This window comes from Streptosporangium sp. NPDC087985, from assembly GCF_044741965.1.
Classification (GTDB): domain Bacteria; phylum Actinomycetota; class Actinomycetes; order Streptosporangiales; family Streptosporangiaceae; genus Streptosporangium.
In genome coordinates, this window is sequence record NZ_JBIUTQ010000013.1 from 57,672 (window position 1) to 115,342 (window position 57,671).

The following is a 57,671-nucleotide window of genomic DNA, read 5'->3' on the forward strand; positions in this document are numbered from 1 at the left end:
ACGACGACACGGCCGCGGAGGTGGCCCGCGGGATCGACGAGGCCGAGCAGCGCATCCGCGCCGCCGTCCCGGCGGCCCGCGTCATCTACCTTGAACCCGACATCGACAGATCCAAGATCAATCGCTCCGTCTGACTGTCATCGGGCGGCGGGACGGCTCAGGCGCGTGGGACGACGAGGCCCGACTCGTAGGCGTGGACGACGGCCTGGGTGCGGTCGCGCATGCCGACCAGGCCGTGGCCGTTGGAGGTGTCCCCGGACGGGCCGGGGCCGTCGTCGACGATGCGCAGCACCAGCAGGTCCGGGCGGTAGGTGAGCTCGATCGAGACGCGGGCGCCCGGCGCGTGGATGCGGGCGTTGGTCAGCGCCTCCTGGACGATCCGGTAGGCCGAGACGTCCACGGCCTGCGGCACTGGCACCGCCTCGCCGACCACGTCCAGGTCGGTCACGCCCTCGTGCCGCTCGACCAACTCGGGGAGCCGCGCCAGCCCCGGTTGCGGCGCGGTCTCCGGGGCGGTGGTGACATCGGCGCGGAGCACACCGAGCAGGTGGCGCATCTCGGTGAGCGTGGTGCGCGCGCCAGCTGCGATCTCGGCGAACTCCTGCTTGGTCCGGTCGTCGAGCCCGTCGAGCGTGTAGGGCGCCGTCTCGGCCTGAACGGCGATCTTCGACACGGAGTGGGCCACGATGTCGTGCATCTCGCGGGCGATCCTGGCCCGCTCGGCCATGGCGGCCTGCTCCCTGAGTGTTCCCAAGCCGTCCGCGCGCATCTCCTCGATCTCCGCATGGCTCAGGTGCAGGTTGGCGAGGAGGGTCAGGACGCAGACCAGGGCCGTCCCCAGGAGGACGAAGGGGTTCACGATGCCGACGCCGGTGAACCAGCCGGCCACCAGGAGCAGGATGACGGCCGATCCGCCTGCGGCCCACGCCGCGCCGCGGTTCAACTGCCTGACAATCGTGTAGAAGGACAGCAGGCCGGACGCGGCTAACACGACACCAGGCGTGATCCCGTCGGCGAGCAGGCCGGCGGCACCGACCAGTGTGAGCACGATCACGGACTTCGGGGCGATCCGGCGAGCCATGTGAGGCACCGTCGCCAGGATGCCCATGACGACCTCGATTGCTGAGCTCCCCTCGAAGAGGAGCTCGATGAACAGGGCGAGACAGAGAACACCACCCGCCACTATGTCCAGAAGCAGGAACGAGGTGGGAACGGGGGGTTTCAGATCCTGTATGAAGGATTCCTCGATGAAGGGTTCCTTGAGAGACAGCGGGGTGGTCGGGTCCATGCGGTGAATTGTCGTGATCCGTGGGTCCGGTGTCGTCACTCCTGGGAGCGATCTCACGGGCGGCTCCGCGGGTCGTCTTGGACGCCCCGCGGGGCGCCCCCCTGGAGCAGGCGCAGTGCCTTCTCCTTCTCGAAGTCCAGGGCGCGGCGCGGGGCCTGGAGGCGGCCGATCCGCAGCCCGAGATCCCGTACGGCCTGCGCGACGGTGGGCTCGCTCATCACCCGCAGCGCGAAGGCCAGCTCGGCGGGGGAGATGTCGAACCGCTTCTCCAGCTCGACGCCCTGGGCCACGGCCGACAGCTCCTCGGGGCCGAAACGCCGGTGCGACCCCTGCTCCCGGACCGGCGGGAGCAGGCCGAGCGCCTCGCGATAACGGAGCATGCGAGGCGATATGCCCAGCCGCCTGGCGGCCTCGGTGATCCGCATTCTCCAGCCTCCCCGCAGTTTCTTACATTTTTATGTCAGATTAGCTGCTCCGGAGATGCGCGGAGCCGTATCGCCGCCTAAGCTCACACCGTCGACTTTTCCGGTGGAGCGACGGACCGGGCCCGACGGTGAAGCCGGACCGCGAGGCCAGCGAGGGCATGAGTCGAGCGCGATCATCAATCAGAGGGGTAACACATGGACTTCAAGGTCGCCGACCTTTCCCTTGCGGCCTTCGGGCGCAAGGAGATCCAGCTCGCCGAGCACGAGATGCCGGGCCTGATGGCCATCCGCAAGGAGTATGCCGAGGCCCAGCCTCTGGCCGGTGCGAAGATCATGGGCTCGCTGCACATGACCATCCAGACCGCCGTGCTCATCGAGACGCTGGTCGCGCTCGGTGCCGAGGTCCGCTGGGTGAGCTGCAACATCTTCTCCACCCAGGACCACGCGGCCGCGGCCGTCGTCGTCGGTCCGGACGGCACCGCCGAGGCCCCCCAGGGTGTCCCGGTCTTCGCCTGGAAGGGCGAGACCCTGGAGGAGTACTGGTGGTGCACCGAGCAGGCGCTGGTGTGGCCCGGCGGCGACGGCCCCAACATGATCCTCGACGACGGCGGCGACGCCACCCTGCTCGTCCACAAGGGCGCCGAGTACGAGAAGGCGGGCGCCGTTCCCAGCGCCGGCGAGGACGACGCGGAGGAGTGGAAGATCATCCTTGATCTGCTCCGCCGTACGGTCACCCCCGAGAAGAAGTGGACCGAGATCGCCTCGCGCATCAAGGGCGTCACCGAGGAGACCACCACCGGTGTCCACCGCCTCTACGAGATGTTCAAGGCCGGCTCGCTGCTCTTCCCGGCGATCAACGTCAACGACTCGGTGACCAAGTCGAAGTTCGACAACAAGTACGGCTGCCGCCACTCGGTCATCGACGGCCTCAACCGCGCCACGGACGTGCTGATCGGCGGCAAGGTCGCGGTCGTCGCCGGTTACGGTGACGTCGGCAAGGGCTGTGCCGACGCGCTGCGGGGTCAGGGCGCCCGCGTCATCGTCACCGAGATCGACCCGATCTGCGCGCTCCAGGCCGCCATGGACGGCTTCCAGGTCACCACGCTGGACGAGGTCGTCGGCATCACCGACATCTTCGTCACCACGACCGGCAACTTCAACATCATCACCGCCGACCACATGGCGAAGATGAAGCACAACGCCATCGTGTCCAACATCGGTCACTTCGACAACGAGATCGACATGGCCGGCCTGGCGAAGATCCCGGGCATCGTCAAGACCGAGATCAAGCCGCAGGTCCACACCTGGACCTTCCCCGACGGCCACCAGATCCTGGTGCTCGCCGAGGGCCGCCTGATGAACCTGGGCTGCGCCACCGGTCACCCCTCGTTCGTCATGTCCAACTCCTTCACCAACCAGGTGATCGCCCAGATCGAGCTGTTCACCAAGACCGAGCAGTACCCGATCGGCGTCTACGTGCTGCCCAAGCACCTGGACGAGAAGGTCGCCCGTCTCCACCTCGACGCCCTCGGCGTGAAGCTCACCGCGCTCACCAAGGCTCAGGCGGAGTACATCGGCGTGAACATCGAAGGCCCCTACAAGGCGGACCACTACCGCTACTGACCGACCGTTCCACCGGGCCCCCGCAGGTCTGCGGGGGCCCTTCGGGCAATCTGGGGAGAGACGTGGACAGCGCACTGGTGGCCGCGGGTGAGCGGCGGATCGGGTGGGCGGCGCGGTCGATGCCGGTGCTCACCGCACTCGGGGAGCGGTTCGCGGCCGAGCGGCCGTTCGACGGGCTGCGGATCGCCGCGTGCCTGCACGTGACCGCCGAGACAGCGGTGCTGATGGGCGCGCTGAGGGCGGGCGGGGCGGAGATCACGCTGGCCGCGTCGAACCCGCTGTCCACGCAGGACGACGTCGCCGCCGCGCTGGGCGACTACGGCATCGGTGTGCACGCGCGGGCCGGGGTGGACAGGGAGACCTACTACCGGCACATCCACCGGGCGCTCGACATCTCCCCGGACATCGTCCTCGACGACGGCTGCGACCTGGTCAACATCCTGCACACCGAGCGGACCGAGCTGCTGGAGACGGTCTCCGGCGGGTGCGAGGAGACCACGACCGGCATCATCCGGCTCCGGCAGATGGCGGCCGAGCAGGCGTTGCGGTTCCCGGTCGTGGCAGTCAACGACACCCGGACCAAGCGGATGTTCGACAACCGGTACGGCACCGGCCAGTCCACCCTCGACGGCATCATGCGCGCCACCAACACCCTGCTGGCAGGCAAGATCGTGGTGGTCGCCGGGTTCGGCTACTGCGGCCGGGGCGTCGCCGAGCGGGCCAGGGGCCTGGGCGCCCGGGTGGTGGTCACCGAGATCGACCCGGTCAAGGCCCTGGACGCCACGCTGCAGGGATACGACGTGCAGACGATGGTCGGCGCCGCCCGGATCGGAGACGTGTTCGTCACGGTCACCGGCAACCGCGACGTGATCAGGGGCGAGCACCTGGCGGTGATGAAGGACGGCGCCATCCTGGCCAACGCCGGCCACTTCGACGTCGAGATCGACGTCCGGGCCCTGGACGAGCTGGCGCAGGCGGTGCATCCCGGCGTCCGCCCCAACACCGACGAGTACGTCCTCGCCGACGGCCGCAGGCTCCTGCTGATCGCCGAGGGTCGCCTGGTGAACCTGACGGCCGCGGAAGGGCACCCGGCCGCCGTCATGGACATGTCCTTCTCCGCGCAGGCGCTCGCGGTCGCATGGCTGGCCCGTGAGCGGGCGGGGCTGGCGCCCGGCGTCTACGACGTGCCGCAGGAGGTCGACGTGGAGGTGGCCCGGCTCAAGCTGGCCGCCGCCGGGATCGAGGTGGACGCCCTCACCCCCGAGCAGGAGAGGTATCTCCACTCCTGGCGGCTCGGCTCGTAGTCCTTCCGCGGGCCCGGCTCACAGCTCCGCCAGCATCTCCTGCATCCTGCGGATCTCGGCGCTCTGGGTGGCGGTGACGTCGTTGGCCAGCTCCTCGACCTTGATGTGCGAGCCGCCGATCAGGACCTCTTCGGACATGGTCAGCGCGCCCTGGTGGTGGGCGCTCATCAGGGTGAGGAAGAGCTGGTCGAACTCCTTGCCGGAGGCGGCCCTGAGGGCCTCCATCTGCGCGGGGGTGGCCATGCCCGGCATGCCCGCGTGGTCGGCGTGGTGGCCCGGCGCCTTCTGGCCCTGCTGCTGCAGCCAGGTCGTCATGTACTGGATCTCCGGCCCCTGGGCGTCCTTGATGCGCGAGGCCAGGCTCTTGAGCGTGTCGGAGCCGGCCCGTGTCGGAGCCAGGACCGCCATGTCGATCGCCTGCCGGTGATGGGAGATCATGTCTCGCATGTACTTCACGTCCACCGCGTTGGCGGTGGGCGCGGGCACGGCCGTCGCGGCCTCGCTCGGGCTGATCGTCCTGGCGGGCTCGCCCGGCCTGCCGGGTGCCAGGATCGGCGCCGTCGACTGCGCGAGGGGCTGTGCTGGGGCGGTGCTGCACGCGCTGAGAGACAGGGCGGCGACCACAACGACGAGCGCGACGCGCACCCGACCTCCTCGAACTTCCTGAAGCTGCTTTGACCGAAAACCTTAGACTTTCCCGGGCATTGGGGTAAAGACGACAAATCGGAAAAACTTGCTGACACTGTGAAGGCTTGCCTGACTGGCCGGTCAGGATGAACGATTCAGTCATTTATGCGACCTTTATGGCGCATATGGCAAGGAGGTTCATAAGTGATCACCCCCCGTAGGAAGGGCCTGACCGGCCGGATCCTCATGGTGGCGGGAGTCGTGGCGGCGATGTCGCTGTCCATGGCGCCCGCTCAGGCCGACGGCATCCCCGCCCCCGGCGAGATCGTCATGAGCTCGAACATGACGCACGTGACGAACGTCCCGAAGCCGGCCGGGCTGACGGACATCAATAGCGACATGGCCTTCCAGGGCGACTACGCCTACGTCGGCAACTACAGCGGCTTCTCCATCTACGACATCAAGAACCCGAAGAAGACCTCGCTCGTGAGCTCGGTGGTCTGCCCGGGCGGTCAGATGGACATGGCCGTCTACGGCAACCTGCTCTTCGGCGCGGTCGACTCCTCCCGTAACGACGACTCCTGCAACAGCAAGGCGCAGAGCGCGTCGATCAAGAGCTCGTGGGAGGGCATCCGGATCTTCGACATCAGCGACAAGAAGAGCCCCAAGTACATCAAGTCGGTCGAGACCGACTGTGGCTCGCACACCCTGACTCTCGTCCCCGGCAAGGGCGAGGACAAGGGGAACATGTACGTCTACGTCTCCTCCTACAGCCCCTCGGCGAGCTTCCCCGACTGCCAGCCGCCGCACGACAAGATCTCGATCGTCAAGGTGCCGCTGGGCAACCCGACCGAGGCCGCCGTCGTCAACACCCCGGTCCTCTTCCCTGACGGGGGCCACCCGGGCAACAGCCTGCCCTACCCCTACCGCCAGTCCGCGACGACCGGCTGCCACGACATCACCGCCTACCCGGAGAGGGACATCGCGGCCGGCGCCTGCATGGGCAACGGCATCCTGATGGACATCTCCGACCCGGTGAACCCGAAGGTCACCGCGACGGCCCGTGACGACGCCAACTTCGCGTTCTGGCACTCGGCGACGTTCAACAACGACGGCACCAAGGTCATCTTCACCGACGAGCTCGGTGGCGGCAGCGCGGCCACCTGCAACGAGGCGATCGGCCCGAACCGCGGCGCCAACGCCTACTTCGACATCGTGAACGGCCAGCTCGAGTTCAGGAGCTACTTCAAGATCCCGCGCCACCAGGCCGACACCGAGAACTGCGTCGCGCACAACGGCTCGCTGATCCCGGTCAAGGGCAAGGACATCATGGTCCAGGCCTGGTACCAGGGTGGCATCTCGGTCGTGGACTTCACTGACTCCAGCAACCCGCACGAGATCGCCTTCTTCGAGCGCGGTCCCGACAACACCGCCCCCGCCCTGAGCGGTGGCTTCTGGTCCTCCTACTACTACAACGGCTACATCTACGGTAGCGACTTCAACCTGGGCCTCGACGTCGTGGAGATCAACGACCCGCGCACCAACCAGGGCAAGAGCTTCAAGTTCGACATCATGAACGCGCAGACACAGGGCGCGTACGGTCACGGCAGCAACTACGGTCAGTAGTCATCGCCTGAGAAGGGCGGCGGGGATTCCCATCCCCGCCGCCCTTTCTCACGCCTGTACGGATTTCACGCCCGTACGGAGCGGGCACCCCGGCTCAGGCGGGCGGGACGAAGCCGCCGGCGGTGGGGCCGGGAGCCGTGCCGGGAGGCGGCGGTACGGGTGGCGCGGCCAGGGGGCCCGGCGCCGGTCGGCCCTGCGGTTGGTAGGGCGCCGGCTGGACGGGCCGCTGCCGGGCACCGGCCTGGTCTGCGAGCCGTACGTGATCACGGCGGCGGCGCTCGGCCAGGACGGCGGTCAGGTAGGCGAACGGCGGCACCCCCGGCGGCGGGGGCGGGGAGACGAAGACCGCCATCTCGGTGGCGATGCGCACGCCCATCTCGTGCCGGACGGCCGGGGCCAGGTCGTGCCAGCGCGTGAGGTACTGCCTCGCGGTGGCGGCGATGTTCTCGGGCAGCCGGGACAGCTCCAGTGTCGCCGCCCACGCGGCGAGCGGCGCGGGCATCTCCAGCGGCGGGCCGTACTGTCTCGGGCCGCGCTCGGAGATCACGATGGTGCCCGCGAAGATGTCGCCGAGCCGCTTGCCCCTCTCCGAGATCAGCGAGCTGATCAGGGCGGGCGCGCCGCTGAGCAGCCAGAACTCCAGCACTCCGGCCAGCCCGCGGAACAGGGCCTGCCGGAACCGTTCCGGGCCGCCGTCGTCGCTGACCACCCGGAGCCCGAGGGCCAGCTTGCCCAGGCTGCGTCCGCGCGAGAGCGTCTCGAAGATCACCGGGTAGCCGACGAGCACGAGCACGGTGAGCACGATGTAGATCATCGTCAACAGCGCCTGGTCGGCGTCGAAGGCCAGGCCGCCGACCAGGAGGGACACGCCTGTCAGCGTCACGATCTGGACCACCACGTCGATGAGCAGCGCCGCGGCCCTGCTCGGAAGCTGGGCGACCCGGACTTCGACGACAACGGCCTCGCCGGTTACGACATCGGACACACCCAGCACCCTACCCGTGACGGGCCGGGACAGGCCGGGCCTCTCCTGTCCGGACGCCTGAGCGGCCGACGACGCACGCCGCAGGTCGCCTGATACCTGACTTGCATCCAGATAAACGACTGAATACCCTCCGTGTAATCGATTACATGGAGGGTCGATGGCGCGTATCAAAGACGTGGCCGCACATGCGGGCGTCTCCGTCGCCACGGTCTCCCGGGTCCTGAATGACAGCCCCTCGGTGACGGAGGAGACCCGGACCCGCGTCTACGGCGCGATGAGAGAGCTCCACTACGTTCCCAACGCGGTGGCACGCTCGCTGCGTACCGAGGCGACCAGGACCCTCGGGCTGATCATCGGCGACATCGTCAACCCGTTCTTCGCGGAACTCGCCGGAGCGGTTGAGGCCGCGGCGCGCGCGGCCGGTTACACGGTGATCATCGGCAACGCCGACGAGCGGGCCGAGGAACAGGACCACTACGTGCGCACCCTCCTGGAGCGGCGGGTGGACGGCCTGCTGATCTGTCCCACCGCCGAGGTCACGCCGCTGGTCGAGGAGATCGCACGCTCCGGGGAGCCACTGGTCTTCCTGGACCGCACCCTCCCCGGGGTGCACGTGCCGTCGGTCCGAGTCGACGGCACCGACGCCATCAGGGCACTGGTCGCCCATCTGCGGGAACTCGGGCACCGGCGGATCGCCTTCATTTCGGGGCCGTCCAGGCTGTCCACGGGCAGGGAGCGGACCGAGGCGTTCCTCGCGGCGATGGCCGGGCACGGCCTGGAGATCCGGCCGGAGTACATCGAGGCCGGCGACTTCCGGTCGGGCAGCGGTCGCGCGCTCACCGCCAGGTTCCTCGACCTGCCGGAGCCGCCAGAAGTGATCTTCGTGGGCGACAACCTGATGACTCTCGGCGCGCTGGACGAGATACGGGCCCGCGGCCTGCGCGTCCCTGACGATGTGGCTCTGGCGTCCTTCGACGACGTGGCGTGGTTTCCGCACGTCAGCCCTCCGGTGACCGCGATCAGCCAGCCCGCCGCCGAGCTCGGCAGACGGGGGGTGGGAGTCATTCTCGACCGCCTCGCGGGGCGGCCCGCCGAGTCGGTGATCATCCCCGCACTGCTGGTGGTCCGCCGATCATGCGGGGAAGAGGGGAGGGGCCGTGCGGCACCGGGCCGCGTTCCCTCCCCAGTGCCAGTGCCAGTGTCAGTGCCAGAGCCGGAGCCCGAGGTCTCCACGTTGGAAGGATTCAGATGACCGCATACGGCGACGGCGTCACGCCCGTCCCCTCCGAGGAAGGCCGCCGGGACGACACGGCGCAGCCGTACGAGCTGATCGTCGTAGGGTCGGTGAACGCCGACCTGGTGGTCCGCGTCGACCGGCGCCCCCTGCCCGGTGAGACGGTGATCGGTTCGGACCTGGCCACCTATCCCGGTGGAAAGGGCGCCAACCAGGCCGTCGCGGCGGCCCGGCTCGGCGCTCGCGTGGCCCTGCTCGGCAGGATCGGCTCCGACGGCAACGGCGAGTTCCTGCGTAAGGCACTGGACGGCGACGGGGTGGACCTGAGCCATCTCACCGAGACCCCGGGGTCCACCGGCATCGCCCTGATCACCGTGGGGTCGGACGGGAACAACAGCATCATCGTGTCGCCGGGGGTCAACGCACGGCTGAGCGAGAACGACATCGCCGCCGCCGCGGGCCTGCTGGCTTCGGCGCGAGTCGTCTCCCTGCAGCTGGAGAGCCCTCTCGCCACGGTTGTGGCCGCCGCCCGGACGGCGGCCCGGGTGGTCTTCAACCTGTCGCCCCCCGCGGTGGTCCCCGACGACCTGCTCGCGGTCTGCGACCCGCTCGTCGTCAACGAACACGAGGCCGCTCTCCTGCTCGGTGCGCCCGGCGTCCCCGACCGGCAGGCGAAGGCCCTGCTCGCCCTCGGTCCCCGCTCGGTGGTCCTCACACTGGGAGCCGACGGCGCGGTCGTCGCCGAGCCGGGCGGGGTCACCGCGGTGCCGAGTCCTCAGGTGGAGGCCGTCGACACCACCGGCGCCGGTGACGCGTTCACCGGAGCGCTGGCCTGGCGTCTGGCCAGGGGTGACGACCTGGTCACCGCCACCGCCTTCGCGGTCCGGGTGGGTGCCGCCTCCGTGCGCGAGCCCGGCGCGCAGAGTTCTTACCCGTATCCGGAGGATCTGGAGGGACTCTGAGCCGCACGGGAGTGCTCAACGCCGCACTGTCAGGTGCGGCCGACTCCTGATCCCTGACGGGACCGCCTGATCATTCCGGCGGAACGGGAGATGTGGATACGCTTCCCGCGTGGACATCGACGCCTTCGTCAGCGCGCACCGGCCGGTCTGGGACCGCCTGGAGGACCTCATCCGGCGCCGGAGATCGCTGGACGGCGCCGAGATCGACGAGCTCGTGGACCTCTACCAGCGGGTCGCCACCCATCTGTCCATCGTGCGGTCCGGGGCGGCCGATCCGATCCTGGTGGGCCGCCTGTCGGCACTGGTCGCCCGGGCCCGGTCGGCGGTGACCGGCGCGCACGCTCCCGCCTGGCGGGAGGCCGTCCGGTTCTTCACGGTCTCCTTCCCGGTGGTCGCCTACCGTGCCCGCTGGTGGTGGCTCGGTACGACCGCGGCATTTGTCCTGGTCTCCGTGGTCGTCGCCGTCTGGGTGGCGCGTGATCCCGCGGTCCAGGCCGCGATCGCCACGCCCGCGGAGATCACCCGGCTCGTCGACCACGACTTCGCCGACTACTACTCCGCGCATCCCGCCGCCTCGTTCGCCGGGCAGGTCTGGGTCAACAACGCCTGGGTCTCGATACAGGTCATCATGATGGCCCTCCTGCTCGGCCTGCCGATCCCCTACATCCTGTGGCAGAACGCGGCCAACGTGGCGTTCTCCGCGGGGCTGATGGCTTCGCGTGGCAAGCTGGACATCTTCTTCGGCCTGATCACCCCGCACGGCCTGCTGGAGCTGACCGCGGTGTTCCTCGCCGCGGCCGTGGGCATGCGCCTCGGCTGGACGGTCATCGCCCCCGGTCCCCGGAGACGTGGCGAGGTCCTCGCCGAGCAGGGCAGGGCCGTCATGAGCGTGGCCATCGGACTGGTCGTCGTGCTGTTGGTCTCCGGGCTGATTGAGGGGCTGGTCACCCCCTCGGGCCTGCCCACCTGGGCGCGCATCGGCATCGGAGTGATCGCCGAGGGAGCCTTCCTCGCCTACGTGATCTTCTTCGGCCGCCGCGCCCTGGCCGCCCGGGAGACCGGTGACCTGGAGCGGGCACCCGATCTTGCGCCGAGTGCCGGGTAGGGACGGGCGGCGACCGGTGCCGGGCGGATGCCGAGGGGTCGGTCAGAGGCGGCCCGCGGCCTTCAGCGCCAGGTAGGCGTCGGCCAGGGCGGGGGCGATCTGCTCCGGGGCCGCGTCCACCACCTCCACGCCCTGGTGGCGCAGCCGGGCGGTGATCCTGCGCCGGTCGGCGTTCAGGTGCTCCGCCGCCGCCGCGTTGTAGACCAGCTCGGGGGTGCCGCGCCCGGCCGCCATCGCGGCCACCTGCGGATCGGATACGGCGGCGAGAAGCACCAGGTGCCGTGCGGAGAGCCGGGGGAGCATCGGCAGTAGCCCCTCCTCCAGCGACGCCGAGTTCAGGTCGGTGAGCACGACGACCAGGCAGCGCCGCTTGGCCCGTGCCAGGACGGCCGCGACCATGCCGGCCGAGTCGGCCTCGACGAGCTCGGCCTCCAGCGGAGCCATGGTGTTGACCAGCGACGACAGCATTTCGGTACGGCCGGCACCGGACACCCAGGCACGCACCGCACGGTCGTAGGCCAGGAAGTCCACCCGGTCACCGGCACGGGTGGCCAGCGCGGCCAGCAGCAGCGCCGCGTCCATCGACCAGTCCAGCCGGGGCCAGCCCGGCACGACCGCCGCCCCGCCGTACGGGCCTCCGGTCCCGGGCATCTCACCGGCCAGCGGGATGGGGGCCGTCCCCACCCGGCCGGCCGAGGTGCGCCCGGTGTCCAGGACGATCAGGACCCTCCGGTCGCGTTCGGGACGCCAGGTGCGGACCACGACGTCGTTGCGGCGGGCGGTGGCCCGCCAGTCGATCGAACGGACGTCGTCGCCCACCACGTACTCGCGGAGCGAGTCGAACTCGGTGCCCTGCCCCCTGACCATCGACGGATGCCGGCCTTCCAGCTCCCTGAGCCGGGACAGCTTGGCGGGCAGATGCCTGCGGCTGAGGAACGGCGGCAGCACCCGCACCGACCACGGCACCCGGTGGGAGCCCTGGCGAGCCGCGATGCCCAGCGGGCCCAGCGTGCGCACCGTGACCGTGACCGCCTCGCGGTCACCCCGGCGGGTGGGGGTGAGCGTCGTGACGAGGCGGCGGCGCTCGCCGGGGGGCACGTCCAGCGGCAGGTGCCGCGGGGTGGCCCCGGCCGAGGGGGGCCAGGCGTCCCGGAGCAGGCCCCGGGCCCGGCGGGATCCGGGGTTCTCCACGATCAGCTCGACCGTGGCGGACTCGCCGAGCCGTACCAGCCGGTCGCCCGAGCGGGTGAACCGCAGCGGCCGCACGCCCGCGGCCAGCAGCAGGTCCACCGCGACCAGCGCCAGGAGCAGCAGTGCCACCCCGGCCACGGCCGGTCCCGGCCGGGGCGCGAACAGCACGACCAGCGTGCCGAGCAGGGCCAGCAGGGCGGCCCGTCCTGTCAGTGCCATCGTCTCAGCGGGGGACGGGGACGGAGGCGAGGATGGCGTCGATCAGGCCGTCGGGGGTCGCGCCCTCCAGCTCGGCCTCGGGACGGAGCTGGATCCGGTGCCGCATCGCCGGCCTGGCCAGCGCCTTGACGTCGTCCGGGGTCACGTAGGAGCGGCCGGACAGCCAGGCCCACGCCCGTGCGCCGGCCAGCAGCGCGGTGGCGCCACGCGGTGAGACGCCGAGCTGGAGCGACGGCGACTGGCGGGTGGCCCTGGCGATGTCCACGATGTAGCCGAGCACCTCGGGGCCGGCGTGCACCCGGCTGACGGCCGAGCGCCCGGCGTCCAGGTCGGCGATGGTGGCCACGGCCTTGATCTGCGACAGGTCGCGCGGGTCGAAGCCCCGCGCGTGCCGTTCCAGCACCGCGATCTCCTGGTCGCGGGGCGGCAGCGGCACGGTCAGCTTGAGCAGGAACCGGTCGAGCTGCGCCTCGGGGAGCTGGTAGGTGCCCTCGTACTCGACCGGGTTCTGGGTCGCGGCCACGATGAACGGCTCGGGCAGCTCGTGTGGCCTGCCGTCCACGCTGACCTGCCGCTCCTCCATCGCCTCCAGCAACGCGGCCTGCGTCTTGGGGGGCGTCCGGTTGATCTCGTCGGCGAGCAGCAGGTTGGTGAAGACCGGGCCCTGGCGGAACTCGAACTCCGATGTCTTCGCGTCGTAGATCAGGGAACCGGTGACGTCGCCCGGCATCAGGTCGGGGGTGAACTGCACCCGCTTGAAGTCCAGCGAGAGCGCCGCAGCCAAGGTTCTGACCAGCAGTGTCTTGGCGACGCCCGGCACGCCTTCGAGCAGCACGTGCCCCCGGCAGAGCAGCGCGATCACCAGCCCGGTGACCACGGCGTCCTGGCCGACGACGGCCTTGGCGACCTCGGCGCGCAGGTTCCCCAGCGCCTCCCTGGCGGTGTCCGCATCGGGGGCAGTCCCGGCGGCGAGGGGTGTCTCCGCCCAGTCGCCGCTGTCCGGTGGCATGGTCACGAGGACTCCTCCGCCGGCTCCGGGAGCACGGTGCCGCCGTTCCCGGCGGCCCGCTCGCTACGCTCGCTCATCACTCTCTGACCTGCCTCTCCAACATGTCCAGATATGTGGCCAGGGCTACCAGCCCTGCCTCGTCAGCCGGCGGCGGGCCGTACAGGGCGGCGGCCACGTGGAAGGCCGCCTGTCCGGTCCGTCCGGCGATCGCGTCGACCTTCGCTTCCGGACCGGCCGCCGAGGGTAGCCCGAGCCGGGGGGTGACCCGGTCGGTGAAACCCGCGCGCAGGGCGGCGGCGGCCCGGTCGCGGGCATGCCTGGCCCGGTAGAGCCTGGCCCGGCCCTCCACGGTCTCGGCGGCCCTGACCACGACGGGCAGCCGCTCCGCCACCACCGGGCCGAGCCGGCGGCCCTGCCAGAGTGCCAGCAGGAAGACCACGACGGCCAGCTGTACCACGGCCCACCTGACGCCGCCGGGAATCAGCTCGGAGAAGCTCTGCTCCCCCGGGACCGGGCCCTCGGTGGTCTCGGGGGCCGTCAGCCAGATCAGCGAGGGCTTGGCCCCGGCCAGGTTCATCGCCAGCGCGGCGTTGCCGTCCTCGGCCAGCCGCAGGTTGGTCATGAACCGGCCGTCGCCCACGACCGTGATCGTCCTGTCCCCGTCCGGGTAGCGGACCAGGGTGGGCGCGCCACCGGCGGGGTAGCAGCCGGTCGCTCCCGGAGGGGCGGTGAAGACGGCGCCGCCCATGTAGGCGCTGCCCGCCCCGGCCGCCGCTCGCAGCGCGCACCGGGGCTCGCGGGACCGTGTCCGGACCGTCTCGGCGGAGCTCACGCCCGGCGCGAGCAGTTCCTGGTACCGCTGCGCGCCGACCACGAGCCGGTCGGCGGAGAGCGCGCCGAGCCGCCGGGCCTCCGCCTCGGTGAGGAAGGAGGTGTCGCTGAGCAGCAGGGTGCTTTCCCCGGAGTCGGCGGCCTCCGCCTCGGCGACCGAGGTGACCCGCCTGACTTCCACGTCGTGGGCCCGCAGCAGCTGGGTCAGGCCCTTGCCACCGGACAGCGAGGTGTCGGCGGGGTCGAGCGGGCGGCTCTCGCCGGAGCCGCCGCCGAGCAGCACGCCGACGACGGCGCTGACGACCACGATGAGCGCGACGAGGAGGATGCCCCGGCCGCCGCGCCACAGGCTCGCGGCGGTGGGCGAGGTGGACGCCGAGCCCTTCTCCGGGGCGGTGGCGAGGTTCATGAGGAGGCCGCCTCCGTCGCGGTGCCGAGCGCCGGCCGGGCCGTGCGCAGCCGTCCGTCGAGGTCACGCAGCACTCCGTAGGCCTCGGCGGTGCCCGGCACCTCACCGTAGGTCACGTCGTCGAACACCCGCGCCGCGGCGGTCAGCTCGGCGGCGAACTCGGGCAGTGCGCGCCCGGCCTCGGCGGCGAGTTCGTCTGCGGTACGGCCGGGCATGGAGTCGACGATGGCGCGGTCCTCCAGATCTCGCGCGACGGCCCTGAGCCGCTCGCGTACGGCCTCGGCCCACCGGCCCTCTCCGGCCAGCCGTTCGGCGGCCTCGCGATGCTCGGCGGCGGTGCGGCGACGGTCTCCGAAGATCCCTTCCCGGTGCGCCGTGCCGTTCCTGGAGACCCTGCGCGCGATCATGACCACCGCGACGACGGCGGCGGCGACGATCACGGCCAGGACGGCCCACGCGGTCACGCTCCCGACGATGCCAATGCTCTGCTGGTCCAGCAGGTCGCCGAGGAACTGGTCCACGGCCCGGATGGCACGGTCGATGAGGGATTCCTTGGCGTATTCGGATCTGAGGAGTTCCTGGGCCGCCTCGCGCCGGGCTCGCCCGCGGTCGATGTCGATCGGGGATGCCAGGAGTGCCGGGTAGGTCAGGAGTGGGACCACGGGGCTCCCTGAGCGGCCTGGTCGTGCCGGGGTGGCCCGCCGGGCGTGATGGACGGGTCCCACAGGTCGTCGGCCGACGCGTGCACCCAGCCCTGCCGCTGCTGCTCGATCGCCGCGGTCTGCAGCACCAGGTCGAACGCCTCGGCGCGCATCCGCCGGTCGGCGTAGAGCAGGCCGTGGACCCCGGCCTGGAACGGATAGGTGATCATCGCGCCGACGGTGCCACCGACGGCGATCAGGAGCGCTGTGGCGATCTGCGAACCGGTGGAGCCTCTGCCGAAGAGGCCGACGAAGGTTCCCGCGAGGGTGAAGGGGACGGAGATCACCGCGCTGATCACGCCCGCGATGAGCTGGGTCAGCAGCAGGATGCCGAGCGTCCGCCAGAAGCCGCCGCTCACCAGGGTCCAGGACCTGCGCAGAGAGGCGAGGACACCGCGCCGTTCCAGCACCGCCACGGACGCCGCGAGCGCCAGGCGGGTGGTGATGAAGAGCGTGTAGGCGAGGAAACCCAGTGCCGCCACCACGCCCAGCAGGAAAAACGGCCCGGAGTCGGCGCCCGCCGACATCAGGGCCCAGAGGAGCGCGACGATCAGCGCCAGCGGCAGCAGCAGGATCAGCATGCTGACGATCACCAGCCCGAACAGGGTGGGCACCCGGCCCCGGGTCAGCCGCCAGGCCTCGCCCACCGTCGTCCTGCCGCCGAAGACCGCTCTGCCCAGGATCCGGGTCAGCACACCGGTGAGAAGGGTGACCGCGACGAACTGCACCGCGATGGAGATCAGCGATCCGGCGTACTGGCTGAGGAAACCCACGTCCGGGGAGTTCCCCAGGGTATCGGGGTGTGCCAGTGCGGTGCCCAACCTGCCGAGCAGGACCGCCTGGCCGACTGCCACCGGGATCGCCCCGACCGCGGCGACGATCGTCGACAGGCCCAGGACGGCCTTGGGGTTGGAGCGGATCAGCTTGATCGCGCCGTCGAGGATGTCGCCGAGGCCGAGCGGGCGTAGCGGGATGATCCCCGGCCGCAGTGCGGGAGGCGGCATGCGGTAGCCGTACGGCTGCTGGCCGTACTGGCCGGGCTGGTACGGGGGAGCCTGCCCGCCGTAGGGCTGCTGCGGAGGCGGTGGTGGTGGTGCCCCGGGAGCGGAGCCGGGCGCGGTCCACGGCGATCCCGGGACGTTGCCGTAGGGCGGAGGTTGGTTGGACGCCCAGCCGGGTGGCGTGTCGGGAGTGGAGCCGTGGCCGTCTGACATATCCCAATCCTGACATGTGGACACACCGATTGTGGTGATGGGGCGATCACGTCGAGGTTTCACCCCGCAAGGGATCGCCGGAGATGCCGGAGGGATGGCCGAGACACCGTTGTTTACTCCAGACTGGGGATGTGGCCACCTCCGCTTGGCGTTCGCAGTCGTCAGGGCCGGGGGCCGGCCATGCCGGGGGACTGCTGTGCGCTTTACGTTGCGTGTGCCTAAAATTCGGTATTTGGACGGTTGGTCGTCGACCGGTGTCGTCCAGTAGCCGGACAAGGGTAATCTTCGACCACCGTGCCGTTTATCCCAAAGACTCCCAAACTGCGTAAAACGAATGAGGGGCCATGAAAGGACGCGTGCTGGTCGTCGACGACGACGCCGCTCTCGCCGAGATGCTCGGCATCGTGCTGCGCGGGGAGGGTTTCGAACCTTCCTTCGTCTCCGACGGGGACAAGGCACTCGACGCGTTCCGCGACACCCGGCCCGATCTGGTCCTGCTCGACCTGATGCTGCCCGGTGCCGACGGCATCGACGTTTGCCGCCGTATCCGTGCCGAGTCGGGGGTGCCGATCGTCATGTTGACGGCCAAGAGCGACACCATCGACGTCGTCCTCGGCCTGGAGTCCGGAGCCGACGACTACATCGTCAAGCCGTTCAAGCCCAAGGAACTGGTGGCGCGGGTGCGGGCGCGGCTGCGCCGCACCGACGAGCCGACACCGGAGATCCTGCAGATCGGCGACATCACCATCGACGTCGCCGGGCACTCGGTCAAGCGTGACGAGGAGACCATCAATCTCACTCCGCTGGAGTTCGACCTGCTGGTCGCGCTGGCCCGCAAGCCACGTCAGGTCTTCACCCGCGAGGTCCTGCTGGAGCAGGTCTGGGGATACCGGCACGCGGCCGACACCCGCCTGGTCAACGTGCACGTCCAGCGGCTCCGCGCCAAGATCGAAAAGGACCCCGAGCACCCCGAGATCGTGGTGACGGTCCGCGGGGTCGGCTACAAGGCCGGCCCGGCTTAGCCTGCGCGGATCCCTCGGGACCGGGACATGTCTTCTCCGCGGAAGAAGCGCCGCCGGACCCCGCGCCAGGTGGCGCGGGGTATCCGCCGGTGGGCCCGCCGCGCCGCGGGAGGTGTGCGCCGGGTCTGGCGGCGCTCCCTGCAGCTCCGCGTGGTCACCAGCACGATGGTCATCTCCATCGCGGTGGTCGCCGTACTCGGCCTCTTCCTCATGCAGCAGATCATCTCGACCACGCTGGAGGCCCGGGAACGCGCGGCGAAGAGCGAGGCTCAGGCCGACAGGAACGCGGTGCTCGGTTACCTGAACCAGCCGCCCGGCGACGTCTCCAAGCCGTCCGTCTACTCGGGCGACGGGCTCCAGCGGGGCGGGGACAGCCCGCTCAGCCAGGCGATCTACGCCCTCGCCGGACGCGCCGGCTCCGCTCCCCGCTACTCGGTGCTCGCCCGCAACGACAACCAGCCGGGGGAGTTCTACGGCACCACGAACATCGATCCGAGGAGCATTCCGCCCGGGCTGCGCGAAGAGGTGTTCAAAAAGGAGGCCGGCGAGGACAGCACCCACTACGGGGACCTGTACTACGAGGGCAGGCGTGAGCCGGTGCGGGGCATGGTCATCGGCACCCGCCTCGACACCTCCGGGACCATACTGGACAGCGGATACGAGATCTATCACCTGATCCCGCTGGACAAGGAGGAGGAGACCCTCAACTCGGTCCTGCGGATGCTCGTCGTCGTCGGGGTCGCCCTGGTGCTGCTGCTGGCGGCCATCGCCTCGCTGGTCACCCGCCAGGTGGTCACGCCGGTACGGCTGACGCGGCAGGCCGCCGAGCGGCTGGCCGCCGGCCGCCTGGACGAGCGGTTGAAGGTCCGGGGCGAGGACGACCTGGCCCGCCTGGCCGCCTCTTTCAACGAGATGGCCGCCAATCTGACGTTGAAGATCCACCAGCTGGAGGAGCTCTCCCACGTTCAGCGGCAGTTCGTCTCCGACGTCTCGCACGAGCTGCGCACCCCGCTGACCACCGTCCGGATGGCCGCCGACCTCCTCTACGACGCCCGCGAGGACTTCGACCCGATGGCCGCCCGCTCGGCCGAGCTGATGCAGAACCAGCTCAACAGGTTCGAGTCGATGCTCGCCGACCTGCTGGAGATCAGCCGTTACGACGCGGGCGCGGCCGAGCTGGACGTCGACCCGGTGGACGTCAGGGACGTGGTGCTGCGCGCGGTCGCCGACTCCGAGGCGCTGGCCGAACGTCACTCCACCCGGTTCGACCTGCGCCTGCCGAGCGAGCCCTGCATGGCCGAGATGGACAGCCGCCGGGTCGAGCGCATCCTGCGCAACCTGCTGTTCAACGCGATCGAGCACGGAGAGGGCCGGGACATCGTCGTCTCGGTCGGCGCGGACCGGGACGCGGTGGCGGTGGCCGTACGGGATCACGGGGTGGGGCTCAAACCGGGCGAGGAGAACATGGTCTTCGACCGGTTCTGGCGTGCCGACCCGTCGCGGGCCCGGACCATCGGCGGCACCGGCCTGGGCCTGGCGATCTCCCGCGAGGACGCGATGCTGCACGGAGGCTGGCTCCAGGCGTGGGGGGCGCCGGGAGAGGGGTCGCAGTTCCGGCTCTCCCTGCCGCGGGTGGCCGGGGCGCCACTGCGCGGTTCGCCGCTGTCGCTGGTCCCGCCGGAGGTGGAGATGCGGCGGACGTGGCGGGGGCACATGACCCCGGTGCTGTCGCCGGCGATCGCCGACGGGGGGAACGATGCGGTCTAAGACAGGAAGGCGGGTGGGCGCGGTCGGCCTGGCCGCTCTGCTGACCTGGGGTGGGGCGGCGTGCTCCGTCATCCCCACCGGGGGCAAGGCGATCGCGGTGGACAACGAGCGCAAGGGCAATCCGCTGGGTGACCCGTACGCACGGGTGATCGCCATGCCGCCGAGGGCGGACTGGTCGGCCGAGGAGGTCGTCACCGGGTTCAGGGCCGCGATGGCGAGCGTCGACGACCTCCGGCGTGAGGTCGCGCGCAAGTACCTCACCGACGACTTCGCCCAGAAGTGGAACCCGCGGAGCGGGGTGACGGTCTACAAGCAGGAGGAATACGTACCCGCGGACGAGGGGGAGGAGAAGACCCGGGTCACGCTCAAGGGCACCGTGACGGCGATGATCGACCAGGACGGCCGTTACTGGCCGAAGAACACCACCCTGAACGAGCCCTTCACCCTCGTGAAGGGAGCGGACGGGTGGCGGATCAGCTCGGCCCCCGACGGGCTGATGCTGTCGGAGGCCGACGTCGACCGCGCCTACCTCAAGGTGGATCTCTACTTCCTGGACTCGGCGTGGAAGGGCCTGGTGGTCGAGCAGGTCCGGGTGCCGATCGACCCCTCCTCGAACTTCGCCAAGACGACGGTCGAGCGGCTGCTCAAGGGGCCGACCAGCCTGCTCAGGAAGGCGGTGAACTCCGCCTTCCGGCCGGGCACCGAGCTCATCGACGTCACCACCGAGAACAACCGTGTCGTCGTCGACCTGACCAAGCCGGTCGACTCCGACCGGATCGCCCCGATGTCGGCGCAGCTCGCCGCGACACTCTCCAACCTCACCAACGGTGGCTGGGGCTTCGAGGTCAAGGTGAAGGGCGAGCCGTACTACTCCGACACCCCGATGCAGATCGACGCCCAGGAGCAGTCGGACTTCGACCCCTGGATGACTCCCAGCGAGGTCCATCCCTACTACCTGGCCGGCGGCGCGCTGTGGCTGCTGGGCAAGGAGAACGTCGGCCATCGGGTGCAGGGCAGTGCGGGCGAGATGGACGGCACGCGCACCCGGCCGGCGATCAGCTACCAGGGACAGGTGGCCGCCCTGTCGAAGGACGGAAAGAAGATCTCGGTCGCACCGCTCACCGCGGACGGCGAGTGGCAGGACTGGGTCATCGGCGACTCCCTCACCCCGCCCTCATGGGACCGCTACGACACGCTGTGGACGGTCAACCGGCTCGACGACCACACCTCGCAGGTGCTCCGGATCGAGCGTGACCGTAAGCCGTACCCGGTCGCGGCGCCCGGCCTGGACACGGCCTACGTCAAGGCGCTCAAGGTCGCGCGGGACGGGGTGCACGTCGCGGTGGTGGTAAAGGACGACCTGGAGGAACAGGTCAAGATCGGCACGATCGTCGGCTGGGAGGGCGACACCAGGATCACCGATCTGCAGTCCGTGGTGTCCGGTGACAGCGGCCAGACGATCAAGGACATCGCGTGGAAGGACGGCAAGTCCCTCTACGTGCTCACCGGCAAGTCCGAGCTCCTGGAGGCCTCGGTCACCGACGAGCCCAAGTCGCTGGCCTCCAACTCCCGGATCGAGACCATCACCGCCCTGGACGGCTCCCTGCTGGCCGGGGCGAAGGACGACAACGGCAACCGTCAGGTCCTTTCCTGGAACCGCAACTCCGCCAAGTGGGAACCCCTGGTCAAGGACGAGAGCGGATCCACGACCTTCACCGAGAAGGACGGGCCCTCCTCCCCGGTCTACCCCCTGGGATAAGCCGTCTGTCGGTGGCGTCTGGCACCGTGGGCCCGTGCCGACAGCCCTGCTCGACCTGATCCTGCCGCCCCGCTGCGCCGGATGCGACGCGCCCGGCGCCCTCGTCTGTCCTCGCTGTACGGCGGAGCTGCACGGGGAGCCGGCGTGCCGGATGCCCACCCCGTCCCCGCCCGGTCTGCCCGAATGCTGGTCGGCGACCGGTTACGCGGGGGCCGCACGGCGGACGATCATCGCCTACAAGGAGCGCGGCCGCACCGCCCTGGCCCGTCCCCTCGCCGGAGCTCTGGCTCTGACGGCCGCCGCCGCGGCCGGTGGCCGCCCGGTCACCCTCGTCCCGGTGCCGAGCGCCCGCTCGGCCGTCCGGCGGCGCGGACACGACCCGGTGACCCGGCTGACGGAGCTGGCAGCCGGCTGCCTCCGCGCGGCCGGGTGGCCGGCGACCGTGGCGAGGGTTCTTGCCCAGCGCCGCGGGGTCGCCGACCAGGCGGGCCTGAATTCGCTCCAGCGGGCCGCGAACCTGGCCCTGGCATTCGAGGTTGCGGCCGGCCGCAAAGGCCCCGCGGTGAGCTCTTGGGGCGGCGCGGGACCGGTTGTGCTGGTGGACGACATCATCACCACCGGCTCGACACTCGCCGAGGCGGCCAGAGCGCTGCGTGAGGCCGGGGTGACGGTTCCGCTCGCCGTCACGCTCGCCGCGACACGCCGGAAGGGGGAAAGTTCCTCCCCGTGACGGAAGGTGCGGGGCGGGTGGGCGACCGGTCTCACCGCGGGGCCATACCTCCCTGTCCCGGCCGCGGGATCGCTGCTGCTCAGCGCGTGTGGAAAACATCTGCGCGGAGCCGGATCGTACGGCCGGACAGGCCTTTTCCGCGTCCGGGGACCGGCGGGTGATCACGCAAAGTGATCCGTCGGCCGGTGTCCAGGCTGACATTCGGCCAGGATGCGGATAGCGTCTGACCCATGGCACCCGCTCGGGTCCGTGGTTGCGCCGGACCGACTCCCGTAAGAGAGCCGGCCCGGTTAGCCGATGCCAGCCGCAGGCCAAACGGTCCACGTAAGACGACTTCTCGTCGGTCGATCACGGTGCGGCTTAGAGGTAAGTCCTGCCTTCCCGGGGAGCCAGATGTTCCTCGCCCGAAGAGAAGGGCATGTAGTGGCAAAGAGCTGCGAAACCCTCAGCAGGCGGATGTGGGGACGAAGACCAGGTCGGCCGAGCGGGTGCCGCAGCACTACCGTCGCCGAGGTTCGAAGGGGGTCCATGCATGGACATCATCGTCAAGGGTCGGCACACCGGAGTGAGTGACCGATTCCGCGACCATGTGAATGCCAAGCTGGCCAGAATCGAGCGTTTGGACCAGAAGCTCATCAGCGTCGACGTGGAGGTGACCAAGGAGAGTAATCCGCGAATCACCGGGCAGCGCGAACGGGTCGAGCTCACCATCCACTCGCGGGGTCCCGCCATCCGGGCCGAGGCCACGGCCGACGACCGCTTCGCCGCCCTCGACATCGCCCTCGGAAAACTTGAGGGAAGGCTCCGGCGCCTCGCTGACCGGCGCAAAGTCCACCACGGCAACCACTGCCCCCCGTCGGTCGCCGAGCTGACCGCCGCCGCCACCGCCCTCGCCGAGTCCCTGGAGGCCGCGTCCGCCCAGCCGCTCGAGGGTCTCAGGACCGAGCCGGGCTCCCAGGAGGACCTCTCCGAGGACAGGACCATCGTCCCGATCCAGATGGACGGCGACGGGCCGCTGGTGGTCCGGGAGAAGGCGCACAAGGCCGACCCGATGACCATCGACCAGGCCCTCCTGGAGATGGAGCTGGTCGGGCACGACTTCTACCTGTTCCGCGACAAGGAGAGCGGCCAGCCGAGCGTCGTCTACCTGAGGCAGGGCTACAACTACGGCGTGCTCCGGCTCGTCGAACCCTGATCGACGCGTTTGAAGATCCTCTCCGACCAACCCGAGGACCTGTCAACCCGTGTAATCATTGCGGTCCAACGGCGCTGGCCCCCCGAGGAGGAGGCGTGACGGAACCCGACGAGGCGACCCGCCCTGCCAGGAGCGGTGAGCCGATCCGCGTGCTGATCGTTGACGATCACGCGCTGATCCGGCGCAGCCTGGAAATGGCCCTGGCCGCGGAGACGGACATCGAGGTGGTCGGCGAGGCGAGCGACGGCCAGGAGGCGGTCGAGCTCGCCGACCGCCTCACCCCCGATGTCATGCTCATGGACGTCCGGATGCCCCGGAGGAGCGGCATCGAGGCCACTCGTGAGATCAAGGCCTCGGTGCCGAGCACGCGGATCATCATGCTGACGGTGAGCGACGAGGAGGAGGACCTCTTCGAGGCGATCAAGGCCGGTGCCACCGGTTACCTGCTGAAGAACGTCCAGCTCGACGAGGTCCCCGAGGCCGTGCGCGGTGTTCACGAGGGGCAGTCGCTGATCAACCCGGCGATGGCGGCCAAGCTCATCAGCGAGTTCGCGAACATGAGCCGGAAAGAGGCCGAGCGGCCTCCCCAGCTCCCCGTCCCCCGTCTGACCGACCGGGAGATGGAGGTGCTCCGCCTGGTCGCCAGAGGGATGAACAACCGCGAGATCGCCAAGCAGCTGTTCATCTCGGAGAACACCGTGAAGAACCACGTCCGCAACATCCTGGACAAGCTGCAGCTTCACTCCCGGATGGAGGCGGTGGTCTACGCGGTCCGCGAGCGGATGCTCGAGATCACCTGACGCGCCGGGTGCGGTGGACCGGTCAGGGACACCGCACCCGCGAGTCGGGGATCAACGGACCAGGGCGTCCCGGAGGGGTGCCGACAGGTATGGGTCCACGCGGTCGACGCGGACGTCGTCGCAGCCCACCCAGCCCGCGGCCTCCCACAGGGCGTCGGCCAGCGACTCGGCCCCCCTGCGCCGGTTGACGCCGGGTTCGAGGCTGACCTGGCGGCCGACCAGGGTGGAGCCCTCACGCGCCGGGTCGATCCGGCCTATCAGCCGGCCTCCGGCGAGGACGGGCATCGTGAAGTAGCCGTGGACGCGCTTCTCCCTGGGGACGTAGGCCTCAAGGCGGTGGTTGAAGCCGAACACGCGGGCGGTCCGGGCACGGTCCCAGACGAGGGAGTCGAACGGGGAGAGCGGGGTCGTGCGGTGGCGGCCTCTGGGTTCGGTCTCCAGGGCGACGGGGTCGGCCCAGGCGTTCGCGGCCGGGGCCGCCCGGGAGCTCACCGCGCAGTCGGCCCGGGCGTCCGCCGTACGGCCCGTCCGGACGCCCGCCGTACGGCTGGCGCGGGCGCTCGCAGGCCGGTCGGGCCAGCCGGAGACGTGGACCGGGGTGAGACCGGTGCCGCCGTCGAGCAGGGCCGCGTCCAGGAGGGCGGCCGCGGGCGCCTTGAGGCGGAGGAAGTCGACCAGGTCGGCGCGTGTCGCGACGCCGAGAGCGCGGCCGGCGATCCCGGCGAGGCGGATGACGCACTCGGCGTCGGAGAGGTCTTCGGCCAGAAGACGCGCAGGGACCGCGCGTTCGGCCAGGTCGTAGACGCGGCGCCAGCCGACGCGGCGGGTGCAGACGACCTCGCCGGTGTCCAGCAGCCACTCGATGGCGATCTTCGAGTCGGACCAGTCCCACCAGGGGCCGCCCTTCTTGGCGCCCCCGATGTCGGCGGTGGTGACGGGGCCGCCCTCGCGGACCTGTTCCAGCACCTTGTCCACGCTGTCGGGAACCTCGTGCCAGCGGTACTTCCTGGCGCGGAAGGATCTGCGCCGGAACGCGTACAGGGGCCAGTCGTCGATCGGCAGGACGCACGCGGCGTGGCACCAGTATTCGAAGGCGCGGGCCGGGTCGTCCCAGTAGGCGCGCTCGACCTCCTGCCTGCCGACGGCGCCGAGACGGGCGTAGGCGACGAGCTCGTGGGAGCGGGCCAGGACGGAGATCGTGTCGAGCTGGACGGCGCCCAGGCGGCGTAGGGTCGCGGGGGCGCCCCCGCGACGGGCGTCGGCGCCCAGGAAGCCCTGGGCGCGGAGGATGATCCGGCGTGCCTCGTCGGCGGAGAGCGTGACCGTCATGATCGGCCCGCGGGGGAACCGGGGAGGGAGCCGGGCGGGTGGCGGAACGTCAGCATGACGCAGAGGGTAGCGTGCCACACCGACAAAATAGCTATACTGGTGTTGGCTGGGGCGGGTCCCGTGAAACGGCCGGTCAGGACGGTGCGCTGTCCGCGCGGGTCGCCCGAGATGTGTCGTCCGCCGTCGTGCCGTCTCCCCCGGGGGGCGCGACGCGCCGTATGCTCAGCCTCTTCGCGATACGCGTTTGTAAACTGACATACCCTTTAGGGTGGTCACTACTCCCTATAAAAGGGACGTGAGGAACTCCGCGGGCGCCCAGTGCGTCTTTCAGGGTGGCTGTGCCTGGTGGCGGAACCGCCTACGATGGCAGCGGAGAACCGTGTCTCGTCCTCATCCGGGCCGGTCCGGCCACGGAAGACCTGCGAGGAGCTTTACCTAAAGTGCCAGCCTTTCTCGATAAGATTCTTCGCGCAGGCGAAGGCAAGCTTCTGCGTAAGCTCAAGCGCATTGCCGACCAGGTCAACTCCGTTGAGGACGACTTCAAGAGCCTGACCGACGCCGAGCTCCGCGCGCTGACCGCCGACTACAAGCAGCGTCACGCCGACGGCGAGTCGCTCGACGACCTGCTCCCCGAAGCCTTCGCCACCGTCCGTGAGGCCTCCCGCCGCGTGCTGGGCAAGCGCCTCTTCGACGTGCAGATCATGGGCGGGGCCAACCTGCACATGGGCAACATCTCCGAGATGCGCACCGGTGAGGGCAAGACCCTCACCTGCGCGCTCCCCGCCTACCTCAACGCCATCTCCGGCAAGGGCGTCCACGTCATCACGACAAACGACTACCTGGCCAAGCGCGACTCCGAGGAGACGGGCCGTATCCACCGCTTCCTCGGCCTCGAGGTCGGTGTGATCCTGGCGAACATGCCGCCCGAGGACCGCCGCAAGCAGTACAACGCGGACATCACCTACGGCACGAACAACGAGTTCGGCTTCGACTACCTGCGTGACAACATGGCCTGGTCGCTGGAGGAGTGCGTCCAGCGCGGCCACAACTTCGGCCTCGTCGACGAGGTCGACTCGATCCTCATCGACGAGGCCCGGACGCCGCTGATCATCTCCGGCCCCGGGGAGCAGTCCGGCAAGTGGTACGCCGAGTTCGCCAAGATCGTTCCCCGGCTCCGCAGGGGCACCGAGGGCAAGGACGGCGAAGAGAACACCGGCGACTACGCCGTCGACGAGAAGAAGCGCACCGTCGGCATCTTCGAGTCCGGAGTGGAGAAGGTCGAGGACTGGCTCGGCATCGACAACCTCTACAAGCCGGAGCACACCCACCTGGTCGGCTTCCTCAACAACGCGTTGAAGGCCAAGGAGCTCTACAAGAAGGACAAGGACTACATCGTCGTCGACGGTGAGGTCCTGATCGTCGACGAGTTCACCGGTCGAGTCCTGCACGGCCGCCGTTACAACGAGGGCATGCACCAGGCCATCGAGGCGAAGGAGAGCGTGAAGATCAAGGACGAGAACCAGACTCTCGCCACGATCACGCTGCAGAACTACTTCCGCCTCTACCAGACGCTCTCCGGCATGACCGGCACCGCGGTCACCGAGGCCAACGAGTTCCACCAGACCTACAAGCTCGGCGTCGTCCCGATCCCGACGAACCGGCCGATGATCCGCAAGGACCAGGCCGACGTGGTCTACAAGACCGAGGACGCCAAGTTCCTGGCCTGCGTCGAGGACATCAAGGAGCGCTACGACAGGGGCCAGCCGGTCCTGGTCGGCACCACGAGCGTGGCCAAGTCCGAGCGCCTGGCCAAGGAGCTCAAGCGCAAGGGCATCAAGCACGAGGTCCTCAACGCCAAGAACCACGCGCGTGAGGCGGCGATCATCGCCGAGGCGGGCCGCAAGCACGCCGTCACCGTCGCCACCAACATGGCCGGTCGAGGCACCGACATCATGCTCGGCGGCAACCCCGACTTCCGCGCCGACGTGGAGCTGCGCAACCGCGGCCTGGACCCGGTCGAGACCCCCGACGAGTACGACAAGGCGTGGGGCGAGGCGCTGGAGAAGGCCAGGGAGGCCGTGAAGGCCGAGCACGACGAGGTCACCGAACTCGGCGGCCTCTACGTCCTGGGCACCGAGCGGCACGAGTCGCGACGCATCGACAACCAGCTCCGCGGCCGTTCCGGCCGTCAGGGCGACCCGGGCGAGTCGCGCTTCTACCTCTCGCTTGAGGACGACCTCATGCGCCTGTTCAACTCGGCCAGGGTCGAGATGATCATGACGCGGCTGAACATCCCGGACGACGTCCCGATCGAGTCGGGCATCGTCTCCAAGGCCATCGCCTCCGCCCAGCACCAGGTCGAGCAGCAGAACTTCGAGATCCGCAAGAACGTTCTGAAGTACGACGAGGTCATGAACCGGCAGCGCAAGGTGATCTACGCCGAGCGCCGCCGGGTGTTGGAGGGCGCCGACCTGCACGAGCAGATCCGCGGCTTCATCAACGACGTCGTCGACGAGTACATCGCCGGCGCCACCGCCGAGGGCTTCTCCGAGGAGTGGGACCTCGACAAGCTGTGGAAGGCGCTAGGCCAGCTCTACCCGCTCACCCTCACCATCGACGGTGTCATCGAGGAGGCCGGCGGGCGTGAGGAGCTCACCGCCGAGTTCCTCAACGAGAAGGTCAAGGCCGACGCGATGGCCGCCTACGACCGTCGCGAGGAGGATCTCGGCGCCGAGACCATGCGGGAGCTGGAGCGCAGGGTCATCCTGTCGGTCCTCGACCGCAAGTGGCGCGAGCACCTCTACGAGATGGACTACCTCCAGGAGGGCATCGGCCTGCGCGCCATGGCGCAGCGTGACCCTCTGATCGAATACCAGCGCGAGGGCTTCGACATGTTCTCCCAGATGCTTGAGGGCATCAAGGAGGAGTCGGTCGGTTTCCTGTTCAACCTCGAGGTCGAGGTGCAGACCAGCCCGATCGTCGAGGAGCACGACCACGACCACGACCACGCCCACGAGGACGAGGCGATCACGGAGACCCGCTCCATCATCGCCCGCGGCCTGCGTGGCCCGCAGCGCCCCTCGGAGCTGCAGTACACCGCGCCCGGCGAGAGTGGCGAGGTCGAGCACACCCGCATCAGCACCAAGGCGGAGCGCGACGCCTACGGCAACGTCGAGCGCAACGCCCCGTGCCCCTGCGGCTCGGGGAAGAAGTACAAGCGCTGCCACGGCGACCCCAAGAACGTCGAGGTCTGACCACTGCCCGAAGGGCCCGCACACTGTGCGGGCCCTTCGGCTTTCACGCGGTACGGCATGCGGTCAGGGAGTCGTCTCGAAGTCGGTGCACAGCCACTGCACGCCCATGCGCTCCAGCCGTAGCGCCAGCACGCGCGGCCGGTCGCCACAGTGCACCAGGACGCACATCTCCACGACCCCGTCCTTCGGCTGGGACACATGCGGTATGCCGACCAGCGGTGGCCGCGCACAGTTGATGATCTTTCCGCTCCTGGCCAGCTCGGCGTGGGTGCGGTCGGTCAGCAGCGAGGAGACACTCGACGGTGACCGCCTGCCGGACAGGATCTCGGCGACGGCCTGGCTGAGGGCCCGCAGCCGTCGCCCGTCGGGGATCGCGCCCGGCGGCCCCCAGATCAGCGGTTTCCGGGCCGGAGGACCGGCCGGCTCGGGCTCACAGGCGAGGGCGAGCGTCCCCTGGACGTAGGGCGGGGCGGCGGGGAGGTCCCCGGCGGGGCGTTCGTCGTCGTAGGGCGGTTCGGCGGAGGGCGACGGCGCGATCCGGGGGAGGGGGACCGGCCGTGGGGTACGGGACATGGCAACTCCGATTTTCGTTGGCTGGACTGACGCATCTAGGAGTTTCCGGTCCTCTGTCCAGATACATCGGTCACCAACTTCCTCGCGATTCCCGGCGATTCGCCCGGCTAGGCGGAGAAGATCACCCCAAGCTGGATCGGTTCCCGTCCGTAGGAGAACGGGTTCCGGAATGAGCGGTGATCCGCGGCGGGCGGCCGAAACACCGCTCAGGGGGACGAGGGGCTGCCACCTGGCCGAGAAAGACGCGGATGTGCCGAGGGGCCGTCCGGGCCGGGCGTCACCCGTTCCCGGACGGCCTTATCAGGCCGGCTCAGCCCGGCTCAGCCCGGCTCAGGCCGGATCGGAGGCCGGCGGGGCGGGGGTGGCCGCGGGGGACGCGGTGGCGGCCTCGGCGGAGTCGACGTCGGGTTCGGGCTCCCTGCCCGGGGTCATGATGTTCAGTTTCCTGATCAGGAAACTGAACAAGAAGTAGTAGATCACGGCGGAGATCAGGCCCATCACGATGAGGATCGCGATGCCCTGGGCGTTGGGGGCGGTGCCGTACAGGACGAGGTCGATCAGCCCGGAGGAGAAGCTGAAGGCGAGTTTGGCGCCGACTGCCGAGGCGATGGCCAGGGAGATGCCGGTCAGCACGATGTGCACCGCGAACAGCACGGGGGCCACGAAGATGAAGGCGAACTCGATCGGCTCGGTGATGCCGGTGAGGAAGGCGGTGAGCGCGGCGGAGATCATGATCGAGCCGACCGCCGTCCGGCGGTGTGCCGGGGCCGCCCGCCAGATGGCGATCGCGGCGGCCGGCAGGCCGAACATGAGGATCGGGTAGAAGCCGGCCTCGAAGCCGCCGTAGCCCACGGCGCCGTTGTTGAAGCAGATCAGGTCGCCGGCGAGCTGCTTGCCGTTGACCACGCAGTCCGGTACCTGCGTCCAGACCACGTTGTTGACGATGTGGTGCAGGCCCAGCGGGAGCAGCGCGCGGTTGACCATGCCGTAGATCCCGGCGCCGACCGTGCTGTTCTCGGCGAGCCAGGTGCCGAAGGCGCGGACCCAGGTGCCGAGGAGGGGCCAGATGAAGCCGAAGACCACGCCGAGGACGAGTCCCGCGAAGGCGGTGAGAATGGGCACGAGCCGGCGGCCGCTGAAGAAGGCCAGCCAGGTCGGCAGCTTGGTGCGGTAGTAGCGCTGCCACAGCAGCGCGGAGACGATGCCCATCACGATGCCGCCGAGCACCCGGGTCGGGTTCTGGGCACCGAGGTTGAGCACCACCTGCGGGACGCCCGGGTTGGCCGGGTCGAACAGCTGGTTGGAGATCGACGCCTTCAGCTTGTCGTCGAACAGATTGAAGAACATGGTCATGCTGACGGCGTGGAAGACCAGGTAGCCGACGAGCCCGGCCAGCGCGGTGGAGCCGTCGGCCTTGCGGGCGAACCCGATGGCGACGCCGATCGCGAACAGGATGGGCAGGTTGTCGAAGAGGGTGCCACCCGCGGTGGCGAGGATATGGGCGATGTCGTCGAGCAGGGGGTTGTCGGTCCGGCCCACGAGGTCGTCCTGCCCGAGCCGGAGCAGGAGTCCCGCGGCGGGGAGGACCGCGATCGGCAACATGAGGGAGCGGCCCAGACGCTGGAGCACGCTCATGACGGCGGATCCGGACGTGGACGGGGCCGGAAGGCCGGCGTCCGCGGCGGTGGTACTCATCGGACTTTCCTCCAGGGGATGGGGGGTGGGGAGGAGGTCAGGAGGTCAGGAGCGGCGCGCCGGTATCTCCAGGACCGTGCGGAGCTGGTAGCGGTCGGCGCGGTAGGTGGAGACCCCGAGTTCGGCGCAGACGTCTCCGGCGAAGGAGCGTCGCTGGAGCAGGAGAACGGCTCCGCCCCGGGGCAGTTTCAGCAGGTCGGCGTCTCCGGGATCGGCGACGCCGCCGTCGATGGTGAGCTCGCCCGCGTCAAGCACCAGGCCGTAGCGGGTTTCGAGCAGTGCGTAGAGGGAACGGCCGGTCAGGTCGTGGGTGTGGAGGTCGGGGGCGAGGGAGACGGGGATGTGGGCCCGCTCGATGCACATGGGTTCGTCGGCGGCGGTGCGCAGCCGTTCGATGAAGTGGACCTCGTCTCCGGGGCCGATGCCGAGTTCTCTGGCGAGGTGCGCGCTGGCCCTGACGACCCGGCGGTCCAGGTCACGGGAGCCGGGTTCCATGCCCCGGGCGCGCATCTCGTCGCTGAAGGAGGTCAGCCGGAGGGCCATCTCGATCTTCGGGCGGGCCACGAAGGTGCCCTTGCCCGCCACACGCTGCAGCCTGCCCTCGGAGACCAGATGGTCGACGGCCTGCCGCACCGTCATGCGGGACAGCCCGAAGCGCTGGCAGAGCTCGCGCTCGGACGGGATCGCCATGCCGATCGCCAGTTCGTTGCTCTCGATGAGATCGAGCAGGATCTCCCGGAGCTGGAAGTACTTCGGTACCGGACTGTCCGGATTGATCTGAGCCATGGGATCCTCCCCTCGATCTGGGGCATATCTATGAGTTATGGTTCGTACTGGTCTAGTCCGGACTAGACCACAGGCCGGAAAAGAGTGTCAACGTACGGACCGGCGACGGATCGATAACGGCCCGATCTCGCCGGACCGAACCGAGGGGTGAGCGCTGGATGACGACCAAGATGCGCAGCGAGATCGCTGAGCAGCCCGCTGCGTTGCGGGCCACCCTGGACGCCCTCCTCCCCAGGGTCAAGGAGGTGGAGCGGCTGGCGGGGCAGACACGTCAGCTGCTGTTCATCGCCCGTGGCACCTCTGACAACGCCGCGGTCTACGGCCGCTACCTGGCCGAAACGCACACGGGCCGGCTGTCCACGCTCGCCGCGCCCTCGATCGCCACCACCTACAGGCGCAGGCTGGACCTCGACGGCGTCCTGGCCGTCGCGATCTCCCAGTCCGGCCGGACCGAGGAGATCGTCGAGACCCTCACCTGGGCCAGGGACTGCGGCGCCAGGACCGTCGCCGTCACCAACGGTGGCGAGCAGAGCCCTCTCGCCCAGGTCGCCGACCTCGCTCTGTGCACGCTCGCGGGTGAGGAGAAGGCCGTCCCGGCCACCAAGACCTACACCACCCAGCTCGCCGCGCTGGCCGTGCTCGCTCTCGGCCTGGGCGCCGACGTCGACCCCGCCGACCTGCGGCGGGTGCCCGACGCGGTGGAGAAGCTGATCGAGGAGCCGGGCGCGGTGGAGGAGATCGTCGAGGGCCTGGCCGACAAGCCGGGCGTCGTGGTCTCCGGCCGCGGCCTGGCCTTCTCCACCGCGCTCGAACTGGCGCTCAAGCTCAAGGAGGCGTGCTACCTGCACGCCATGGGTCTGTCCTACGCCGACCTGCTGCACGGCCCGATCGCCGTGGTCGACAAGGACACCCCGGCCATCCTCGTCGCGGCCGGTGAAGGGCCGACCCTGGCCGGGACCGTGGCGCTCGCCGAGCGGGTCACCGCCGCCGGCGCCTCGGCCTTCACGGTCGGTGGCGGCACCGCGCTCTCCTCGGTCTCCACCGCCGCGCTGAACGGTCCCGACCTTCCCGAATGGGTCTCCCCGCTCGGCCTCATCGTCCCCGGCCAGCTGCTGACCGAGGCTCTCGCGCGCAGGCTGGGAATCGACCCGGACTCACCCCGGGGTCTCAACAAGGTGACCCAGACCGACTGATCGCGCGGTGTCGTCTAGCCTGTTCGCAGAACGATCACAACTGGAGGGTGACATGGCGGCCAATGCCGACGCGATAATCGCGGGACTCGGTGGTGCGGACAACATCATCGAGATCGAACCCTGCATCACCCGGCTCCGCACCGAGGTACGTGACGCCTCCAGAGTCGATCAGGTGGCTCTCAAGGCGGCAGGGGCACACGGCGTCATGGCCGCGGGCAACATCGTCCAGGTGGTCGTCGGCCCGGAGGCGGACACCATCGCCAGCGACATCGAGGACATCATCGGCTGAGAGGGCCGGGCCGTCCCCGCCCTCGTGGCGGGACCATCCGAAGGGGCGTGATGACCACAGTTCTGGCGCCGGTCACGGGGATAGCCGTGGGCCTGGGGGCCGTGCCCGATCCGGTGTTCGCGGAGGGCATGGTCGGGCCCGGAGCGGCGATCGAACCGGACAGGGCGCCCGGTGAGGCGGTCTCGCCCATCGCGGGGAAGATCGTAAAGCTGCACCCGCACGCGTTCGTGGTCGTCGGTGACGACGGCCGGGGGATCCTGGTCCATCTGGGCATCGACACCGTACAGCTCAAGGGCGCGGGCTTCGAACTGCTGGTGGCCGAGGGGGACCGGGTGAGCGCGGGGCAGCCCGTGGTGGCCTGGAATCCCCTGGAGATCGAGGCCGGCGGGCGTTCCTCCGTCTGTCCGGTCGTGGCGCTGGACGCGGCCGAGGGCTCCGTCACCGCGCTCGCCGCCGGCAGGGTCCGTGCGGGAGGTGAGCTCTTCCTGTGGGCATAGCGACACCTGTGGGCATGGCAACGGGGGCCGGACGGCCTCCGTTGACCGATCAATGAGCCGGGCGGTCCAGACCGCCCGGCCTACTTTTTCAGGAGGATCACGTGGCCGAGCGTCAAGTCACCGTCAAGGCCGAGGTAGGTCTGCACGCCCGTCCCGCGGCGACGTTCGTGCAGACCGCGGCGGCGGCATCCCTGGACGTCACCATCGCCAAGGGGGCCGGTCAGCCGGTGAACGCCAAGAGCATCCTCGCCGTCCTGGCGCTCGACGTCAGACAGGGCGACACAGTGGTGATCAAGGCTGACGGCGACGGCGCCGACGAGATCCTGGACCGGCTCGCCGTCATCGCATCGGCACCGTGACCGCGCTCACAGGGGTGGGCGTGAGCCCGGGCGTCGGCTCCGGGCCCGCTTACGTTCTTACCCGTGACATCCCGGTGCCCTCGCCCGGTGCCCGGCACGGCGGGGATGCCGAGGCCGAGCGGGCGGAGGCCACGCGGGCGCTGGAGAGGGTTGCCGCCGACCTGGAGGAACGGGGTGTCCGGGCGGGCGGCGAGGCCCGGGAGATCCTGAACGCCCAGGCGATGATGGCGCGCGACCCGGGCCTCGCCGCCGGGGTGGCCGGTCTGATCGACGCGGGCGGGAGCGCGGCCCGCGCGGTCTACGAGGAGTTCGGCCGGTACCGCGAGATGCTCGCCGGGGCGGGGGGATACCTGGGCGAGCGCGCCGCCGACCTGGACGACGTCAGGGACCGGGCCATCGCGGTGCTCGAAGGTCTGCCGATGCCCGGCCTGCCGTCCCGCGCGGAGCAGCCGTACGTCCTCATCGCCCGCGACCTGGCACCCGCCGACACGGCGTTGCTCTCCAAGGACGCGGTGGCGGCCTTCGTCACCGAGCAGGGCGGCCCGACCAGCCACACCGCGATCCTCGCCCGTGCGATGGGGGTGCCGGCGGTCGTGGCCTGTCCCGGGGTGACCTCGATCCCTCCCGGCGTGCCGGTGCTGGTGGACGGGGCCTCCGGTCTCGTACGGCCCGCACCTTCGGAGGAGGAGGTGTCCACGGCGCGGAACGCCGCCTCCGCCAGGGCCGCCGTGTTCGCGGCCGCCACCGGACCGGGGATGACCTCTGACGGGTATGCCGTGCCGCTGCTGGCCAACATCGGCGGCCCACGCGACGTGGAAGGCGCGCTGGAGTACGGTGCGGAGGGCATCGGGCTCTACCGGACCGAGTTCCTCTTCCTCGACCGGACGACGGCGCCGTCCGACGAGGAGCAGGAGGCCGCGTACCTGGAGGTGCTGAACGCCTTCCCGGGCCGCCGGGTGGTCGTGCGGATGCTCGACGCGGGGGCGGACAAGCCGCTCGCCTTCCTGCCGCCGCAGGAGGAGGAGCCCAATCCGGCGCTGGGGCAACGCGGGCTGCGGCTTCTCCGGGCGTATCCGCAGATCCTGAACGCGCAGCTCGGTGCCCTGGCCCGGGCAGCCTCCCGCTCCTCGGCCAAGCTTCAGGTGATGGCTCCGATGGTGGCCACCGCCGAGGAGGCCGCCTGGTTTGTAGCGGTCTGCACGGAAGCGGGGCTGCCGTCCGCGGGCGTGATGATCGAGATCCCCTCGGCCGCCCTGCGCGCCTCCGACCTGGCGGGCGAGGCCGATTTCTTCTCCCTGGGCACCAATGACCTGGCCCAGTACACCTTCGCCGCCGACCGTCAGGTGGGCGCGCTGACCGCGCTGCAGGACGCGTGGCAGCCGGCGCTGCTCGACCTGATCGCCCTGGCCGTGACCGGGGCCGTCGAGCGTGGCAAGTCGTGCGGGGTGTGCGGGGAGGCGGCGGGCGATCCGGTCCTCGCCTGCGTGCTGGTCGGGCTGGGCGTTACCTCACTGTCGATGGGCGCTCCCGCGCTGCCCGCCGTACGGGCCGCGCTGTCGCGCCACACCCGGGAGCAGTGCATCCTGGCAGCTCAGGCCGGACTGGCTGCCGTCACCGCGGGGGAGGCGCGCACCGCGGCCCGCTCCCACCTGCCCGGGCTGGCCGGGCTGGCACTGTGATCTGAGCGCACGGCCCGCGTACGCAAATGATCAGGACCGGTGCCTCCGGTCGTCAAGCGCGGATAGCGTGTGTCCCATGTTTCGGTTCATACGCACGACGGGATTGGCGGCGCTCGCGACTGTGGTGGCAGGGTGCGCCGGCGCGGGGGCGGGGACGGCCCCGCCGGCGAAACCCGCCGTAGGGCAGGCCGGCGGCACGGCCGCGGGCGCCACCCCTTCGGTGTCCGCGACGCCCAGGCCCTCCGGGGTGGAGGCCGTGCTCGCGCGGATGAGCGTGGAGGACAAGGTCGGGCAGCTCTTCATGCCTGTGCTGTACGGTCCGGCGGCGGACACGGTGTCGGGGGAGAACCAGGCGCGGTTCGGCGTCGGCACCCCGGCCAAGGTGGTGGCCAAATACCGGCCGGGCGGGGTGATCCTGTTCCCCTGGGCGGGCAACGTCAAGGATGTCCGGCAGCTCGTGGCGCTGACCAACGGGCTGCAGGAGGCGTCGCCGGAGATTCCGCTGCTGCTCGGCGCCGACCAGGAGAACGGCGTGGTCTCCCGGCTCGCCCCACTGGTCACCGACATCCCCGGGGCCTCGGTCATCGGCTCGACCGGCGACCCCTCGCTGGCGCGTAAGGCGGCCAAGGTCACCGGCACCGAGCTGCGCGCCCTCGGCATCAACCTCGACTTCGCCCCGGTCGCCGACGTGAACATCAACCCGCGCAACCCGGTGATCGGCCCCCGGGCCTACGGCTCGGACCCGAAGAAGACCGCGCTGATGGTCGCCGCCGCGGTCCAGGGCTTCCACGACGCGGGGATCGCCAGTACGGCCAAGCACTTCCCCGGCCACGGTGACACCAATGTGGACAGCCACTCCGGACTGCCAGTGATCCAGCACTCCCTGTCCCAGTGGAGCAGGCTGGACGCGCCCCCGTTCGCCGCGGCCATCGGCAGGAACATCGACGCGATCATGAGCGCTCACGTGGTCATGCCCAAGCTCGACCCGTCCGGAGACCCGGCCACGCTGTCCAAGCCGATCCTGACCGGGCTGCTCCGGGAGAAGCTCGGTTTCGACGGCGTCGTCTCGACCGACGCGCTGGACATGGCGGGAGTGCGTAAGAAGTACGGGGACGGGCAGGTGGCCGTGCGGGCCATCCTGGCGGGAGTGGACCTGCTGTTGATGCCGCCGGACTACCCCAAGGCATACCAGGCGGTGCTGGCCGCGGTGAAGTCCGGGAAGATCTCCGCCGAACGGCTCGACCAGTCCGTCCGGCGATTGCTGAAGCTGAAGGCCGCGCGGGGCCTGCTGGACAGGGCGCCGGTCGCCGACCCGGACAGGGCCGAGCGGGTGCTGCGCTCCGCGGAGCACCGTAAGGTCGCCCAGTTCATCACCGGCCGGGCCCGCTGACCGGGAGCCGGTCCGGTGTAACCGACCGAGAGCCGGTCCGGCGTAGCCGCTCGCGAGCCGGCTAGGCGGCCTGGAGGCTGCCGCTCCGGAGCATCGCAAGGGTGAGGGACTGGACGATGCGCATGACGAGTGCTTCAAGTAGGAGGAAAACAGCCTTGGCGAGAACCGCGGACAGGAATCCGGACATAACAACCTCACGTGCAGTAATAAGCTCTTGATGGGATATTCCACCAGAAACTTATACGAAGTAGCACGATAAGGTTACTGTTCAGTGAACGGTTGGTGACATCACGCGGGTTGACGCCTGGACCGCCATGCCAAGGACGGTGGTGGTGGCGGCACTCCCGAGGGCGATGGTCCACCCCACGGGCCCCAGAGGGCGGCAGCCGAAGAACCGGCACAGGCCCGGGATCGAGACGGTCATAGCCAGCACGGCGATGGACGCGAGCGAGGCCAGCGCGACCACGCGATCCCGGCCGCCCAGGGCCAGGGTCTGGAACAGCTGTGCCGACACCAGCGCGACCAGCCCGATGGTATTCGCCCGTATCCGTGTGCCGGTCACCCGCCCGACCGACCACGCGACGCCGGCCGCGGACGCCGTGATGACGGCACGCAGGTAGATGTCGCGGGTCAGAGAGCCCGCCAGGGAGGCCTCCGGGCCCTCGGCGAGCAGCTTCTCGGGACTGCTCGCCGCCGGGGGCCGGACGGCCACCGCCATCGCCGGCAGCATGTCGGTGAGCAGGTTGACCAGCAGAAGCTGGCGGGCGTTCAGCACGTTCTGGCCGGTGATCAGGCTGGACGCGACCGTGAAGACGATCTCCCCGACGTTGCCGCCGAGCAGGATGCTCAGGGCGTCGCGGACCGAACTCCACATGGCCCTGCCCTCGATGATCGCATCGACGATCGTCTCGATGCGGTCGTCGGTCACCACGACGTCGGCGGCAGCCCGAGCCGCCTGAGTGGCACGGGACCCAAGGGCGATTCCCACATCCGCGGCACGGATCGCGGGGGCGTCGTTGGCGCCGTCGCCGGTGACCGCCACGACCATGCCGGAGCGGCGCAGGCAGTCGACGATCCGGACCTTGTGCGCCGGAGTGGTCCGGGCGAAAACCGTCACGTCCGGCAGTGTCTTTATCAGGACGTCGTCGTCGAGGTCGTCCAGCTCCGGACCGGTCATGATCCGGCCCCCGTTCAGCACGCCCAGCTCGGCGGCGATCGCCTCGGCGGTGCTCGGGTGGTCGCCTGTGATCATGGCGATCCGGACGCCCGCCCGCGTCAGACGCCTAACGCTCTCGGCCGCTGTGGACCGGACGGGATCGGCCAGGCAGAGAAAGCCCATGAAGGTCAGTCCCTCGATGCGGGACTCGTCGAGGTCGCGGCGGTCGGAGGCGGGACGCTCGGCCACCGCGAGCACCCGGTAGCCCTGGCGGGCGAGCCTGTCGATCTCGTCCTCGAGCCGTATCCTGGCGGACTCGTCCATGGGGCTGAGCCCGTGGTCACGGAGCAGGTTCGCGCACTGGGTGAGCACGACCTCCGGGGCGCCCTTGACGCTCAGCAGCGGCCCCGAGTCGCTCATACCGAGAACAGCGTGGTATCCGCGTCCCGGCTCGAAGGGAAGCTCGTCGATCCGCTGCCAGGTTCCCGTCCCCTCGTCGGGGGTCACGTGCAGCCGGCGGGCTCCGTCCAGCACGGCCCGGTCGGTGGGATGGGCGAGGGGCCGCCCCTCTTCGTGCCGCGGGCTCGCGCGCAGTCCCGCGGCCACGATCCGCTTCAGCTCGGGCGTCAACGCCTCGACGGAACAGTCGGCGTGCCCGTCCGAAACGGACCGCAGGCCGATGTGCCCTTCGGTCAACGTCCCCGTCTTGTCGAAGCAGAGCACGTTCACCCGGCCGAGGGCCTCGATCGTGGAGGGGGTCGGCACCAGGGTGTTACGGGTCGACAGCCGCTGGGCGGCGGCGAGCTGCGCGACCGAGGCGATGAAGGGAAGTCCTTCGGGCACGGCGGCGACGGCGAGGCTCACCGCGGGCGCGAGCGCCTCCGACAGCGGCCTGCCGCGCATCAGGTCGGCGGTCAGCAGGACGAGGCCGGAACCGAGCGCGGCCGGAAGAACCCGGCGGCTCAACGACCGCAGCCGGAGCTGCACGCCGGTGGCCGGAGGCCGCTCCACGGCGAGTCTGGCGGTCTGCGAGGCCTCGGTCGCCTCGCCCGCCGCGACGACCACGGCGATTCCGTGGCCGGCCGCCACCGTCGTGCCCTGGTAGACCATCGAGCTCCGGTCAGCGATGGCGGGCGCGTTGACGGACGCCGGTGACTTGGTGACGAGCTGGGACTCCCCGGTCAGGCTGGCCTCGTCGACCTCAAGGCCCACGGCCTTGAGCACGCGGCAGTCGGCCGGTACGGCGTCGCCCGCGCGCAACTCGATGACATCGCCCGCCACGAGGTTCTCGATGGTCGTGCTCACGTTCTCGTTGGGGCGGTGGAGCCGTACCCGGACCGCGACCGCTTCGGTCAGCCGGTGCAGGGCCCGGTCGGCGGTGAATCGCTGACTCCCTCCGATGAGCGTGTTGATGACCATTACTCCGCCTATCAGCACCGAGTCGGAGACCGAGCCGACCATGGCCGACAGAGCCGCCGCCGCCGTCAGGACCGGGGTCAGCGGGTTGGCCAGCTCCTCGATGGACGTACGGAGCAGCGAATCGGGTCCCTTGGGTTTCTCCGCTCCCGACAGGGCCCTGCGCCGCAGGGCTTCGGCCTCGGTGATGCCGCTGGGCGACGAACCGAGCCGGGCGAGAACGTCCTTGGCCGACATGGCGTGCCAGGGGGTACGGTCGGCGCGGACCGGCACCATCTCGCGTCCGACGTTCCGGCCTGCCCACTCACCCGTGACGATGGAGGCCAGCGCCGTGCAGTCGCCCACAGTCTGCGCCCTTCTCACCGACCCCGCCTGTGATACGAAGGTCGTCAGCCCCGCCCCGAGCGCCGCTCCCGCGACGCTGATCCATACACACTGCTCGCTCGTCCTTCTCGCCGGGCCCAGGCAGCTCAGGAGCAGGTGGACCTCGTCGAGCTCGCTGAGCACGTCCGCGTCCCAGGGCACCGGGCCCGACCGCCTCAGCACGCCGATGCCCAGATCGGCCTGGGTCAGCGCGGCCGTGGGACGCCCCGACACCAGGGCGACCCCGTGACCGTCGGCTTGGAGCGCGCGGACCGACCGGGCCAGCCGGGAACCGCCCGGCACGGTCTCGTCGATCTCGAGCCGCCGGCCGAGCCCCGGATGGTCTCCGGCCAGCATCACGGTGCACGCGTTCTTGGCCGCGGCGACGACGGCCTCCGCCAGGGGGTCGACCTCCAGTGCCATACCGACCAGGGCGATCAGAACGCCCTGTCTCGTCACGCCGACGGGCCGGAGCCCCCGGGCTTCCCACTCCTCGGCGTCCTCCGGGGTGAGCGCGGCCAGGTCCGCCACCGGCTCGGCCACCCACGTGTCGTGTTCCCGCCGTACGGTGGGGTCGGTGAAGTCGATCAGGGTGTAGAGCCGCGCGTGCAACTCGCCGCTGTTCATGTCGTCCACCAGGGGGACGACGCGGTCGATCGTCCAGGAGCCCGTGCCGAGAAAACCCGCGTCGAGGATGACCGTGTCGATGCCGTCCATGCGGCGCAGGGCGTTGCCGTTGAGCACGATCGCGCCGCGCTTCGCCATGGCACGTCCGACCGCGCCGGAGAATGAATCGCGGCCCAGTTTCGCGGCCTTGGGCGTCGCCGTGATCAGCATCGCGAGTCCCTGCTCGCGGTTGTTGCTGAGGAGACCCGTCAGGCCGGAGGCGCCCAGCGCCAGCGGGCCCCCGATGCGCTCGAACCGTTCCACGGGACTGTGGGCCAGGGGTGCCGGGCGCGACCTCTTCGCCGTCCGGATATGGCGGTAGGCCCCTTTCCTGGAGCACAGCTCATGCTCGTGCATCTGCCAGGCCCGCTGCGCGCCGCGCGTCTCCACGTAACGGCCGGCCGCGGTGACCGACTGGATGAGCAGTGCGAACGGACGCAGCGCGAACGTGTGAGTGACGATGTTCGCCGTGGTGAACAGGACATCGGTGGTAGGGCGGCCGATACGGCGCTCCAGCTCGACCCGGACTCTCGGGGTGGAGTCGACCAGGTGGAACAGGGCGGGGACGACGGGGGAGAGCGGTGGCGCGTGCACCACGCGCCCGGCGAACGCCAGACCGGCCCCGATCAGGCTCGCACCAAGCCGGATGCCGGCACGCGTGTGATGCTCCGTCAGCCGGGATGCCGCCACCCCCTGCCCCTGACCCGCCTCGATGTCCTCCTCGCCGCCGTCGTCCTGCTCGCCTTCGCCGCCCTGCTCGCCGCCGTCGTCCTGCTCCTCGTCGAGTTCCTCGACGATCGACAGCAGTTTCTCCAGGTCGATCGAGTCGGTGTCGCCTCCGACGAAGACAGAGCCGAGGACACCGTTGACCTCCGCCCGATTGACCCCCTCCGATGCCAGCAACAGGTATTCGAGCCGGCGCGCCAGCCGTTGGGTGTCGGGGCCGCCGATCACGCGCAGGTCGATATGGAACCCGCCGGGACAGGTCCGCGTCCCGCGACGGCGCGGCAGGACGTTCCGGATCGCGTCGGGCACGACGCCCCACAGTGCCTCGGTGGAATGGGTGAGCACACGCGCCAGCAACATTCGGCTCTCCAGCAGAAAAAAACACTCAGACAGTCAGGCCGTGGCGGTACACGGCCCGACCGGCCGTATCACCGAGCGACCGCGGTTACGTGGACGTGCTCCGGTGGCTCGAGGTGGTCGTCGCCCGGGAAGTGGGGCTGGCCGGCCAGCGCTGCCCGCGGGCGCGTTGGGCGATCATCGTTCCGACCCCGATGGCAGCCGCCACCGGCCATTCGATCAGCCCCGCCACCGCCAGCGCGCCGAGCCCCCCGTAGTAGACCATGCGGTCGGCCGGAGGGAGGAACGACTTGGCGGCGTCGACGGCCTGGCCGGCCTCCTGCAGGCTGATGTGCGGCAGGTGGAGATGTGGTGGATGGAACCGCACGGACATCATCGGCAGGTCCAGCGTGAACGCAAGCCCCTCGTGCTTGTGCTCCACCTGCGCGACGGCTTTCCCCCCCGCGGTCTTGCGCTGGGTGGATGCTCGCGTGGTGGTTTTCTTCTCCGTGGTCTTGCGCTGCGCGGGTACCCGTGCGGCGGCTTTCTCCTCCACGGTCTTGCGCTGGGTGGATGCTCGCGTGGTGGTTTTCTTCTCCGCGGTCTTGCGCTGCGCGGGTTTGCGCCCGGCGGCCGTGGCGGATCCGGACGGCGTACGGGTACGCGATCCGCGAACTGTCTGGCCTACGGTCATGGCCCCCCCTCAGAAGGAGTCGAGCGATCGGTTCAAGTGGCGCCCGCGGAAGGCTGATGACACCTTTCACGTGCGATTATCTGGCTTTAGGGCCACCTTCTTAAGCCTTCCTCGAACCGCAATCCTGAAACATGATCCAGCCCTTTGAACCAGACATGGGGGCGGAAACCACCGGTCACGTGCCGGACGCGGGATCTATGGGGACCGGTCGGCCACCCCCGCTCTCCGTCTCGCTCGCCGGTTGCGTCTACCCTGGAGCCGGTTTCCGGACAGGGAGGCGGAATGTTCAAGGGCGTGCTGATCGACTGGGGCGGCGTACTCACCACGGGTCTGTCCGAGGCGATCGCCGAGTGGATCGTCGTCGACCGGATCGACGCCACCCACTACCGCGACGTGATGCGCGAGCTGATCCTGCACGCCTACGAGGGCTCTGAGACCGGTGAGAACGCGATCCACGCGCTGGAGCGGGGCGAGATCTCCGGGCTGGAGTTCGAGCGGGACCTGGCTGCCAGGCTGGTCACGACGGACGGCGTGTCACCGGTCGCCGAAGGACTCCTGTCCAGGATGTTCGCCGGTTTCCAGCGGGTCGAGCCGATGTACGACATGCTCCGCCAGGCACGGGCCGCCGGGCTGCGGACCTGCCTGCTCTCCAACTCGTGGGCCAACGAGTATCCCCGTGAGGGCTGGGACGAGTTCTTCGACGAGGTCGTCATCTCGGGGGAGATCGGCATGCGCAAGCCGGAGGTGAGGATCTTCGAGCACGCGCTCGGCAGGGTCGGCCTGACCGGGCAGGAGTGCGTGTTCGTCGACGACATCGAGGCCAACATCACGGCTGCCCGCGCGCTCGGCATCGTGGGGGTGCACCACCGGGACCCCGAGCTGACCATCGCCGAGCTGGAGAGTCTCCTCAGCGTGCCGCTCCGTTGACGGTCACGCCGCGGCCCGGAGACCCGTGCTCGGCGGGCCGCCTCCGCGGCACCCAGGACCGGCTCGCCGCTCCGCCCGGCGCACCGTACCTCGCGACCAGGTCGCCGGGGCTGGCACACTCGATGGGTGATCGGCGTCGAACGGGGTGCCGACGCCGGAGAGACAGATCGAGGCATGGATGCGCGTCTACCTGCCGTGCACGCTCCCCACGCTGACCCGTGTGGTCGCCCTGGGGGAGCTTGGCCCGGCCCCGCTGACCGGTTACGCGGTGACCCCCGCGTTGATCGAGTGGTACGTCTCGGGTGACACCGAGGAACTGGAGTACGTCGCCCTGACCGAGGCTGCCAGGGCGTCCCTGCGGATGCTGGCCGCCGACCGCGCCGATGGGACGGAGGCGGCCGCCTGCCGGGTGGTGATCGCCGCCGAGGTGCCGGACGACAGCGTGAGCGCGGGTGCCGAGCCGGAGGAGCGCGCCCGGGTGCGGCTCGCGGGGGCGGTTCCGCTGGCGAAGATCGCCGCGGTCCATGTGGACGACGTGTCCGCGACGGCGGACGTCGAGGCCGCGATCGCCGCGCTGCCGGCGGCCGACCGCGGTGACGACGACGCCCAGTTCGTCGTGGACGGCGCCGAGGCCAACGAACTCCTGTGGTATGCCACCCAGGAGATTCCCGACCTGCTCAACTGACCTCTCGCGCGGCGGCCCAGGGGCTGACGTGCGGATTACGAGCTGACCGAAAAGTTGGTTATTTCCATAATTTTTCCGATTAATTGTGGTTATGATCTTCGCTGACTCGTATCGGTGGGTTCGTATGACGAGAAGGAGCTGGTGCTAGTGAAGATTCGGGTAACCGCGACCGCGGTGGCCGCAGTCGGCTTGGCCCTGTTCGCGGCGTCGCCGGTGAACGCGCACACCTACGACCACAAGGACCCCTACAGCACGGGCTGTGGCAACACGGCCAGCGCGGTGAGGACGGCCTCGATCAACAGCCCGCTCGACGGGAAGGTCGGGACGGTCAAGCTCATGTGGTCGAGCGCCTGCCAGACCAACTGGACCGAGATCTCGACCGCCACCAGCGCGCGGGGGACGATCAACCTCTACACCGACCGTGGGTCGGACTCGTTCACCTTCAAGGAGGGCAACGGCGGCCGTCACTGGGGCAACATGATGTACGCCCCTGGTGTCTGCGCGTGGGGTTCGGTCAGCGTCCAGTGGGGTTCCGGTGGTGGTGGGCAGAACGGGAGCGGTACCACCACCAAGGCCTGCGGCTGATCGTCTCTGAAGCATGGTGAGTGCGAGCCCGCGGTCGATCGCCCTGATCGGCCGCGGGTTCCGCGTTCGGCACCCGCGGCCGCCGTACACGGCGGAGAAGTGTCACGCCGGGTGGCTACTCTTGGGTTGATATGAAAAAGCATATTATTTGGGACTGGAACGGCACGCTCTTCCACGACATCGACGCCGTGGTCGAGGCGACGAACGTTGTGTTCGAGCCCTACGGGCTTGGCTCCTACGATGTCGACGGATTCCGGGCGGTGTACACGCGCCCGATCTGGGCGGCCTATGAGCGCATGCTCGGCCGTGCGCTCCACGACGGCGAGTGGGAGAGGCTGGACCTCGGCTTCCACGAGCACTACCACCGGCTGATGCTGGAGTGCGGGCTCGCGGCGGACGCGGCCTCCACCCTTGCGAGCTGGGAGCGGGAGGGCGGCAAGCAGTCGCTGCTGTCGATGTGGGCGCACGAGCGGCTGGGGCCCAAGGTCGCCGAGTTCGGCATCGACCGGCACTTCACCCGGATCGACGGGCTGCGCAGTGCGCCCGGCGGGCACAAGGCCGACTCGATGGTGGCCCATCTCGCCGCGCTGGGCGTGGATCCCGCCGACGTGCTGGTGATCGGTGACAGTGTGGACGACGCGCACGCCGCCCAGCACGTCGGGGCGCGGGCCGTGCTCTACACCGGCGGCATGACCAGCCGGGCGGACCTGCAGGCGTTCGGCGTCCCGGTCGTGGACACCCTCGCCGACGCCATCGACTACGCCTGAATCATTCGGCCTGGATCGATTGCCCCGAAACGGATGGTTTCGGTATTGGTAGCAGCCAGGGTGCGGCAATGGCCGTACTCTGGGCATCCGCACCCATTCCGGGAGGCCCACGATTAGCCGCCTCGTTCTCTGGAACGTCGATCTCACCCTGGTCGACGTCTCCATCGTCGCCCGCGACGCGTATGCGGAGGCCTTCCAGCAGGTCACCGGCCGGCCCCTGGTCAAGCTGACCCAGCACAACGGCCGCCCGGATTCGGAGATCGTCTTCGAGATGCTCGCCCTCAACGGGATCGTCGCCGAGGACGCCCACCTCCCGAAGTTCCTGGACGCGCTGGCCGCGGCCTTCGGCGCCCGGCGTAAGCGCCTGGCCAAGGACGGCCGGATGATGCCCGGGGCGGCGGACGCGCTGAAGGCCGTGGCGAAACTCGACGGTGTGGTCCAGTCGGTGCTCACCGGCACGATCAAGAGCAACGCCGTGCACAAGCTGGCCGCCTTCGGCCTGGACAGGCACGTGGACTTCGAGGTCGGCGGTTACGGCGAGGAGGTCTACCCCAAGGCCACCCTGCTCCAGGTCGCGCAGGGCAGGGCCAGGAAGAAGTACGGCGGGACCTTCGACGGCGGCAACACCGTGATGATCGGCGACTCGGCCAGGGACGTCCAGGCCGCCAGGATCGCCGGGGCCGCGATGATCGCGGTCGCCACCGGCCGCTCCCTCCCCGCCGAACTCCACGAGGCGGGAGCGGACGTGGTCCTGCCCGACCTGTCCAACCCGTCGGAGGTCGTCGCCGCCGTGGCCGGGCTCACCTCGCCCGCCCGCAGAGCCCGCTAGACCTCCCCGGGACGCCGTACGGTCACCCCGTACGGCGGGCGGCGATCTCCTGGACGACCGAGACCAGGAGATCGATGTCGGCCTCGGTCGTGCGCCAGTTGACGATGGCCGGTCGCAGGGCGGTCATGCCCCGGTAGGTGGTGGTCCCGGCGTAGACCCGGCCGTCGGCGAGCAGTTCCTCGCCGATCCACGCGTTCAGCGCGTTCAGCTCCTCCTCCGGAACGCCCGGAGGCCGGTAGCGGAAGCAGACCACACAGAGCCGTACCGGAGCGAGCAGCTCCAGGTCGGGAGCTTCCTCGACGATCCCGCCCAGCCGCAGGGCCAGGTCGTGGTGGCGCTCGACCATCTCCCGGTGGCCCTGCCTGCCGTACGCCCGCAGGGTCGCCCAGATGGGCAGCGCCCGCGCCCGCCGGGAGGACTCCGGGCCCAGGCAGTTGTAGTTGACGTGCGGGTCGTTTTCGGCGGGAAGGTACGCCGCGCCCCATGGGCCGAAGGTCCGGCCCATGAGCTCCGGGTCGCGGACGAACGCGAATCCGCTCTCATAGGGGACGTTGAGCCACTTGTGCCCGTCCGCGGTCACCGAGTGCGCCCGCTCCACCCCCTCGACCAGGTGTGACAGCCGGGGTGAGACCGCCGCGAACAGCCCGAAGGCTCCGTCCACGTGCAGCCAGGCGCCGTGCCGTCCGGCCAGGTCGGCCAGGTCGCCGATGGGGTCGAAGTCCCCGGTGTTCACCTCGCCCGCGTTCCCGACGATCACCGCGGGGCCGTCGATCCGTCCGAGCTCCCGGTCCATGGCCTCCAGGTCGACCCGCCCGGCCCTGTCCCGGGCGAAGACCTGGACGCTGTCCCGGCCACAGCCGAGCATCAGCAGCGCCTTGCGGCTGCTCGGGTGGATGTAGCCTCCGGCCAGCACGGGCATCCGCGGCAGCCCGGCGAGCCCGTCGGCCGTCACGTCGGCGCCGTGACGCTCGCCCCACCACTGCCGCGCACACGCCAGTCCGGTGAGGTTGGCGAAGGTCGCGCTCGGGGTCAGCACGCCGCCGTAGGACTGCGGCAGCCCGAACAGGTCCTTCAGCCACCGCAGCACGACGGTCTCCGCCCGGGTGGCGAGCGGCGAGGTCAGCCAGAGGCCCGCGGCCTGGTCCAGCAGTGAGGTCACCCAGTCGCCCGCCTGGGCCGCCGGGGTCGATCCGCCGACGATGAAGTGGAAGAAACGCGGTCCCGAGGAGTGCGTCGCCGCCTCGGTGCCGACGTGCAGCAGCCGTTCGACGCTGTCGAGGGTGCCCTCGCCGTGCTCGGAGAGCGTGCCGTCGAGCAGGTCGAGCATCTCGTCGGCCGCGTGGTCGTGAACAGGACGGTCGTCAAGCGAGTCGAGGTACGGCCCGGCGGCCTTGGCCACCATGTCCAGCGCGGCAGTGGCCTCGTCGCGTTCGTTCAAAGGATCACTCATCCTTCAGCAGACCACATCGGACCGCTGATCCACCAGTACCTTTCGACGGTGCCGGGGCCGGAGTCGCCACGGCGCCGACGCGACGGTGTGCCCGCGGTGAGGGTCGCCGTGGAGTGGATACGTGGCCGATCCACACCATCCGGCCGGAGGATATGGATATCCGGGGGATGACATTCCGGTCAGCCACCGAGAGGATGGGGCCATGGTTGAGGAAGGTGCGCTGCTCTGGGAACCCACCCCGGAGGTCGTGAAGAACGCCAAGGTGTCCCGCTACATGGAGTGGCTCGGCCGCTCCGGTGACTACGGGTCCCTGTGGCAGTGGTCGGTGGACGCCCCGGCCGAGTTCTGGACGTCCTTGTGGGACTACTTCGGTGTCGTGGGAGAGCGTGGTGACGGGCCCGTCATCTCAGGAACGATGCCCGGCGCCGAATGGTTCACCGGATCGACACTGAACTACGCGGCCAACGCGCTGCGCCGGGCCGCCTCCGACCCCGACCGGCCCGCGGTGGTCTTCCGCGACGAGACGGGCGGGCGGCGGACGCTCACCCTGGGCGAGCTGGCCGAGGAGGTCGCGCGGGTCCGCACGGGCCTGGCCGGGCTGGGCGTCGGCAGGGGGGACCGGGTCGCGGCGTACGCGCCGAACGTGCCCGAAACGCTGGTCGCCTTCCTCGCCACCGCCTCCCTGGGCGCCATCTGGTCCTCCTGCTCCCCGGACTTCGGCGCACCCAGCGTGATCGACCGCTTCACCCAGATCGAGCCGAAGGTGCTCATCGCGGTGGACGGCTACGACTACAACGGCAAGCGGTTCGACCGTACCGAGGTCGTCCGGGACATCGCCGCGAAGCTGCCGACCCTCGTCGCGCAGGTGTGGATGGCCACCTCCCGGGGCACCGGTGGCGCACCCGCCGCTTCCGGCGTACCGGACGCGGGGCAGACCCCGTCCGAGAGCGGCGGCCGTACCCTGAGCTGGGCGGAGCTGCGGGACGAGACCGGGCCGCTGGCCTTCGAGCCGGTGCCCTTCGGCCACCCGCTCTGGATCGTCTACTCCTCCGGCACCACCGGGCTGCCCAAGCCGATCGTGCACGGCCACGGCGGCATAGTGCTGGAGCACCTCAAGGCGCTCTCCTTCCACCAGGACCTGGGCGAGGAGGATGTGTTCTTCTGGTACACCACGACCGGCTGGATGATGTGGAACTACCTCATCGGCGGCCTGCTGGTCGGCGCGACGGTGATCCTCTACGACGGGTCGGCCACCCATCCGGGGACCGACGTGCTGTGGCGGCTGGCGGCCGAGGAGAAGGTCACCTACTTCGGCACCGGTGCGCCGTACCTCATCGCCTCCATGAAGGCGGGCCTGCGGCCCTCCGGGCTCACGGCGCTGCGCGGCCTCGGCTCCACCGGCTCGCCGCTGCCCCCCGAGGGGTTCACCTGGGTGCACGACGCGCTGCCGGAGGTTCAGCTCGGCTCGTTCTCCGGTGGTACCGACGTCTGCACCGGCTTCGTCGGCGCGGTCCCGCTGCTCCCGGTCCGCGCGGGCGTCATCCCGTGCCGCTGCCTGGGGGCCAGGGTCGAGTCCTTCGACCCGTCGGGCACGCCGGTGGTCGGCGAGGTCGGCGAGCTGGTGCTCACCGCGCCGATGCCGTCGATGCCGGTCATGTTCTGGAACGACCCCGACGGGGCGAGATACCGGGAGAGCTACTTCGCCGACTACCCCGGCGTCTGGCGGCACGGCGACTGGATCAAGATCCTCCCTGACGGCGGCTCCGTCATCTATGGCCGCTCCGACTCCACCCTCAACCGGGGCGGAGTGCGGATGGGCACCAGCGAGTTCTACCGCGTGGTGGAGCGCTTCGACGAGATCGCCGACAGTCTGGTCATCGACACCGGCCAGCTCGGCCAGGACGGGCGCCTGCTGCTCTACGTCACCATGGCCGAGGGCGCCGTCCTGTCCGATGAGCTGATCACAGACCTGCGGCGCGCCCTCAGGGAGGGGCTGTCCCCCCGGCATGTGCCGAACGAGATCATCGAGGTCCCCGGGATCCCGCGCACCCTCAGCGGCAAGAAGCTGGAGGTCCCGATCCGTAAGATCCTCCTCGGCGTCCCCCCGGAGAAGGCCGCCAACCTCGATTCCATGGCCAACCCCGAGGTGCTGTCCCACTTCGCTCCGCTGACGGAGTGAGGTGGGGGCCCGTGTTCAGATCCCCTGGGGGAGGCGGAAGAGGCGGCCGGGGTCGTGGGCGGCCTTGACACGGGCGAGCCGGTCGGCGTTCGCGCCGTAGTAGGCCGCGCGCCAGCCGCCGAGCTCCGCGTCGATGTAGTTCACGTAGGCGTGGTCGCCGAAGTGGGGGCGCATCCGGGCGTGCGCGGCCCTGGCCCAGGCCGCCGCTCCGGCGCGGTGGGCGTAGTACTGCACGCTGTAGAGGGCGGCCCGGTGCGGGAAGGCGGTGGCGTCCGGGCTGATCCGGCCGACGGCACCGCCGAGGGCGTCCAGCAGCACGGTGTGGCTGCCCGGCCGGCTGACCTCGGCGACCAGCGCCGTGGCGCCGGCCTCCGACAGCGGCCGGTAGGCCATGTGCGACTTGGCCGTGAAGACGTCGCGCGGCAGCCTGCCGTCGCGGGTCTGGCCGGGCAGGGAACCGCCCCGGTGGCACTGGGAGACCGACAGCGTGGAGCAGCCCGCCATGATCATCATGGCCTGGCGGTAGGAGGTCTGCCGGATGGAACTGGAGGAGAGCGGGCCGATCCGGTCGGGCAGCCGGTCCAGTAACCGCTCGCAGTCCGCACTGCCCCCCAGGTAGAGGCCGACGATCTGGACGTCCATCCCGCCGTCGCGGCTCAGGTGCATCGTGGACCAGAGCTCGTCGGGGGCGGAGGGCGCCCACGCCTGCCACGCCCGGACCGCCTTGGCGGCCTTCGCCCACGGCCAGCGCAGGAAGAACACCGTGACCTCGCGGATGGGGTGGGTCCGGAAGCCGAAGGAGACCGCCACGCCGAGGTTGCCGCCGCCCCCGCCGCGCGAGGCCCAGTAGAGGTCGGAGTTGTGGTCGGCGTCGCAGGTCAGCAGCCGGCCGTCGGCCGTGACGAGCTGGACGGACTCCATCACGTCGCAGGTCAGGCCGTACTTCCTGGACACCACGCCGATCCCGCCGCCCAGCGCCAGCCCGCTCACCCCCACCGTGGGACAGCTCCCCGCAGGGATGCTGACCCCGCTCGCGCCCAGCCGGTCGTAGACGTCGACGAGCTTGGCGCCGGCCCCGACGGTCGCCCGGCCGGACGCGTGGCTGACCTTGTTCATCCGGGAGACGTCGACGACCAGGCCGGTCCCGGTGGACCATCCGGCGTAGGAGTGGCCACCCGACCGTACGGCCAGCGGCACGTTCATCCGGCGGGCGAAGCCGACGCACTCGGCCACGTCGGAGGGGTTGGCGCAGTAGGCCACGCCCGCGGGCCGTACCGTGTCGAAGGCGGGATGGAACAGGCGGCGGGCGGCGTCGTAGGTGGCGTCGCCGGGGCGGACGAGCCCGCCGTCCAGCCCTGCCGCCAGGGCGTTCCAGTCCGACCGGGAGGGGACGGCGACAGCGGGCGGTCGGGCTCCCAGGGTCAGGGCGGCCATGCCGCCGATCCGAAGGAATGTCCGCCTGTCCGGAGCGGGCCGCATGATCGTCTCCCCGAGATTTCCGTCTTCCTGCCCGTTGAGACGGCCGCGCGGCCCGTCTGGTTGGTCACATTCGCATTACTTCGCAGGGGGAGCGTGGGTGTGACGGCCCTGGTCCCACGCGGTCCGCGCCGTGGCCGGAGGGGGCGGACGTCTGCACGCCGCCGGCCGCCGGGAACGGCCCGGACGGGCCTTACCGGGTGGTGATGGAGCCGCGCAGGACACGTAAGTCTCCGGACACACCCGCCGTGGCCCCCTACGATTGGGAAGGAGGAGGGAATCCCTGTTCCCGGAGCCGGATGAGGCGTCCTGCCCCTCAGGCGTCGCCGATCGGGACCGTTCCGACGGCTCCGACGGCGAGAGAGCTGCCACGTTGACGTTTTACGTATTTTCGGGTGATATCAAGGACGGCGGCACGTTTCGGTCAACGGGGATCGATGCAGGTAGCCGCTGGAGGTGTCGTGCCACGGGCCATGCCCGGCGAGCGGAGTGACGTGAGCTGTGCGGACCGCCCGAGGGGCGCCGGTGAGACCGGAACCGTACGGCGGCGTCATCGCTCTTCCGAGCCCACCACGTGCGATGCTGATCCCACCGCCCTCTCCCGGCGAGGGTCCGCCGTCTCCGACCAGGAGACCTCCGGCTCTCCGCTGACAGGGGCCGGGCACCGCGGGTCCCACGACGATCCGTGGCGACCGGCCGGGAACCGGCTCACCCATGACGAGACAGCCGCCCCGTGGCGGACACGTCATGCGCCCGAGCCGTGGATCGGAACGGAGCCGGGTGCGTGTGGCTCGACGGGGATGCCGCGTCTCCCAGGGCGCGCGCGTCCGCATCATCCCCCCCTTCTATGGGAACTACGGACTGGGTCCTAGGTCCTTACCAACATGCAAAATCCCCTCACAAAGGAGTGAGAGCGACATGCCGCTCGACGAGGCGAAGGACGAGCTGCTCAGGAGTGCCGCCGAGATGTGCGCGCACACACCGGGCGGCGAACACCTGGGTGTTGAGGAGGCGCTCGCCTATCTCCGGCTCTACTACCGGCATGTCGCGCCAGAGGACCTGCTGCACCGCAACCCGGTCGACGTGTACGGCCCGGCCATGGCTCAGCGGCAGCTCGCGGAGAACCGTCCCCAGGGCCGCGCCCTGCTGCGGGCGTACACGCCGACTCTGGAGGAGCACGGCTGGGACCCCGGGTGCTCGGTCATCGAGGTGGTCACCGACGACATGTCCTTCCTGGTCGACTCGGTGACGATGGAGCTCGACAGGCACCAGATCGGCATCCAGCTCGTTGTCCACCCCCAGATGCGGGTGCGCAGGGACATGACCGGCAGGCTGCTCCACGGGGACCGGGATGACGTCACCGGGCAGATGCTCGAGGAGTCCTGGATGCACTTCGAGATCGACCGGCAGACCGACTCCGCCACGCTCAGGGAGCTCGAAGCCGATCTCCAACGGGTCCTGGGGGACGTGCGCTACGCCGTCGAGGACTCCGTCAAGATGCGGGCTCTCGCCCTGCGGACCGCGGAGGACGTGTCGGTCAACCCGCCGCCGCTGGACCTGGCGGGCGTCGAGGACAGCCTGGAGCTGATGCGCTGGCTGGCCGACGGGCACTTCACCTTCCTCGGCTACCGTGAGTACCGCCTGGAGGAGGGCGAGGAGGGCGCCGCGCTGCGCCCGGTGCCCGGGACCGGTCTGGGAATCCTCCGCCACGACAAGGCGGGTTCCGAGAGCTTCGCCGCGCTCTCTCCCGAGCTGCGTGCCAAGGCCCGTGAGAAGCAGCAGATGCTGATCGTCACCAAGGCCAACACCCGCGCCACCGTGTACCGCCCGACCTACCTGGACTACGTGGGCGTCAAGCTCTTCGACGCCGAGGGCGAGGTCGTCGGTGAGCGGCGTTTCCTCGGACTGTTCACCCACGTCGCCTACAGCGAGTCGATCTCCCGCATCCCGGTGCTCCGGCGCAAGCTTGACGAGGTCCTCGATCTGGCCGGGCTGCCCGCCGACAGCCATGACGGCAAGGACCTCATTGAGATACTGGAGACCTTCCCCAGGGACGAGCTCTTCCAGACCTCGGTGGAGCAGCTCCTGCCGATCGCGCTCGGCGTGCTCAGGCTCCGCGAGCGCAAGCAGGTCAAGGTCTTCCTGCGCCCGGATGATTACGGCCGCTACGTCTCGTACCTGGTCTACCTGCCGCGTGACCGTTACACCACCAAGATCCGCGTCAAGATGCAGGAGATCCTGCTCAAGGCGGTCGGCGGCACCTCCCTGGACTACAGCGCGATGATCGGAGAGTCGGTTCTCGCCCGGCTGCACGTGGTCGTGCGCGGCGAGCGGGGCAGGCCGCTGAACCCCGCCGCGGTCGACATGGAGGAGCTGGAGGGCAAGCTGGCCGACGCCACCCGGTCCTGGGACGACGACCTGGCCGCCGCCATCACCGAGCTGAGCTCCGAGGAGGAGACGCCCAGGCTCCTCCGCCGGTACGCCTCGGCGTTCCCCGAGGGCTACAAGGCCGACTTCCCGGCCCGGATGGCGGTCGCCGACCTGCGCCGCCTGGAGCTGATCGACGGCTCGCCCGACGAGATCGGGATGAACCTCTACGAGCCGTACGAGGCCGTGGAGGGCGAGCGCCGGTTCAAGCTCTACCGGATCGGTGCGCCCATCTCGCTGTCGCACGTACTGCCGCTGCTCCAGCGGATGGGTGTCGAGGTGGTCGACGAGCGGCCGTACGAGATCAACCGCGACCACGACCCGGAGATCCAGGAAGCCTGGATCTACGACTTCGGCCTGCGTTACACCCCCTCGGCGGAGGTGGACAGGGACGAGTTCAAGCGGCTGTTCCAGGACGCGTTCGGCGCGCTCTGGAGCGGCCGGGTGGAGAGCGACGGGTTCAACGGGCTCGTCCTGGCCGCCGGACTGACCTGGGAGGAGGCCGAGATCCTGCGGGCCTACGCCAAGTATCTGCGTCAGGCCGGCACCACGTTCAGCCAGGACTACATCGAGCGGGTGCTGCTCGGCAACGTACGGCTCGCGCGGCTGCTGGTGCGGCTGTTCGAGGCCAGGTTCGACCCCCGGCGCTCGGAGGAGATCCGCTCGGAGCTGCAGGAGGCGATGCGGGAGGAGATTCTCGGCGCCCTGGACGACGTGGCCTCTCTGGACGAGGACCGGATCCTGCGGGCCTACCTGGAGATGATCAACGCGACGCTGCGGACGAACTACTTCCAGACGGTGGACGGCGAGCGCAAGCCGTACATCAGCCTGAAGTTCGACTCGCCGTCGATCAGCGTGCTGCCGCTGCCCCGCCCGATGTTCGAGGTCTTCGTCTACTCGCCCCGGGCCGAGGGTGTGCACCTGCGGTACGGCAAGGTCGCGCGAGGCGGCCTGCGCTGGTCGGACCGGATGGAGGACTTCCGTACGGAGGTGCTCGGGCTGGTGAAGGCGCAGATGGTGAAGAACACCGTCATCGTCCCCACCGGTTCCAAGGGTGGCTTCGTCGTGAAAAATCCGCCGAAGTCGGGCGTGCGGGAGGACGTGCTCGCCGAGGGCGTCGCCTGCTACCGGATCTTCATCTCCGGCCTGCTGGACATCACCGACAACCTCGTCGACGGTCAGGTGGTCCCGCCCGCCGACGTGGTCAGGCATGACGAGGACGACACCTACCTGGTGGTCGCCGCCGACAAGGGCACCGCGACGTTCTCCGACATCGCCAACGACGTGGCCAGGCAGTACGGCTTCTGGCTGGGCGACGCCTTCGCCTCCGGCGGCTCGGTCGGCTACGACCACAAGGGCATGGGCATCACTGCCCGCGGCGCCTGGGAGTCGGTCAAGTACCACTTCCGCACGGTCGGCGTGGACATCCAGACCACCGACTTCACCGTGGCCGGTATCGGCGACATGTCCGGTGACGTGTTCGGCAACGGCATGCTGCTCTCCCAGCACATCCGGCTGGTCGCCGCCTTCGACCACCGGCACATCTTCATCGACCCGAACCCGGACGCCGCGCGCAGCCACACCGAGCGCGCCCGGCTGTTCGCGCTGCCCCGCAGCTCCTGGGCCGACTACGACGCCTCGCTCATCGCCCAGGGCGGCGGCGTCTGGCCGCGGACGGCCAAGTCGATCCCGGTGTCCCCACAGATGCGCACCGTGCTCGGCCTCACCGACGGGGTGACCTCGATGGCCCCCAACGACCTGATCAGCGCCATCCTGCGGGCCCCGGTCGACCTGCTGTGGAACGGCGGCATCGGCACCTACGTCAAGGCGTCGAGCGAGTCGAACGCCGACGTCGGCGACAAGGCCAACGACGGCCTGCGCGTCAACGCCGCAGATCTGCGCTGCAAGGTGATCGGCGAGGGCGGCAACCTGGGCTTCACCCAGCTCGCCCGGATCGAGTTCGCACTCAACGGCGGCCTCGTCAACACCGACTTCATCGACAACTCCGCGGGTGTGGACACCTCCGACCACGAGGTGAACATCAAGGTCCTGCTGGACCGGGCGGTCCGCGACGGCGAGCTCACCGAGAAGCAGCGTAACCAGCTCTTCCTCAACATGACCGACGAGGTCGCACAGCTCGTCCTGCGGGACAACTACGACCAGAACGTGGTGCTGACCGCCGCCCGCGCGCAGGCCCCCGAGATGCTGCACGTCCACGCGCGCCAGCTCCGCAGGCTGGAGCGGGCCGGGCTGGTCAACCGGGAGCTGGAGTTCCTGCCGTCGGACAAGGCGCTCGCCGAGCGGCGCCAGGCCGGGCTCGGGCTGACCGCGCCGGAGTTCTCGGTGCTGCTGGCCTACACCAAGCTGGTGGCGGACTCGGAGATCCTCAGCTCCGACCTGCCCGACGACCCCTACCTGGCGTCCTGGATGGTGTCCTACTTCCCGACGGCGCTGCGCGAGCGCTTCCGCGACTACATGGACGTCCACCCGCTCCGCCGGGAGATCATCACCACCGGTGTGGTGAACGACCTGGTCAACTCCAGCGGGACCACCTTCCTGTTCCGGCTCGGTGAGGAGAGCGGCGCGTCCGCCCCGGACATCGCCCGCGCCTACCTCGTCACCCGAGAGGTCTTCGACCTGCCCAGCTTCTGGCGGCAGGTCGAGGAACTGGACAACAAGGTGGACACCTCAACCCAGATCGCAATGGAGCTGGAGGCCCGCAAGCTGGCCGAGCGCGGTACCCGCTGGCTGCTCGGTAACCGCCGCGCGCCGCTGGACCTGGCCTCCACGGTGAGCCTCTTCACCAAGGGCATGAACGGGCTGCTGGTGGACATGCCCAATCTGCTGACCGGCTCCGACCTGGTGGCGTTCGAGGAACGGCGGGACGGTTTCATCGCCCGGGGCGTGCCCACCGACCTGGCCGAGCGGGTCGCCGGGATGGTCCCGGCCTACTCCACGTTCGACCTGGTGGAGGTGGCCTCCTACACCGGCAGGCCGGTGAGCGAGGTGGCCGAGGTCTACTTCGATCTGGCCGACCGGCTCCAGCTCTCCGGGCTCCGCGAGCGCGTCATCGCGCTGCCCAGGGACAACCGGTGGAACTCCATGGCCCGGGCCGCGCTCCGTGACGACCTCTACGCCGCGCACGCCACGCTCACCCGTGACGTCATGATGCACAGCACGCCGGGACTGTCGCCCGAGGAGCGCCTGGCACGCTGGGCGGAGGCCAACTCGGCGGCCAGGGCACGGGCCCGGCTGACCCTGTCGGAGATCTGGGAGAGCGACAATTTCGACCTCGCCACGCTGTCGGTGGCGTTGCGCGCGATCCGTACGCTGGTGGCCGCCACCAACCTGCCGCCCAGCGAGGCCTGACCGGCCGCCGTTGACCTGGGCCTCCGGGCCCAGGTCAACGGCGGGCATTCACGTCGTGGACCGCCTGGACCGCTGTCCGGGCCGGCTCGCCGGTATTCCCGTCCATCCGGGCCTGGTGTCCGTGCTCCTTTTCCGAGCCGCTCTCAGGAGACGGACACCCTGGTCGTGCCGCCCAGGTAGCCGATGATTCTGGCCGGCTGGTGGCTGTTCCCGGGTGGGACGGTGCTCACGTACTGCTGCATCTCGACGGTGCGCAGTTCCTTCTGGGCGTAGCTCGCCCCGGCCAGTCTCCGGATCTCCGGCGGCACCACGATCACCGTCGCGCAGGGCTGGATCTTGGTGGTCAGCGTGGTGGTCCTGATCAGCGAGTAAATGACCATCGCCCCGCCGTCGGTGGTGCGCAGCGCGTGCACCGGCTCGCTGCTCGCAGCGAAGATCGAGTCATAGTCCAGGCATTCCTTCGCCCGGTAGTCCATCCGATTAGCCGCGATCTCGTCGGCGTAGCCGGTGGTGCGCGAGCCCTTTGCGATGAGCCCTGCGGTGAACCCCC

The 57,671-nt window shown here is 70.0% G+C and carries 45 protein-coding genes (2 of these 45 cut by a window edge); 27 read left to right on the plus strand and 18 right to left on the minus strand.

What is annotated here, in order from left to right; translation table 11 throughout:
- Window positions 1-134, plus strand: the end of a protein-coding gene (locus tag ACIN94_RS22345; RefSeq protein WP_400708935.1) for a cation diffusion facilitator family transporter. The gene continues 796 nt to the left of window position 1, outside the view; the window shows 134 of its 930 coding nt (coding positions 797-930); the start codon falls outside the window, past its left edge; its stop codon occupies window positions 132-134.
- A gap of 23 nt (window positions 135-157) precedes the next feature.
- On the opposite strand, the gene ACIN94_RS22350 is transcribed toward ACIN94_RS22345, so the two are convergent.
- Both ACIN94_RS22350 and ACIN94_RS22355 read right to left on the minus strand, forming a co-directional pair.
- Window positions 158-1,288: a sensor histidine kinase gene (locus ACIN94_RS22350; protein WP_400708937.1), complete on the minus strand. Its 1,131-nt coding sequence runs from the start codon at window positions 1,286-1,288 to the stop codon at window positions 158-160.
- Window positions 1,289-1,341: 53 nt separating this feature from the next.
- The gene (locus ACIN94_RS22355; RefSeq protein ID WP_400708939.1) at window positions 1,342-1,713 is read right to left on the minus strand and encodes a MerR family DNA-binding transcriptional regulator; all 372 of its coding nucleotides are present in this window, start codon (window positions 1,711-1,713) and stop codon (window positions 1,342-1,344) included.
- Between the two features lie 195 nt (window positions 1,714-1,908).
- Here ACIN94_RS22355 and ahcY point away from each other — a divergent pair, with 195 nt between their 5' ends.
- On the plus strand, window positions 1,909-3,336 hold the full coding sequence (gene ahcY / locus ACIN94_RS22360; protein ID WP_400708941.1) for an adenosylhomocysteinase: 1,428 nt from the start codon (window positions 1,909-1,911) through the stop codon (window positions 3,334-3,336).
- Window positions 3,337-3,398: 62 nt separating this feature from the next.
- Window positions 3,399-4,640, plus strand: a complete 1,242-nt coding sequence (locus tag ACIN94_RS22365) for an adenosylhomocysteinase (protein WP_400708943.1) — start codon at window positions 3,399-3,401, stop codon at window positions 4,638-4,640.
- 18 nt (window positions 4,641-4,658) lie between these two features.
- Here the strand turns inward: ACIN94_RS22365 and ACIN94_RS22370 are convergent, their stop codons facing one another.
- The gene (locus ACIN94_RS22370) at window positions 4,659-5,285 is read right to left on the minus strand and encodes a DUF305 domain-containing protein (RefSeq protein ID WP_400708946.1); all 627 of its coding nucleotides are present in this window, start codon (window positions 5,283-5,285) and stop codon (window positions 4,659-4,661) included.
- Window positions 5,286-5,471: 186 nt separating this feature from the next.
- Between ACIN94_RS22370 and ACIN94_RS22375 the strand changes: the two genes are divergently transcribed.
- Entirely contained in the window at window positions 5,472-6,893 is a 1,422-nt protein-coding gene (locus ACIN94_RS22375; RefSeq protein ID WP_400708949.1) for an LVIVD repeat-containing protein, read from the plus strand.
- Between the two features lie 94 nt (window positions 6,894-6,987).
- Here the strand turns inward: ACIN94_RS22375 and ACIN94_RS22380 are convergent, their stop codons facing one another.
- The gene (locus tag ACIN94_RS22380) at window positions 6,988-7,878 is read right to left on the minus strand and encodes an RDD family protein (RefSeq protein WP_400708952.1); all 891 of its coding nucleotides are present in this window, start codon (window positions 7,876-7,878) and stop codon (window positions 6,988-6,990) included.
- Between the two features lie 157 nt (window positions 7,879-8,035).
- On the opposite strand from ACIN94_RS22380, the gene ACIN94_RS22385 reads away from it, so the two are divergent.
- From ACIN94_RS22385 to ACIN94_RS22395, 3 genes are all read left to right on the plus strand, one after another.
- Window positions 8,036-9,130 carry a LacI family DNA-binding transcriptional regulator gene (locus ACIN94_RS22385; RefSeq protein ID WP_400708955.1) on the plus strand — a complete coding sequence of 365 codons (1,095 nt, stop codon included), beginning with the start codon at window positions 8,036-8,038 and terminating at the stop codon, window positions 9,128-9,130.
- A complete protein-coding gene (locus tag ACIN94_RS22390; RefSeq protein ID WP_400708958.1) occupies window positions 9,127-10,074 on the plus strand; it encodes a ribokinase in 948 nt (315 codons plus the stop codon). The genes ACIN94_RS22385 and ACIN94_RS22390 overlap by 4 nt, the downstream gene beginning before the upstream one ends.
- 109 nt (window positions 10,075-10,183) lie before the next feature.
- Window positions 10,184-11,179 (plus strand): stage II sporulation protein M, encoded by a 996-nt coding sequence (locus tag ACIN94_RS22395; protein WP_400708961.1) that lies wholly within the window; start codon window positions 10,184-10,186, stop codon window positions 11,177-11,179.
- 42 nt (window positions 11,180-11,221) lie between these two features.
- On the opposite strand, the gene ACIN94_RS22400 is transcribed toward ACIN94_RS22395, so the two are convergent.
- The 5 genes from ACIN94_RS22400 to ACIN94_RS22420 all read right to left on the minus strand — a co-directional run bounded on the left by ACIN94_RS22400 (window position 11,222) and on the right by ACIN94_RS22420 (window position 16,753).
- Window positions 11,222-12,589, minus strand: coding sequence for a DUF58 domain-containing protein (locus ACIN94_RS22400; RefSeq protein ID WP_400708964.1), 1,368 nt, complete (start codon window positions 12,587-12,589; stop codon window positions 11,222-11,224).
- A 4-nt stretch (window positions 12,590-12,593) separates the two neighbouring features.
- Entirely contained in the window at window positions 12,594-13,598 is a 1,005-nt protein-coding gene (locus ACIN94_RS22405; protein ID WP_400709231.1) for an AAA family ATPase, read from the minus strand.
- 76 nt (window positions 13,599-13,674) lie between these two features.
- On the minus strand, window positions 13,675-14,838 hold the full coding sequence (locus ACIN94_RS22410) for a DUF4350 domain-containing protein (RefSeq protein ID WP_400708967.1): 1,164 nt from the start codon (window positions 14,836-14,838) through the stop codon (window positions 13,675-13,677).
- Entirely contained in the window at window positions 14,835-15,500 is a 666-nt protein-coding gene (locus ACIN94_RS22415) for a DUF4129 domain-containing protein (protein ID WP_400708970.1), read from the minus strand. The genes ACIN94_RS22410 and ACIN94_RS22415 overlap by 4 nt, the downstream gene beginning before the upstream one ends.
- Window positions 15,485-16,753, minus strand: coding sequence for a hypothetical protein (locus ACIN94_RS22420; protein ID WP_400708973.1), 1,269 nt, complete (start codon window positions 16,751-16,753; stop codon window positions 15,485-15,487). The genes ACIN94_RS22415 and ACIN94_RS22420 overlap by 16 nt, the downstream gene beginning before the upstream one ends.
- A gap of 344 nt (window positions 16,754-17,097) precedes the next feature.
- On the opposite strand from ACIN94_RS22420, the gene mtrA reads away from it, so the two are divergent.
- From mtrA to ACIN94_RS22450, 6 genes are all read left to right on the plus strand, one after another.
- Window positions 17,098-17,775 (plus strand): MtrAB system response regulator MtrA, encoded by a 678-nt coding sequence (gene mtrA, locus ACIN94_RS22425; RefSeq protein ID WP_012888151.1) that lies wholly within the window; start codon window positions 17,098-17,100, stop codon window positions 17,773-17,775.
- A gap of 27 nt (window positions 17,776-17,802) precedes the next feature.
- Entirely contained in the window at window positions 17,803-19,542 is a 1,740-nt protein-coding gene (mtrB, locus tag ACIN94_RS22430; protein ID WP_400708977.1) for an MtrAB system histidine kinase MtrB, read from the plus strand.
- A complete protein-coding gene (locus ACIN94_RS22435; protein WP_400708980.1) occupies window positions 19,532-21,301 on the plus strand; it encodes an LpqB family beta-propeller domain-containing protein in 1,770 nt (589 codons plus the stop codon). Before mtrB ends, ACIN94_RS22435 begins: the two co-directional genes overlap by 11 nt.
- A 34-nt stretch (window positions 21,302-21,335) precedes the next feature.
- The gene (locus ACIN94_RS22440) at window positions 21,336-22,031 is read left to right on the plus strand and encodes a ComF family protein (protein ID WP_400708983.1); all 696 of its coding nucleotides are present in this window, start codon (window positions 21,336-21,338) and stop codon (window positions 22,029-22,031) included.
- 532 nt (window positions 22,032-22,563) lie between these two features.
- Window positions 22,564-23,226, plus strand: coding sequence for a ribosome hibernation-promoting factor, HPF/YfiA family (gene hpf / locus ACIN94_RS22445; RefSeq protein WP_400708986.1), 663 nt, complete (start codon window positions 22,564-22,566; stop codon window positions 23,224-23,226).
- Between the two features lie 95 nt (window positions 23,227-23,321).
- Window positions 23,322-24,026, plus strand: a complete 705-nt coding sequence (locus tag ACIN94_RS22450) for a response regulator (RefSeq protein ID WP_400708989.1) — start codon at window positions 23,322-23,324, stop codon at window positions 24,024-24,026.
- A gap of 51 nt (window positions 24,027-24,077) precedes the next feature.
- Here ACIN94_RS22450 and ACIN94_RS22455 read toward each other — a convergent pair whose 3' ends face one another.
- Window positions 24,078-25,355 carry a winged helix-turn-helix domain-containing protein gene (locus ACIN94_RS22455; RefSeq protein ID WP_400709234.1) on the minus strand — a complete coding sequence of 426 codons (1,278 nt, stop codon included), beginning with the start codon at window positions 25,353-25,355 and terminating at the stop codon, window positions 24,078-24,080.
- Between the two features lie 440 nt (window positions 25,356-25,795).
- On the opposite strand from ACIN94_RS22455, the gene secA reads away from it, so the two are divergent.
- Window positions 25,796-28,609 carry a preprotein translocase subunit SecA gene (gene secA / locus ACIN94_RS22460; RefSeq protein WP_400708992.1) on the plus strand — a complete coding sequence of 938 codons (2,814 nt, stop codon included), beginning with the start codon at window positions 25,796-25,798 and terminating at the stop codon, window positions 28,607-28,609.
- A gap of 63 nt (window positions 28,610-28,672) precedes the next feature.
- Here the strand turns inward: secA and ACIN94_RS22465 are convergent, their stop codons facing one another.
- From ACIN94_RS22465 to ACIN94_RS22475, 3 genes are all read right to left on the minus strand, one after another.
- A complete protein-coding gene (locus ACIN94_RS22465; protein ID WP_400708995.1) occupies window positions 28,673-29,182 on the minus strand; it encodes an Rv3235 family protein in 510 nt (169 codons plus the stop codon).
- Window positions 29,183-29,512: 330 nt separating this feature from the next.
- Entirely contained in the window at window positions 29,513-30,877 is a 1,365-nt protein-coding gene (locus ACIN94_RS22470; RefSeq protein WP_400708998.1) for a PTS transporter subunit EIIC, read from the minus strand.
- Between the two features lie 45 nt (window positions 30,878-30,922).
- Complete coding sequence (locus ACIN94_RS22475; RefSeq protein ID WP_400709001.1) at window positions 30,923-31,663, minus strand: GntR family transcriptional regulator; 741 nt, start codon at window positions 31,661-31,663, stop codon at window positions 30,923-30,925.
- A gap of 158 nt (window positions 31,664-31,821) precedes the next feature.
- Here ACIN94_RS22475 and ACIN94_RS22480 point away from each other — a divergent pair, with 158 nt between their 5' ends.
- The 6 genes from ACIN94_RS22480 to ACIN94_RS22505 all read left to right on the plus strand — a co-directional run bounded on the left by ACIN94_RS22480 (window position 31,822) and on the right by ACIN94_RS22505 (window position 37,070).
- Window positions 31,822-32,856, plus strand: a complete 1,035-nt coding sequence (locus ACIN94_RS22480; protein WP_400709004.1) for an SIS domain-containing protein — start codon at window positions 31,822-31,824, stop codon at window positions 32,854-32,856.
- A gap of 52 nt (window positions 32,857-32,908) precedes the next feature.
- Entirely contained in the window at window positions 32,909-33,145 is a 237-nt protein-coding gene (locus ACIN94_RS22485; protein ID WP_400709007.1) for a glucose PTS transporter subunit EIIB, read from the plus strand.
- A gap of 50 nt (window positions 33,146-33,195) precedes the next feature.
- On the plus strand, window positions 33,196-33,642 hold the full coding sequence (locus ACIN94_RS22490; protein WP_400709010.1) for a PTS glucose transporter subunit IIA: 447 nt from the start codon (window positions 33,196-33,198) through the stop codon (window positions 33,640-33,642).
- A gap of 101 nt (window positions 33,643-33,743) precedes the next feature.
- A complete protein-coding gene (locus ACIN94_RS22495) occupies window positions 33,744-34,001 on the plus strand; it encodes an HPr family phosphocarrier protein (RefSeq protein ID WP_400709013.1) in 258 nt (85 codons plus the stop codon).
- Window positions 33,998-35,680: a phosphoenolpyruvate--protein phosphotransferase gene (gene ptsP / locus ACIN94_RS22500; RefSeq protein ID WP_400709016.1), complete on the plus strand. Its 1,683-nt coding sequence runs from the start codon at window positions 33,998-34,000 to the stop codon at window positions 35,678-35,680. The genes ACIN94_RS22495 and ptsP overlap by 4 nt, the downstream gene beginning before the upstream one ends.
- A 76-nt stretch (window positions 35,681-35,756) precedes the next feature.
- Window positions 35,757-37,070, plus strand: a complete 1,314-nt coding sequence (locus ACIN94_RS22505; RefSeq protein WP_400709019.1) for a glycoside hydrolase family 3 protein — start codon at window positions 35,757-35,759, stop codon at window positions 37,068-37,070.
- A gap of 268 nt (window positions 37,071-37,338) precedes the next feature.
- Here the strand turns inward: ACIN94_RS22505 and ACIN94_RS22510 are convergent, their stop codons facing one another.
- Together ACIN94_RS22510 and ACIN94_RS22515 are read right to left on the minus strand one after the other, a co-directional pair.
- Complete coding sequence (locus ACIN94_RS22510) at window positions 37,339-41,757, minus strand: HAD-IC family P-type ATPase (protein ID WP_400709022.1); 4,419 nt, start codon at window positions 41,755-41,757, stop codon at window positions 37,339-37,341.
- 85 nt (window positions 41,758-41,842) lie between these two features.
- On the minus strand, window positions 41,843-42,427 hold the full coding sequence (locus ACIN94_RS22515) for a hypothetical protein (protein ID WP_400709025.1): 585 nt from the start codon (window positions 42,425-42,427) through the stop codon (window positions 41,843-41,845).
- A 282-nt stretch (window positions 42,428-42,709) separates the two neighbouring features.
- Between ACIN94_RS22515 and ACIN94_RS22520 the strand changes: the two genes are divergently transcribed.
- From ACIN94_RS22520 to ACIN94_RS22540, 5 genes are all read left to right on the plus strand, one after another.
- Window positions 42,710-43,354 (plus strand): HAD family hydrolase, encoded by a 645-nt coding sequence (locus tag ACIN94_RS22520; RefSeq protein ID WP_400709028.1) that lies wholly within the window; start codon window positions 42,710-42,712, stop codon window positions 43,352-43,354.
- A gap of 178 nt (window positions 43,355-43,532) precedes the next feature.
- Window positions 43,533-44,039, plus strand: coding sequence for a DUF6912 family protein (locus ACIN94_RS22525; protein ID WP_400709237.1), 507 nt, complete (start codon window positions 43,533-43,535; stop codon window positions 44,037-44,039).
- Between the two features lie 147 nt (window positions 44,040-44,186).
- A complete protein-coding gene (locus ACIN94_RS22530) occupies window positions 44,187-44,624 on the plus strand; it encodes a DUF2690 domain-containing protein (protein ID WP_400709031.1) in 438 nt (145 codons plus the stop codon).
- Window positions 44,625-44,755: 131 nt separating this feature from the next.
- The gene (locus ACIN94_RS22535) at window positions 44,756-45,391 is read left to right on the plus strand and encodes an HAD family hydrolase (RefSeq protein ID WP_400709034.1); all 636 of its coding nucleotides are present in this window, start codon (window positions 44,756-44,758) and stop codon (window positions 45,389-45,391) included.
- Window positions 45,392-45,503: 112 nt separating this feature from the next.
- Window positions 45,504-46,220, plus strand: coding sequence for an HAD family hydrolase (locus tag ACIN94_RS22540; protein ID WP_400709240.1), 717 nt, complete (start codon window positions 45,504-45,506; stop codon window positions 46,218-46,220).
- 22 nt (window positions 46,221-46,242) lie between these two features.
- Here ACIN94_RS22540 and ACIN94_RS22545 read toward each other — a convergent pair whose 3' ends face one another.
- Window positions 46,243-47,658, minus strand: a complete 1,416-nt coding sequence (locus tag ACIN94_RS22545) for a pyridoxal phosphate-dependent decarboxylase family protein (protein WP_400709037.1) — start codon at window positions 47,656-47,658, stop codon at window positions 46,243-46,245.
- A gap of 214 nt (window positions 47,659-47,872) precedes the next feature.
- Here ACIN94_RS22545 and ACIN94_RS22550 point away from each other — a divergent pair, with 214 nt between their 5' ends.
- A complete protein-coding gene (locus ACIN94_RS22550; protein WP_400709040.1) occupies window positions 47,873-49,849 on the plus strand; it encodes an acetoacetate--CoA ligase in 1,977 nt (658 codons plus the stop codon).
- Window positions 49,850-49,864: 15 nt separating this feature from the next.
- Here the strand turns inward: ACIN94_RS22550 and ACIN94_RS22555 are convergent, their stop codons facing one another.
- Window positions 49,865-51,328 carry an FAD-binding oxidoreductase gene (locus ACIN94_RS22555; protein WP_400709043.1) on the minus strand — a complete coding sequence of 488 codons (1,464 nt, stop codon included), beginning with the start codon at window positions 51,326-51,328 and terminating at the stop codon, window positions 49,865-49,867.
- Between the two features lie 915 nt (window positions 51,329-52,243).
- Between ACIN94_RS22555 and ACIN94_RS22560 the strand changes: the two genes are divergently transcribed.
- Complete coding sequence (locus tag ACIN94_RS22560; protein ID WP_400709046.1) at window positions 52,244-57,121, plus strand: NAD-glutamate dehydrogenase; 4,878 nt, start codon at window positions 52,244-52,246, stop codon at window positions 57,119-57,121.
- A gap of 143 nt (window positions 57,122-57,264) precedes the next feature.
- On the opposite strand, the gene ACIN94_RS22565 is transcribed toward ACIN94_RS22560, so the two are convergent.
- A protein-coding gene (locus ACIN94_RS22565) for a hypothetical protein (RefSeq protein WP_400709049.1) crosses the window boundary here: on the minus strand, window positions 57,265-57,671 show its 3' end. It continues 637 nt past the right edge of the window; 407 of the gene's 1,044 nt are visible here — the last part of the coding sequence; its start codon lies off the right edge, out of view — the gene reads right to left on this strand; the stop codon is at window positions 57,265-57,267.

What these genes read in the sequence shown, in the direction of transcription:
- ACIN94_RS22350 (WP_400708937.1), bottom strand. Translation starts at nt 1,288, where the DNA reads ATGGACCCGACCACCCCGCTGTCTCTCAAGGAACCCTTCATCGAGGAA.
- ACIN94_RS22355 (WP_400708939.1), bottom strand. Translation starts at nt 1,713, where the DNA reads ATGCGGATCACCGAGGCCGCCAGGCGGCTGGGCATATCGCCTCGCATG.
- ahcY (WP_400708941.1), top strand. Translation starts at nt 1,909, where the DNA reads ATGGACTTCAAGGTCGCCGACCTTTCCCTTGCGGCCTTCGGGCGCAAG.
- ACIN94_RS22385 (WP_400708955.1), top strand. Translation starts at nt 8,036, where the DNA reads ATGGCGCGTATCAAAGACGTGGCCGCACATGCGGGCGTCTCCGTCGCC.
- ACIN94_RS22390 (WP_400708958.1), top strand. Translation starts at nt 9,127, where the DNA reads ATGACCGCATACGGCGACGGCGTCACGCCCGTCCCCTCCGAGGAAGGC.
- ACIN94_RS22400 (WP_400708964.1), bottom strand. Translation starts at nt 12,589, where the DNA reads ATGGCACTGACAGGACGGGCCGCCCTGCTGGCCCTGCTCGGCACGCTG.
- ACIN94_RS22405 (WP_400709231.1), bottom strand. Translation starts at nt 13,598, where the DNA reads ATGCCACCGGACAGCGGCGACTGGGCGGAGACACCCCTCGCCGCCGGG.
- ACIN94_RS22410 (WP_400708967.1), bottom strand. Translation starts at nt 14,838, where the DNA reads ATGAACCTCGCCACCGCCCCGGAGAAGGGCTCGGCGTCCACCTCGCCC.
- ACIN94_RS22420 (WP_400708973.1), bottom strand. Translation starts at nt 16,753, where the DNA reads ATGTCAGACGGCCACGGCTCCACTCCCGACACGCCACCCGGCTGGGCG.
- mtrA (WP_012888151.1), top strand. Translation starts at nt 17,098, where the DNA reads ATGAAAGGACGCGTGCTGGTCGTCGACGACGACGCCGCTCTCGCCGAG.
- mtrB (WP_400708977.1), top strand. Translation starts at nt 17,803, where the DNA reads ATGTCTTCTCCGCGGAAGAAGCGCCGCCGGACCCCGCGCCAGGTGGCG.
- ACIN94_RS22435 (WP_400708980.1), top strand. Translation starts at nt 19,532, where the DNA reads ATGCGGTCTAAGACAGGAAGGCGGGTGGGCGCGGTCGGCCTGGCCGCT.
- hpf (WP_400708986.1), top strand. Translation starts at nt 22,564, where the DNA reads ATGGACATCATCGTCAAGGGTCGGCACACCGGAGTGAGTGACCGATTC.
- ACIN94_RS22455 (WP_400709234.1), bottom strand. Translation starts at nt 25,355, where the DNA reads ATGACGGTCACGCTCTCCGCCGACGAGGCACGCCGGATCATCCTCCGC.
- ACIN94_RS22465 (WP_400708995.1), bottom strand. Translation starts at nt 29,182, where the DNA reads ATGTCCCGTACCCCACGGCCGGTCCCCCTCCCCCGGATCGCGCCGTCG.
- ACIN94_RS22470 (WP_400708998.1), bottom strand. Translation starts at nt 30,877, where the DNA reads ATGAGTACCACCGCCGCGGACGCCGGCCTTCCGGCCCCGTCCACGTCC.
- ACIN94_RS22475 (WP_400709001.1), bottom strand. Translation starts at nt 31,663, where the DNA reads ATGGCTCAGATCAATCCGGACAGTCCGGTACCGAAGTACTTCCAGCTC.
- ACIN94_RS22480 (WP_400709004.1), top strand. Translation starts at nt 31,822, where the DNA reads ATGACGACCAAGATGCGCAGCGAGATCGCTGAGCAGCCCGCTGCGTTG.
- ACIN94_RS22485 (WP_400709007.1), top strand. Translation starts at nt 32,909, where the DNA reads ATGGCGGCCAATGCCGACGCGATAATCGCGGGACTCGGTGGTGCGGAC.
- ACIN94_RS22490 (WP_400709010.1), top strand. Translation starts at nt 33,196, where the DNA reads ATGACCACAGTTCTGGCGCCGGTCACGGGGATAGCCGTGGGCCTGGGG.
- ACIN94_RS22505 (WP_400709019.1), top strand. Translation starts at nt 35,757, where the DNA reads ATGTTTCGGTTCATACGCACGACGGGATTGGCGGCGCTCGCGACTGTG.
- ACIN94_RS22510 (WP_400709022.1), bottom strand. Translation starts at nt 41,757, where the DNA reads ATGTTGCTGGCGCGTGTGCTCACCCATTCCACCGAGGCACTGTGGGGC.
- ACIN94_RS22515 (WP_400709025.1), bottom strand. Translation starts at nt 42,427, where the DNA reads ATGACCGTAGGCCAGACAGTTCGCGGATCGCGTACCCGTACGCCGTCC.
- ACIN94_RS22520 (WP_400709028.1), top strand. Translation starts at nt 42,710, where the DNA reads ATGTTCAAGGGCGTGCTGATCGACTGGGGCGGCGTACTCACCACGGGT.
- ACIN94_RS22525 (WP_400709237.1), top strand. Translation starts at nt 43,533, where the DNA reads ATGCGCGTCTACCTGCCGTGCACGCTCCCCACGCTGACCCGTGTGGTC.
- ACIN94_RS22535 (WP_400709034.1), top strand. Translation starts at nt 44,756, where the DNA reads ATGAAAAAGCATATTATTTGGGACTGGAACGGCACGCTCTTCCACGAC.
- ACIN94_RS22550 (WP_400709040.1), top strand. Translation starts at nt 47,873, where the DNA reads ATGGTTGAGGAAGGTGCGCTGCTCTGGGAACCCACCCCGGAGGTCGTG.
- ACIN94_RS22555 (WP_400709043.1), bottom strand. Translation starts at nt 51,328, where the DNA reads ATGCGGCCCGCTCCGGACAGGCGGACATTCCTTCGGATCGGCGGCATG.
- ACIN94_RS22560 (WP_400709046.1), top strand. Translation starts at nt 52,244, where the DNA reads ATGCCGCTCGACGAGGCGAAGGACGAGCTGCTCAGGAGTGCCGCCGAG.